This window comes from Devosia ginsengisoli, assembly GCF_024707105.1.
Lineage (GTDB): Bacteria > Pseudomonadota > Alphaproteobacteria > Rhizobiales > Devosiaceae > Devosia > Devosia ginsengisoli_A.
This window is the reverse complement of the sequence record NZ_JANQAJ010000011.1, coordinates 907,584-961,991: the sequence shown is the minus strand read 5'-3', so window position 1 is coordinate 961,991 and position 54,408 is coordinate 907,584. Positions and strand designations below refer to the sequence as shown.

The following is a 54,408-nucleotide window of genomic DNA, read 5'->3' as shown; positions in this document are numbered from 1 at the left end:
CCCGCTTGCCGGCTTGCGTTAGCCAAGCTATCCCTCGCTCATGGCCATCAAGCTCTCCGCCCTGCCGCCCATTGCCACGCCGCTTTTCGATGCCTGGCTCGCCGAGCTTCCGGCCGACCAGCGCACCGCGCTTGCCGCTTCCGCCCCTTCCATCGGTCCATTGCTCGAATCCGCGCCCTATCTGCTGGCGCTGGCCCGGGACAATTCCGAATGGCTGGTCGCCGCCCTGGCCGACAGTGCCGACGGCGCCTTTACCGATATCATCGATGTCGTCGATACCCTCGGCAGCACTGCCGCCACTGAGGAAGCTCTGGCGCCAGTCCTCCGCATCGCCAAGGGCCGCACGGCCCTGCTTGCCGCCATCGCCGAAACCGGCGGCGCCTGGACCACGGCGCAAGCCACCGCCGCCTTGTCGGACCTGGCCGATGCCGCGCTCGATGCAGCGCTGAACCTGCTGATGCGCCGCGCCGCCGAAAAGGGCCTGCTGGCCATCCCGGCATCCGAGGCTACAGCAGCCAATTCGGGCCTCGCCATCTTCGCCCTCGGCAAGCATGGCGGGCAGGAGCTGAATTACTCCTCCGATATCGACATCGTCGCCTTCTACGACCTCGAAAAGGGAGTATTGGCCGATCCCGGCGAAGCCACGAAAATCTATTCCCGCATGATCCAGAAGCTGGTCTTCCTGATGGAAGACCGCCAGGCCCATGGCTATGTGTTCCGCACCGACCTGCGCCTGCGCCCCGATCCCGGCTCGACCCCCGTTGCTATCTCCTTCGATGCGGCGCTCGCCTATTACGAAAGCCGCGGCCAGAACTGGGAACGCGCCGCCTGGATCAAGGCCCGCGCCTGCGCCGGCGACCGGCAGGTGGGCGAAGCCTTCCTGCGCGAGCTCGCCCCCTATGTCTGGCGCAAGCATCTCGACTTCGCCACCATCGCCGATATCCAGGCGATGAAGCGCCAGATCAACATCGCCAAGAATGTCGGTGACATCCGCGTCGAGGGCCACAATGTGAAACTCGGCCGCGGCGGCATCCGCGAGATCGAGTTCTTCACCCAGACCCAGCAGCTCATCGCCGGCGGTCGCGACAAGACCCTGCGCGTCAAGCCCACCGCCCATGCGCTGGCGGCGCTCGCCGATGCCAACTGGATCACGCCGAAAGCCGCCACCGAGCTGACGCAGACCTATTGGTATCTGCGCGGCGTCGAGAACCGGCTGCAGATGCTGCGCGACGAGCAGACCCACACCATGCCCGCCTCCGCCGAAGAAGTGGCTGTCATCGGCCGGCTGATGGGCGAGCCCGATCTGCGCGCCTTCGAAACCACCTATCGCGCCGCTTTGGAGCGCGTCGTCGGCTACTATTCCGAACTCTTCACCGAAGGCGAAACGCTGGGCAGCGGCGAAGGCAATCTCGTCTTCACCGGCAGCGACGACGATCCCGGAACGGTCGAAACCCTGTCCGCCATGGGCTTTGCCAACCCGTCCAAGGCCATCGAAATGGTGCGCAAATGGCACTATGGCAGCTATGCCGCCACCCGCGCCGCCGCCGCCCGCGCCCATCTCACCGAATTGCTGCCCGCTTTGCTGGCCACGCTCGGCGAGGCGGGCAATGCCGACGACGCCCTGCTGCGCTTCGACGATTTCCTGTCACGACTGCCGGCCGGCGTACCGCTGTTCTCGCTGCTGCGTACCCATCCGGACCTGCGCCGGTTGCTGGTCCAGCTCATGGCCTCGGCTCCCCGCATGTCCGAGGCTGTGATCCATCGCGCCCATGTCATGGATGGCCTGATCGATCCGGCCTTCGCCAATGATGTGACGCATCGCGACGTACTGGTGGCCAAGGTCGATGCCTTCCTCGCCGAGTCGCGCTCCTATGAGGAAGTCATCGACCGCGCCCGCATCATCGGGCAGGAGCAGAAATTCCTCATCGCCGCGGGCCTCCTGTCCGGCACGGTCAGCGCATCGGGGGCAGGGGAGCAGTTCACCGCCCTGGCCGAAACCCTGGTCAATCGCCTGTTCGGCAGCGTCCGCGCCGAATTCGAGCGCCGCCATGGCCGGCTGGCCGGCGGCCGCGTCGCCCTGCTGGCCTTCGGCAAGATGGCCAGCCGCGAGATGACGGTCACCTCAGACCTCGATTTCATCCTGCTCTACGATGCGCCCGATGCCGAGTCCGACGGCGACAAGCCCCTCACCACCAATCACTATTATACGCGCCTCACCCAGCGCCTCGTCGCGGCGGTTACCTCGCCCACCGGCGAAGGCGTGCTTTACGAGGCCGATATGCGCCTGCGGCCCTCGGGCAATGCCGGCCCCCTGGCCACCAGCATCGGCGGCTTCCGCGCCTATCACCGCGACAATGCCTGGACCTGGGAACACCTCGCCCTCAGCCGCGCCCGCGTCATCGCCGCCGACGACGCCTTCGGCACCGAGGTCGATACCGCCATCGCCGAGGTGATGGAACGCGCCCGCGACGTGCCCAAAACCATCGACGACGTCGTCTCCATGCGCGCGCTGATGGCCCGGGAACGTCCGGCCCGCCACCCCTTCGATCTCAAGCTGGCCGAAGGCGGGCTGGTCGATCTCGAATTCATCGCCCAGTCGGCCCAACTGGTCGCCGGCAAGTCGATAGGCCTGCCCCAGGCCCTCACCGCCCGCGTCCTCGCCCGGCTGGGCGAAACCGGCCTCGTGCCTGAGGGCGCGCGGCTGGCCGAAATCCACCTCACCTATTCGACGGTCCTGCAGGTGATGAGCTCGGCCCTGGTCAGCCCCTTCAAGGACGAAGCCTGGACCGATGCCTTCAAGGAATTGCTGGCCGGCCTGACGCACTATCCCGATTTCGGCCGGCTGGAACTGGACCTGCTCCAGATGCGCGGCGAGGTCAGTGCTGCTGCGGCGGCGTGGTATGAGAAGGCGCGGGGACTCTGATGACCGAGCATAGCGGGAAGAAGTCGGTTCTGGCGATCGGGATCGACCCGGCCTTCGCCGATCTCAGCGCCATGCCGGGCTTCACGGCGGACATGGTCCGCGCCTATCTCGATAGCCAGATCAATCGCATCGCCGAGTTCGGCTACGATGTCGAAAGCTGTCTTATCGATCTCGGAGACACTGCCGAACAGGTCGTCGAGCAGGCGTTGCGGTTGAAGCCGTTCGATTGCGTGGTCATCGGCGCGGGACTGCGCGAGCCGCCCGAACTGCTGCTGCTGTTCGAGAAGGTGCTCAACCTGGTTCACGTCATCGCGCCGGGCGCCAGGATTGCCTTCAATTCCAACCCGGCGGATACCGCCGAAGCGGCCCATCGCTGGCTCGCCTCCGGGGGTTAGGAGACCGCTACTCCTGCCGTCGCGGTGGCACCGGCGTGCCCCGCTGCTCCAGCGCACGCTTGACGCTTTCAGGGATATCCCGGCAGCCGCATTGCTCGGCATGTTCGATATGCCATTCGATACGCTGCTCGATATTGGCGTTCCGGGGCATACGATGCGTTTCGTGCCAGTCCCGGTTGATCATGTCATGCCGCCTGCAAGGCGTTCGCCACCGGCAGCGGCAGCGAAATCGCCACTGTCGTCCCCAGCGACGGGCTGGAATCGATGGCCAGGTTTCCCCCGCTCAGTTCGGCTATGGCCCGGGCGATGGAAATGCCCAGGCCCGGCCCCACGCCCTCGCGGGTAAAGGTGGAATCGCCCAGCGCGAAGGGCTGTGACAGGCTGGCCAGCCGTTCCTCGCTCATGCCCAGGCCCGTATCGGTGATTTCAACCACCACGCCATCGCGCGCCGCGAAGGCATTGAGCGTCACCCGCCCGCCCGAAGGCGTGAAGCGCAGCGCGTTCTCGACGATATTGCTGACCATGCGGCTGAGGCCGAGCCGGTCGCCACGCACGACCGCGCCACTGGGCTCGCCCAGCACGAACACGATGCCGGCCCGCGAGGCCTGCGCCCGGAAGCGCTGGATGACGCCGTCGAGCAGCTCGTCTATGGCCACCGGATCGCTGCGCAGCGCCTTCTGCCCGCTTTCGAGCTCGGCCAGATCGAGAATGGTGGCGAAGGATGCGAGCAAATGTTCGCCCGATGTCTTGATGGACTGCACATAGTCCGAATAGCGCGCATCGCCCAGCGGCCCATAGGTCTGGTGCCGCATCAGCTCGGCAAAGCCGATAATGTGGTTGAGGGGGGTGCGGATATCATGGCTGAGATGGGCGAGGAAATTGGTCTTGGAGCGGCTGGCCGCCTCGGCCTTGAGCTTTTCCTCGTGGTAGCGCCGGGCCAGCAGCCGTTGTTCCTGCCTGATGGCATGGAGCATGGTGTCGGTCTTCTTGGCTTCGGTCACATCGCTGATCAGCGTCATCAGGGCGCCGTCACCCAGGGGGCGCTCATCGATCAGCAGGCACGACCCGTCCTCGCGATGCAGCTCCAGCACCTTGTTGCCGCCATCCTCGTTCACCAGCTTGATATAGCCGCCGATGGTCAGGCGCTTGACGGCATCATGATAGGTCATGCTGAGGCTGTGGAGGTCGAGCCGGCTGCGATATTGCTCGTTGCAGACGATGAGCTTGCCGCTCTTGCTCCAGCAGGCCACGCCCATGGGAATGGCCGCCGCCAGCGTGCGGTAATTGTCGCGCTGCACCATGTCCGGCATGTCGTCGCGCCGCCGCCGCGCCACCAGCAGCACGATCAGCCCCGCCAGCCCGAAGGCCGCTGCCCCACGCTGGCCGATGCCGGTCCAGTGGTCCACCTGCGCGGTTTCGAGCGACAGCATGCCATGCGGTCCGGCCGGCACGATCAGTGCATTGCCCGGCACCACGGGTGAAGTCAGCAGGCTCGCCCGGGCGATGGTGCCGAAGCGCTGGCCCGATGCATGGATCGCGGCATTGGCGGCCTCGGCGCTCATCCCGGAAATTTCCGATGCCAGCGCCGTGCCGATGATCGACAGGTCGCGGCGGGCATCATCGAAGGTGCGGGCGGCGTCGTAGATCACGAACAGGGTCGCTGCCAGCACGGCTGTCAGCGCCACCGCCATGGTGATGGGGGAAAGGGCGATGCGGAATGGCCGGGAGACGGACGCAGTCTCCGCCCGCATGCTCACCGGGCGGCGGGAACCCGCCTGACCCGGGCGGCGGGAATCCGCCTGACCTTTGCCAGTACCGAATCCGGTAACGCTGGCGCCGGATGCCTCCGCCGACCGCATACGATTCTCCCATCTGTAAGGCTGTAGCAGCCCGCCCGATTTGCCCTTTAACAAACAATGAATCACACCGACTCGCCTGTCCAGACCCCCTCCGGCACGCCGGAGGGGCGTTCTGCAAAATCGCGAGTCGCCAGAATCACTTAGCGGTGAAGAAAAATTCTTCCAACAATGGCGGAGGTTTAGGGCGCCGGGCGGGGCCTGTGGCTATTCCCCTTGCCGGCCCGGCCTCATCGCCCAAAGCGTGGGCTCCCTCTCCCCTGAGGGGAGAGGTGACTTTTGCTGCACTCCATAAAAGAGCGGGAGGCGGGGCGGCCTCACCCCGCCAGCATGCGCGTCAGGATGTCAGCGGTATTCCGGCTCAGCGTGCCGCCGGCGGAGAGGCCCGTCAGCGCGGCCTTGGCCGCTTCGCGGCGGCTGCTTTCCAGCATCGGCCAGATGCGGAACCCGGTGAGCACCCGCGCCGCCACCTGCGGATTGACCTTGTCGACCTCGGTGACGAAATCGGCCACGAAGCGGAAGCCGGCGCCGTCGGCCCGCGCGAACTGCGTCGGGTTGCTCATGGCAAAGGTGCCCACCAGCGAGCGCAGCCGGTTGGGGTTGGTCTTGGGGAAGGCGGGATCGGCCAGGATCGCCTTCATGTCCTCGATCACCCCGTCGCGCGGCGCAGCCGCCGTCACGGTCAGCCACTTGTCGAGCACTAGCGGATCGCCACCGAACCGCGTACGGAAATCGGCCAGCATGGTCGGCGCCTCCGGCGTGCCCGCCATGGCCGCAGCCGATAGTGCCGCCAGCCGGTCGGTCATGTTGGTCGCCGCATCATATTGCTGGGCCACCAGCAGGGAAGCGCCGGAAGCCTCGCTTGCCACCAGCAGGCTCAGCATGCGGTTGCGCAAGGCGCGCCGCCCCGTGCTGGCCGGGTCCGGGGCATAGGGCGCCGTGCTGGCCAGCGCGTTGTAGGTGGCCAGCATCTGCCGGGCCAGCGGCCCGAACACCGCCCGCAGCAATTGCCTGCGCACATCATGGATGGCGCCGGGGTCGATATCCTTGCCGATCGTGCGGCCGATCAACTGCTCGTCGGGCAGGCTCAGCGCCAGCGCCTTGAAGGCGTCGTCCAGCGCGTCGCTGCCCAGCGTATCGCCCATGGCCTGGCTCAGCGCCGCCACGGCCGCATCGCTCCATGGCTTGCCCTGCACGGCATCCACGGCCAGCGCCATGCCCACATCCTGCAAGGCCTGCCAGCGGTTGAACGGGTCGCTGTCATGTCGGGCAAGGAACAACTGGTCCTCCTGGCTTGCCCCGGTCTCCATGATGACAGGTGCCGAAAACCCGCGCAGCAGCGAGGGCACGGGCCGGCTGGGAATGCCGGTAAACGTGACTTCGGCGCTGGCATCCCTCAGCACGATCATGTCGTCGCGCACTTCGGCGCCACTGACCCCACTCCAGCCCATCGGGCTGCCATTGGGCCCGATCAGCCCGAACTTGATCGGCAGCACCAGCGGCGCCTTGGTCGGCTGGCCCGGCGTGGGCAGCGTCTCCTGCTTCAGCTTGAGCGTATAGGTCTGCTTGTCGCCATCGTAATGCTCGGCCACATCAAGCCGTGGCGTCCCGGCCTGCAGATACCACGTCTTGAACTGTTCGAGATCGATGCCATTGGCATCGGCGAACACCTGCAGGAACGCCTCGATGGTCGTGGCTTCCCCGTCATGCCGCTCGAAATAGAGGTCCATGCCCTTGCGGAAGCCGGCTTCGCCGAGCAGCGTCGCCAGCATGCGCACGATTTCGGCGCCCTTCTCGTAGACCGTGGTCGTGTAGAAGTTGTTGATCTCGCGATACTGATCCGGCCGCGGCGGATGGGCCAGCGGCCCGCCATCTTCGGGGAACTGTGCCGAGCGCAGGGTCACCACATCCGAAATACGCTTCACCGCCCGCGAACGCTCGTCGCTGGTGAATTCCTGGTCACGATAGACCGTCAGCCCTTCCTTGAGGCAGAGCTGGAACCAGTCGCGGCAGGTGATGCGATTGCCGGTCCAGTTGTGGAAATATTCATGCGCGATGACCCGCTCGATGCCGTCGTAATTGGCGTCGGTCGCCGTCTCCGGCTGGGCAAAGACCAGCCGGTCGTTGAAGATATTGAGCCCCTTATTCTCCATCGCCCCGAAATTGAAATCGCTCACCGCGACGATGTTGAAGACGTCGAGGTCATATTCCCGTCCGAACCGGCGCTCGTCCCACGCCATCGACCGCTTGAGGCTGTCCATGGCCCACAGGCACTGGTCCTCCTTGCCATGGCTGCAATAGATGGCCAGCGCCACCTTGCGGCCCGACATGGTGGTGAAACTGTCGGTGATGGAACCAAGGTCCCCCGCCACCAGCGCGAACAGATAGGCCGGCTTGGGGAAGGGGTCTTCCCACACGGCATAATGCATCCCGTCGCCGGCATCGCCCTGGTCGATCAGATTGCCATTGGCCAGCAGCACCGGCGCCACGTCGCGCGGCGCCGTCATCCGCACCTTGAACACCGCCAGATTGTCCGGCCGGTCGAGATAATAGGTGATGCGCCGGAAGCCTTCCGGCTCGCATTGCGTGCACCAGGTGCCGCTGGAGCGATAAAGCCCCATCAGCTTGGTATTGCCCTCGGGCTGGATGGTGACTTCGGTTTCCAGCACAAAGCGGCGCAAAGGCGGCTCGACCACGGTCAGCCCATTGGCATCGGCCGCATAGGCCGACAGCGCCAGCGGCAGCCCGTCAATGGCGATGGAACCCAGGCTCAATTCGTCTCCATCAAGCACCAGCGGCGTGCCCGGCGCGGTGCCTTCGCGCGGCTCCACCGTCAGTTGCGCCCGCACCCTGGTATTGTCGATGCCGATCCTGAAATCCATGTCTACTGACACGATCCGGTACGGGCTCGGTGTGTAGTCCTTCAGGAAGATGGTGTGTTCGGTTTCGGTGCGCATGGATATATTCCGCAAAAATCGTCGGTCTGAAATGTGTCTGCGCCGCAACAGTAGATTCGGCGCATTCGTGTATCCTGATCGGCCAGCGACCGCTTCGGTCCACTCTTCTACGCCAATTGGGACGGCATTGGGGAGGGGGCTCCTGCCGAGGGTCGCACGCTGCTCCTCTGCGCCGGGTGTGGGCGTATCGAGCGCGGTATCCGAAATTTCCGGTCGGCATCGCATCGGCTCGTACGTCCTGGTTCCATCGGCTGGAACCGGAGACGCCGTCTTCGCGATGTGGCCCCGCAAAATCACTGGTGAAGAATAATGCTGCGTTGGTTCGAACGACGTCTTGATCCCTATCCCGGTGGCGATCCGGTGGAGCCCCCCAAGGGCCTGCTGGCTTTCTGCCTCCACTACAGCCACGGCGCCAAGAAATGGCTGGCGCTGATGGCCTTTGCCGCTGCCGCGGTGGCCATTGGCGAAATCGTCGTCTTCGGCTTCATCGGCGATGTGGTGAACTGGCTCGCCGGCGCGAACCCCGAGACTTTCCTCCAGACCGACGGCTGGAAGCTCGTCCTGATGGGGGCGATGATCGTCATCATCCTGCCCGGCTTCGCGCTGGTCTCGACCCTCACCATGCACCAGACCTTGCTGGGCAATTTCCCCCAGCGCATCCGCTGGATGAGCCATCGCTATCTCATCCGCCAGTCGATGAGCTACTTCCAGGACGAGTTTGCCGGCCGTATCGGCGCCAAGCTGATGCAGACCTCGCTCGCCGTGCGCGAAGTGGTGATGAAGCTGCTCGACATGCTCGTCTATGTCGTCGTCTACTTCACCGGCGCGGTGTTCCTGGCCGCTTCAGCCGACTGGCGCCTGGCCATTCCCTTCCTGGTCTGGCTGGCGGCCTATGTGTCGATGATGGTCTATTTCATCCCGCGCATGGGCAAGATTTCCCAGGCACAGGCCGATGCCCGCTCGATGATGACCGGCCGCATCGTCGACAGCTATACCAATATCGCCACGGTCAAGCTCTTCAGCCATTCCAACCGCGAAGAAGCCTATGCCAAGGAGGCGATGGACGAGTTTCTCGACACCGTCTACCGGCAGATGCGCCTGTTCACCCTGCTCAACATGCTGGTGCTGTGGTCCAATGCCCTGCTGCTGGCCGCGGTCGGCGCCACCGGCATCTGGCTGTGGATGCAGGGCCTGATGACCCCCGGCGCGCTGGCCGTGTCGCTCGGCCTGGTCATGCGCTTCCAGGGCATGAGCCAGTGGGTCATGTGGGAAATGTCCTCGCTGTTCGAGAATATCGGCACGGTCAAGGACGGCATCTCGTCCTTCTCGCTGCCGCGTGTCGTCTCCGACGCCAAGGATGCCAAGCCCATCGGCACGGTCAATGGCGATATCAAGTTCGAGAATGTCTCGTTCCACTACGGCAAGAAAACCGGCGTGATCGACGATCTCAACCTGCATATCCGTCCCGGCGAGAAGATCGGCCTGGTCGGTCGCTCGGGCGCCGGCAAGTCGACCATCGTCAACCTGCTGCTGCGCTTCTACGACCGCGCCGACGGCCATATCCTGATCGACGGGCACGATATCGCCAGGGTCACGCAGGACAGCCTGCGGGCCAATATCGGCGTGGTGACGCAGGATACGTCCCTGCTGCACCGCTCGGTGCGCGACAACATCCTCTATGGCCGCCCCGATGCGACCGAGGAGATGATGCGCGAAGCTGCCGAACTGGCCGAGGCTTCGGACTTCATCACGGGGCTCAGTGACGCGTCGGGCCGCAAGGGTTTCGATGCCCATGTCGGCGAACGCGGCGTCAAGCTGTCCGGCGGCCAGCGCCAGCGCATCGCCATCGCCCGCGTGCTGCTCAAGAACGCGCCGATCCTGGTGCTGGACGAAGCCACCTCCGCCCTCGATTCCGAGGTCGAAGCAGCCATCCAGGGCCAGTTGCAACTGCTGATGAAGGGCAAGACCGTGATCGCCATTGCTCACCGTCTCTCCACCATCGCCATGATGGACCGGCTGGTGGTGCTGGACAAAGGCCGCGTCGTCGAAACGGGCACCCATGCCCAGCTCGTCGATACCGGCGGCATCTACAGCCAGCTCTGGCACCGCCAGTCGGGTGGCTTCATCGACGCCGACCAGCCCGAGGAAGCAGCGCAGTAATCTGCCTCCTGGGGGGAGGGGAGTGCGCCCGGCCAATGCGCCGGGCGCGTTCCCTTACATGCCGCTCGACGCCATCGGCTTGCCGGTTTCCAGCAACGTCTTGAGACCGGCAAGGATGAGCGGCCAGCCCTCTTCGACACCGGCTTTGGCGGCCGCCGCATCGAAATGGGTGAGAGTGAGCTTGCACATCTCGCCTATCGGCTCGATTTCGTACATTACCCGGGTCTCCTTGCCCTCCGGCGCCCACGTCGCCTTGAAGGTGGTGACGAGCTTTTTGGTCGGCTCGATCTCGATGATCTCGCCATCGAGATTCACCTTCCCCTCCGGATCGAGGTAGTGGAACCGGCCGCCGACCCTGAGGTCGGGTTGCACCCGGCTGCCATAGTAATACTGCCGGGTCATCTCCGGATTGACGATGGCCTCCCAGAGCGCGGCTGGTGTGGTGCGGATATAGGTGACGACGATGAAATCTGGCGTGGCGGCCATGGGCGTGGGCTCCTCTAGCTGTCGTTTCAAATCCACCGCATACCGCGCCAGCGGCTTGGCATAGGGCGCGATCCAGCGGTCCGCCAGCTCCTGGATCGGAGCGGCGTTGAGATAGTGATGCTTGAACCGGCCGACCTTGCGGGTCACCACGAGATTGGCGTCTTCAAGCACACCGAGATGCTTCATGACGCCGAAGCGCGTCATGCCCATCCCGGCTTCGAGATCGGTCAGTGTCTGTCCATCCCGCCGGCGCAGCGCATCGAGTAGTGCCCGCCGGGTTGGATCGCTCAAGGCCTTGAAGATTGCGTCCACGGCCTGGACAATAGGTGACTAAATGGTCACATGTCAAGCCACCACGGTGGAGCCCTCAGCTCGCCGCGCCGAATATCCGGCGGCGATGCCGCTGCCAGCCCTGATTCTCGTCCGCGATATGCTCGAGCACCTTGTCCGCGCTCATCGGCCGGCCGAACAGGTAACCCTGCATCACCGTGCCGCCGAGGCCGAGCAGGGCGTCGAGCTGTTCCTCCGTCTCGATGCCCTCGAACACGCAGGAAATGCCCAGGTTCCGGCAGAGATCGACCGTGGTCTTGATGATGGCCCGGCTGGTCGGGTCGCTGGTGACTTCCTTGACGAAGCTGCGATCCACCTTGATGCGATCGAGCGGCAGCTTCTGCACGTGGGTCAGGCTCGAATGGCCCGTGCCGAAATCGTCGAGCGCGATGCGCGAACCCAGTGCCAGCAGGGCCAGCAGCCCTTCATTGGCCTGGCCGATATCGCGCATGACGGCAGTTTCTGTGATCTCGAAATCCACGCGGCATGGCCTGCCGGCCTGCTCCACCAGCATGGCGATGGCTTCCATGGCCGTGGTCGAGCCCAGGTCATGCGCCGACAGGTTCACCGACAGGCGCAGTGGCTTGGGCAGGGTTCCCGACATCGCCAGCGCCTTGCGCAACACGGTCTGGGTGATCTTGGAGATCATCCCCGTCCGCTCGGCCAGGGGAATGAATTCGCCCGGCGATACCTCGCCCAGGTCAGGGCTGCGCCAGCGCGCCAGCACTTCGTAGCCGGTCGTCCGGTTTAGCGCGATATCGAATTGCGGCTGGAACAGGATGTAGATTTCCGCGTCGAGATCGGCCGTATGCAGCGCATGTTCCATCCGCCGCACCCGGCTCAGTTCATCCGCATGCCGCTCCGAAAACACCAGCGCGCGGCCCCTGGCGTCACGCTTGGCCACGCCGGTCGCATAGTCCGCCCGGTCGAACAGCATATCGGCCGTATCGCCGGGCTGTGACACCGCCAGGCCGGCCGAGGCCGACAGATGCACCGTGCCGACCTTGAACGCGAATGCTGGCCGCATGGCTTCGGTCAGCACGTCGCCACAGGCCTGCAAAGCCGCCTCGTCACTCATCTCTGGCAGGATCAGCGCAAAACTGTTCGAGCCCAGCCGCGCCACGAAAGTCGAGGGCCGGCGCAGCGCATTGATGCGTTTGGTGATCTCCACCAGCACGCGGTCGCCGATCACCTGGCCGAATATGTCATTGATTGATTTGAAGCTGTCGATATCCAGCCGCGCCACGCCGATCCGGGTCTGGTCCGCCTCGGCCTGGTCCAACGCCGCCTGCAGGTGTCGCTCGAACGAGCGGCTGTTCGGCAGCCCGGTCAGGCTGTCCACATTGGCCAGCCGATGGTTTTCATCCGACAGGCGCTGGGTTTCGGCCTGCTTGCGCTCCATCTCGCCACGCGATGCCACCAGCGCGCCGAAATCCCGGTAATTGTTGAGCAGCACCACCATCAGCGCGCCGACCACCAGCACCAGGTTGACCGCCAGGGCGCCGAAGACCAGGTTGCCGCTCACGACGAAAAACACCACGAAGGGAATGATGACGCTGAGCGCCACCATCGTCGCCGCTCCGCGCAGATGCATCAGGCAATAGACGCAGCCAATGCTGGTAATGCCCATATAGAAGGCGATATGCGATTGCTGATACGGCCCGCCATAGGGATAAAGGCTCAGCGCCCAGCTCGAAAAGCCGATGCCGAGCAGGGCCGATACCCACAACGTGCTGCGCAGCAGCCGGCGGGCCTTGGAATAGGTGATGCCGCCACCGCGCGACCGCCACCAGACGGCGATGCGGACCAGGCAGACCAGCGTCAGCAGACCCGGCACATAGAGCCGCAGCAGGTCGGGAGCGCTTGTATGGGTCGCGGCCAGCGCCAACGAATTGACCAGCAGGATGCCATACATCAGCGGCACCTGCCGGCCGAAGGCAAGGGCCTGTGCCTGCACCAGTTCCGGGTCGTCCGGAACGGCAAAGTACTGCACTAGCCTCTTCATAGCCCGACGAGCTCCTTGCTCACCCGTCGACGTTACCGGGGCAAACCCTAATACATGTGTAAACGAGCCGGCCTGATTCAGGTATTTGGCTCGGAATCCGAACATAACAACGATGCAATAACCGGCAACCGGCGTCAGCGACGCTATTCTCCCGCCAGCGCGTCCAGTGACCGGCCGATATATCGCAGGCCGTCGACGATCTCGTCGACCGTGGGTGCCCGTTCGGGGTCGGCCAGGTACTGCGCCGCCAGCCCGGATAGTAATGCCAGCAGCAAGGAACTCACCGCCCTGAACCTCTTGCCCTCCAAATCGGGTGTGGGCGTCAGGAAGTCCAGCGCCAGCTCTCCGCGCAATTGTTCGTAGGCTCCGGCCAGCATCGCCTTGAGGTTCGGCAGCCGCTGGATTTGCGCGAATATCTCAAAGCTCGCAATCAGCAATTGCGGGTCGGCGGCGAACTGCTCGATCAGTCGCTGCCAGGCCTCGGAAAAGCGCTGCAGCGAGGACATTTCCACATCGCGCATGCTGGGTGGCGAGAACCGGTCACCCCAGTCGCCCATCAGTTCCATCATCGCGGCCGCCATCAGGGCGTCCTTCGAGCCGAAATGATAGCCGATCGAGGCCAGATTGGTTCCCGAGGCGGCAACGATGTCGCGCGCTGTGGTGCGCGCATAACCCAGCTCCAGCAGGCACTTCTTCGCCCCTCTCATCAGGTCTTCCCGGTGTCCCACGCTTCCATTTCTCCATTCACTTCAGGCCTGCCGGCCCGGTGCCCGACTCCTCCATAGCACCCGGAGCAAAAATTTACACGTTTGTATGAATTTGATCTATACATATGTATTATACGGTCGTATAGATCGCGCCATGCAACGAGGAGAGGTTTGATGAATACCGACAATTCCGTTCTGATTTCCGGCGCCGGCATTGCAGGCCCGGCCCTGGCATTCTGGCTTGCCCGGCGTGGTTTCGTGCCGACCGTGGTCGAGCGGTCACAAGCCCCGCGCATCGCCGGCCACGCCGTGGATTTTCGTGGAGTTTCGCGTGAGGTTTTGCGTCGCATGGACCTGCTGCCGGAGATCGAGCGTCAGGCGACGCATCAGGGCGACATGCACTATGTCGATGCGCGCGATCGCAGCCGGGCCGTCATGCCGGCCAGCTTTGCCAGTGGCGAGGTGGAGATCATGCGCGGTGACCTGGTCCACATTCTCTACGAGGCGACGCGCGACCGCGTCGAATATCGCTTCGGCGACGCCATTGCGGCCCTGAATCAGGACGCGGACGGCGTTGCCGTCCAGTTTCAGAGTGGCGAAAGTCGCCGCTTTGGTCTGGTGATTGGTGCGGACGGGCAGCATTCGGGAGTCCGCCGCCTGGCGTTCGGGCCCGAGCAGCAGTTTCTGCATCATCTTGGGCTCTATCTGGCCGTGGCGCGCATTCCCAACCTGCTGGGCCTCCGCTATTCGGGCAAGATGTTCAATGCCCCGGGCACCATCCTGTCGGTCTATCCCGCCCGGCAGAACAGCGAGGCGCGCGCCCTGTTCTTCTTCCACGCCGATCCGCTCGACTATGACCATCGGGATGTCCAGGCCCAGAAGCGCATCGTGGCGGATCTTTATGAGGGCCAGGGCTGGGCCGTGCCGCGCATCCTGCCGGAAATGCTGGCCTCGGAAGAATTCTACTTCGACAGTGTCAGCCAGGTGCGCATGGATGGCTGGTCGAAGGGCAGGGTGGCGTTGTTGGGCGACGCGGCCTTTTGTGCTACGCCACTGTCCGGCATGGGGTCGGGCATGGCGGTAACGGGTGCCTATGTGCTGGCTCGGGAACTCGAACGGGCCGCTGGCGATCACGGAGCTGCCTTTGCCCGCTACGAGGCACGCATGCGTCCTTTCGTCGGCAAGAGCCAGAAACTGGCGCAGATGGCGACGCATGGCTATGTGCCGACGTCACGCCTGGGTATCGGCTTCATGCATCTGATGAACCGGCTCGTGGCGCGCCTGCCGGGCGACGTGATCCTCAAGCCTGCCATCGAAGCCGCCAATTCGGTGTCGCTGGAAGATTGACGGTGCGTAACCCAGGTCCGCGCGCCCCATTTTTTGTCGCGCGCCGGAGAAAGCCATTGGCACTTTCCCGGCGAGCGACTATCACCTGCAATCGATTGCAGACCCGCAAGGAGATCGATGGTGGCTGGTTTGGTTTATTCTGAAATCTCTTTGGCGGGTGACTTTACCCTGTCCTCGCCCACATCAGACCTCACGGCGCCGATCACCCTGCCGGGCGACGTCCACACCGCCTTGCTGGCCGCCAAGGCCATCCCCGATCCCTATTTCGGCGAAAACGAAAAGACGGTGATGTGGGTCAACGAGACCGCCTGGTCGGTCGAGCGCAGCTTTACCGCCAGCGCCGCCGATATCGACGGCTACCTGACGCTGACCCTCAGCGAAGTGGATTGCATCGCCACCATCCTGCTCAATGGTGAAGTCGTCGCCAACACGCAGAACAGCTTCCTCCGCAACGATATCGACGTAACCGGCAGGGTGCGCGAAGGCGACAACACTTTGCGGATCGAATTCGCCATCGCCCCCGACGTCGCCAAGGCCCGCGCCGACGCGCATCCTTTCCCGATCCCCTTCACCTACAATTACATGACCAATGGGTTGAAGGGCATCCATATGAACTTCATCCGCAAGGCGGCCTGCCATGCCGGTTGGGACTGGGGCATCTGCCTCATGCCCATCGGCGTCTATGGCACGATGAGCCTGCGCAAGTCGCGTCTGGCTCGGCAGGAGAGCGTCCAGGTCGATCAGGCCCATGGCAACAAGTCGGTCGAACTGTCGATAAAGACTCGCCTTTTCGCCTTCGCCCAGGGTGAAGTGGAACTTGAACACACCATCGATGGCCAGGTGATATCGGACAAGGTCTCGGTGCAGCCGGGCGAGAATGTCTTCACCCACAATGTCACCATCCACGATCCCAAACTGTGGTGGCCGGCGGGGCAGGGCGCCCAGCCGCTCTATGAACTGGTGACCGACCTCGAAGGCGAAAAGACCACAAGACAGATCGGCCTGCGCAAGCTCGAATGGGTCGTCGAGCCCGACGAGATCGACCACACTTTCAAATGCCGCATCAATGGCCGCGACATCACCATGATGGGCGCCAACTGGATTCCCGCCGACGCCATTCCCTCGCGCATCACGCCAGCGGTCATCCGCGACCTGCTCGAAAGCGCCAAAGCCGCCAATATGAACATGCTCCGCATCTGGGGCGGCGGGCAGTACGAGCCCGACTATTTCTACGAGCTCTGCGACGAACTCGGCATCCTGCTCTGGCACGATTTCATGTTCGCCTGCATGAGCTACCCGTCCGACCGGCCCTTCCTCGACAATGTCCGCACCGAAATCACCCAGCAGGTGCGCCGCCTCAGCCACCATGCTTCCATTGCCCTCTGGTGCGGCGACAACGAGGTGATCGGCTCGCTGAGCTGGTATCCCGAGACCAAGGCAGCTCCCGAGCGCTACGTCGCCAATTACGACCGGCTCAATTCCATGCTCGGCAATATCGTCGAGGACGAAGACCCGGCCCGCCGCTTCTGGCCGTCCTCGCCCTCCATGGGCTATCTCGATTTCTCCGACGGCTGGCACGCCGATACGCGGGGTGACACCCATTATTGGGATGTCTGGCATTCGGCCAAGAGCTTCGACGCCTATCGCAGCGTCAATCCGCGCTTCGCCTCCGAATTCGGCTTCCAGTCCTTCACCTCGATGAATGTCATCGAGAGTTTCGCCGAGGAAAAGGATCGCAACCCGTCCTCCCCGGTCATGGAAAACCACCAGCGCAACAATGGCGGCAATGCGCGTATCCTCGAGACCATGACGCGCTATTTCCGCTTCCCGCGCGATTTCGACCAGATGGTGTTTTTGAGCCAGATCCAGCAGGGTCTCGCCATCAAGACCGCCATCGAATACTGGCGCTCCACCAAGCCGCGCTGCATGGGCACCCTGTTCTGGCAGATCAACGACATCTGGCCGGTCGCCTCCTGGTCCAGCCTCGATTACGGCGGGCAGTGGAAGCTGCTGCAATATATGGCCAAGCGCTTCTTCCTGCCTGTCAACATCGTCGCCGTGCCGAGCCCGGATAATGCCGAAATCACTTTCCGCGGCATCAACGATACCGGCAAGCCGGTAACCGTCGCCCTCGAAATCCGTGCCGTCAAAGTGGGCGGCGGCGACCGCAAGGTCTTCTCCGGCAATACAGCCATCGGTCCCGATGCCGCCATCAGCGTCACCACGCTTCAGACCGCCGATCTCGCCGAAGACGAATTCCTGTTCTTCTCCTGGCGCGATGCCTCGGGCAATCTCCTGGGCGAAAACGACTATTTCCCCAAGCCCTACAAGGCCTACGAACTGGTCGAGCCCAAGGTCCGCGCCGCTTGGTCCGATGTGGATGGAAATTTCGTGCTGACCCTTACCAGCGACAAGCCGGCTTTGTTCGTCACCGCCAGCGTCGATATCCCCGGCTATTTCTCCGACAATGCCGTGACGCTCCTGCCGGGCCGCCAGACCGAACTCACCTTCACCCCCCGCCACGGCGCCACCCCGTCGCCGGCCGAACTGGTCCAGTCGCTCAAAGTCCGCAACCTGCGCGATACGTTCTAGGGGAGTAACAGGCTTCGCCGTGGCCTACGAGACCTCATGGTGAGCTTGTCGAACCACGAGGTCGAGCGAGTGGAGGCTGGTGTGCCACGCCCTCGTGGTTCGACAGGCTCACCATGAGGGCTGCTGAATGGCCACCTTCTTCCATACAAGTTTCCATTGACAGGACGCCCCGCATCTTCCAACGCTAGTGCAACGCCGCGCCCATCCGCGCGGTCCCTTCGGAACCGCCATGTCGACCATCACAGCGCCCATCGGCGACCGTCGCCTGTTGGGCATCGGGCTCGCGCTCGCCGCCTATCTCATGTTCACCTGCATAGACAGCTCGGCCAAATGGCTGGCCCTCGGCGGCATTCCGGTCCTGCAGATCGTCTTCCTGCGCTATGCCCTGCATCTGGTCCTGGTGCTCGGCATCAACCTGCCCAGGCACGGCACCGGCCTTGCCCGCACTGCCAGCTTCAGGATGCAGGCCCTGCGCGCCGCCATGCTGCTCGGCGCCACCACCGGCAATTTCCTTGCCGTGCGCTATCTGCCGCTGACAGTCACCGGCGCCATCTCCTTCACCATGCCGCTCTTTCTCTGTGCGCTGTCGGTGCCGCTCCTGGGCGAACAGGTCGGCTGGCGGCGCTGGACCGCCATTGGCGTGGGCTTCATCGGCATCCTGGTCATCGTCCGCCCCGGCACTGAGGCTTTCCATCCGGCGGCCCTGCTGTGCCTCGCCGCCGCGGTCTTCTCCGCCTTCTATTTCCTGCTGACCCGCCGCATGGCGGCGCATGACTCCGCCGCCACCCAGCAATTCTATGTCGGCTTCTTCGCCACGGTTCTCCTCGCGCCCCTCGCCATCCCCTTCTGGGTCTGGCCGTCAGAACCTTCGGTCTGGATCGCCTTCTTCACCGTGGGGATTTTCGGCTTCATCGGCCATCAGCTCATCACCGTGGCGCATGGCTTCGCCCCCGCCTCGGTGCTGGCGCCGTTCTCCTATCTCCAGATCATCTTCATGGCCGCCTCGAGCTGGATCATCTTCAACCAGCCGCCCGATATCTGGCTCTATCTGGGCGCCCCCATCGTCATCGCCAGCGGCCTCTACATCTGGCTCCGTGAACGCGCTCTGCACAAGGCCACCACCGCGGTGGAAGCCGTGGAGCGCTAAGCCTCACTCTCCCGGACCGGTGCCTTCTCTGCGTCGCCCTGCGTGATCAGCCGGGCGCTGCGCTGGCCGCTGAGATAGATCCACAGCCAACTCAGCGCCACGGCCAGCCGGTTCTTGGTGTCGATCAGGAAGTAGATATGCGCCAGTCCCCAGGCCCACCAGGCGATCCAGCCCTTGAGCTGGATCCAGCCGAAATCGATAACCGCCGCCCGCTTGCCGATCGTGGCCAGGTCCCCCGCATGCTTGTAGCGGAACGGTTTGGCCGCGGTGCCGCCCGCCAGCCGCGCCCGGATCACCCGTGCCGCATGCTTGCCGCCCTGCTTGGCCCCGTCGCCCACGCCGGGCACCGGCTTGCCGTCAGGCATGGTGATCGTCGCCGTATCGCCGACCACGAAGATATCGGGATGCCCAGGTACCGTCAGGTCCGCCTCGACCTTCACCCGGCCCGCCCGGTCCGGCTCCACTCCCAGCCATTTCGCCGCCGGCGAAGCCTGCACGCCGGCGGCCCAGATGACGGTCGCCGCATCCAGCCTCTTGCCGCCATAGACCACGCCCGCGTCATCCACCGCGCTGACGGCTTCGCCCAGCTCCACCGTCACGCCCAGCTCGCGCAGCGCCTTGAGCGCATAATCCGATAGTTCCGGCTTGAAATTGGCCAGCACGCGTTGCCCGCCCTCGATCAGCACCACCTGTGCCTCGCCGGGCAGGATGCTGCGGAATTCGCCCTTGAGCGTCTCCCGCGCCAGTTCGACAATGGCCCCGGCCAGTTCGACCCCCGTCGGCCCCGCCCCGATGATGACGAAAGTCAGCAGCGCCCGCCTTTTGTCTGGATCGCTCTCGCGCTCGGCGGCCTCGAAGGCCAGCAACAGCTTGCGGCGAATGGTCGTCGCGTCTTCCAGCGTCTTGAGGCCCGGCGCGAATTTCTCCCAGTCGTCATGCCCGAAATAGGCATGCCGCGCCCCGGTCGCGAGGATCAGGCTGTCATAGGGAACCCTGGTGCCATCCTCCAGCACGACGGCCTTGTTTGCCGTATCCACTCCGGTCACCGTCGCCAGCAGGGTCATGACTTCGCCCCGCTTGCGCAGGATATGGCGAATGGGCCAGGCGATTTCCGATGTGCTGAGCGAAGCCGTCGCCACCTGATAGAGCAGGGGCTGGAACAGGTGGTGGTTGCGCCGGTCGATCAGCGTCACATCAACTGCAGCGCCATCAAGCGCCTGTGCTGCCGCCAGCCCGCCAAACCCGCTGCCGACGATGACCACCCGATGCCGTGCCATGCCAAACCTCCATGCTGCCCTCTATATGGGCGCCGGAAGCCTGGCCCGCATCCTCCATGGGCGCAAGGCTGCTAGGCGGTGGCGTCGCGCCAGCGTTGCGCATAAGCGTCGAAGCCGGGCACATCGAGCGGCACAATCGGCGCCCCCGCCGCAGCATGCCCTTCGCCTGCACCAAACAGCATGCTGGCCCCCAGGCTCGTCCCCGTCGCATCGCCCGACGCGCTCACGGGGACCCCCGCCAGCCGCGCCAGTGCCTGCCCGAACAGCGCATTTCGCGCCAGCGGCCCCTCGATGATGATCTCGCGCCCCAACCCGCATAGGTCGAGGCACGCCCGCGTCATCAGCGCCAGATAAAGCGAAGCCGCCGCCGACCGCTCCGCTGCCATGACAGGCTCCTGCGTCCAGCGACCGGCGCCGGCAGGGAAGGGCCCCACACCAGGCATGAAGCTCGGCTGCACCCGAATATCATCCGCAATCACCCGCGCGATATCGTCAGCATCGGGCTCGACGATTTCAGGCACCAGCAGGTCAAATTCCCGCCCGCCCATGAAGCGCGCCGTCGGCACTGCCCGCCCGAAAGCGTCGACATTGGCCAGGCTGTCCCGCGCCGGGTCGAGCCGCCCGGTATCGCCTCCAACAGTCATGGCAATAGCCCAGGTGCCGGTCGACAGAATGGTGAAGGGCGCTTCATGCGCTCCCAGATGCGGCAGCAGCGACGCATTGGAATCGTGTATGCCACAGGTCACCGGCGTCTCGGCCCCAAGCCCTGTCGCCGCCGCCACGTCCGGCCGGACGGTTCCCAGCACCGATGCCGCCGGCTTCACCACCGGAAACAGTCCCGCCCAGCCCTGCGCCGCCACCATGCCGGAAAAATCGCCACGCCCCGGCGCCCACAGATCCGTATGGCAACCCAGCGACGTCACCTCGCTGGCCATCGCCCCGGTCAACCGCCAGGCCCAATATTGCGGATAGGTCAGGATCGCCGTTGTCCGCGCAAAATCCGCCGCATGCGCCCGCGACTGCCAGAAGATCTGTGCCCCCAGATTGAGCCCGTTGGGCAGCCGTGGCGACAGGCTCTCGGCAAAGTGTGGCCGCACAGTCGCATAGGCCGCGGCCGTTTCCCCCGGCCCGTCATGCTCATAGTCGAGCACCGGCATGGCCAGGCCATCATCAGCCAGCAGCGCCGCCGTTGCCCCATGCGTGGTGATGGAAATGCCGTCCACCCCATGCGCGGCCTGCAATGCCCGCAGGCTCTCGATGATGAAGCCCCACAGCATGTCCACATCGGCACGCGGATAGAGCCCGTCGCGCCGCACCACATTGGCTATGCTGCGCACCGCCACCTGCTGCCGCGTCGTGGAGTCGATCAGCACCACCTTGGCATTGGTCTTGCCGATATCGATGACGGCAATGGAGCGGGGCAGGGGCATGGCTTGCACTCGATGATCTCGCGTTGCAGCGCCAATACTGGAAATCACGCCATCCCGCCACCGCTAACATGTTAGCGGCGAGCTAGCCTATTTCACCACCAGCACCGGAATGGTGGCCCGCGCCAGCACTTCGGCGGCCTGGCTGCCCAGCAGCAGCCGGCCCAGCCCGCGTCGTCCATGCGACCCCATCACGATCAGGTCGGCGCCCTGCTTGTCGGCCATCCCGAGGATCGCATCGGCCGCAATACTCGATGGCAGATGCGTCTTTTCCAGCTTGACGCCTTCGGCCTTCGCCAGCGCATCGGCTTCCTCAAGCGTTTCCTGGGCCGAGCTGGCCTTGGCCTTTTCCAGTTCCTCGATGATCTCGCCGGTATTGACCGACATCATTTCCGCGCCAGGCGCGATGAGCACGGGCGGCTCGGTGGAAGTCACCGCGAACAGCCGCGCCTTGTTTTCCTTGGCCAGCGCCAGCGCGTGGCGCAGCGCCTTTGTGGCCAGTTCCGATCCGTCAATGCCGACAACGATGCGTGTGTACATGTCATGTCCTTTCGCTCTCTCGCCCAGACTACGCCCCTGGTCCGGCCCGTCATTGATCCAGATCATGCAGTCTCACCGATACAATGCCCGGCCGAAACCTCCGTTCCCCGATAATAAGTGCAAAATTTGTTATGCAAACGGCGAATAATATTCGTTGGACTGATTTATTGGCCAGCGCTAGCGTGGTGACGAGCATCGAGACGCTCACTCCTCCTGCTGGGAAGCGGCGCCTCTTGCGGCCGCGTTGCCGGAGGAAGAAAGTTCCAGATGAACGAGCTGAGCATTCTCGACTATCTGCTGATCGCATTCTCCATCGCCGTTTCCTGGCGTGTCTATACCAATGTCCACCCTCCGGCTGCCGAGGCCGATCCGCTGGCGCCCCAGCCCGCGCCGTCCTCCGGCGCCAGCCCGGCAGTCCATACGCCGGGCCCCGATGGCGATACCCCTCTTTCCGTCACCCTCAAGCGCATCGTCGCGGCCTGCCGCTATACCAGTATCGATACATTCCTTGATGGCGCCCGCCGCGCCTATGAAATGATCGTCGCGGCCTTCGCCGCCGGCAATATGGACCCCTGCGCCGACCTGCTGTCACCGGCTTTGCGCGAGAGTTTCGCCAGCGCCCTTGCCGAGCGCGCTGCGCGGGGCGAAACTGCCGAAACCATGTTCATCGGCTTTCGCAGCGTGACGATAGAAGATGCCGGGCGCGATCAGGGCTATGCCTGGATCGATGTCCGCTTCGTCGCCGAGCTGGTGTCCGTCACCCGCGACCGGCAGGGGCGGGTCATATCCGGCAGTCCCGACCGTGTGGCGGTCACCTCCGAAGTCTGGACCTTCGAGCGCGACCTGAAAGCCGGCCAGCCCGGCTGGGTCCTGGTGGCGACCGACGACGATGCGTGACGCCCCGCCGCATTTCGCCATCAAGCGCATCTACGAGCCGCCATCCGCCGATGATGGCAGGCGCGTGCTGGTCGATCGCCTCTGGCCGCGCGGCGTGAGCAAGGACGAGGCCGAGCTCGATCTCTGGCTCAAACCCGTGGCTCCCAGCCCGGCCTTGCGCAAATGGTTCGGCCACGATCCCGCCAATTGGGACGAATTCACCCATCGCTACCGCGCCGAACTCTCCGACAATACCGAGGCGGTGGACCAACTGCGCCACATGCATGGCAAGGTGACCCTGCTCTACGCCGCCCATGACGAGCAGCACAATCACGCTTTGGTGCTGCTCGATTTCCTGCAATCGTCGCGAAAGGCCTGAAATGACGCTGCCCGACAGCCCCGCCTGCAACCTGCTGGGGAGCAAGCTCCCCCTCGTTCTGGCGGGCATGGGCGGCGTTGCCCGCTCCGAACTGGTCGCCGCCGTCACCACGGCTGGCGGCTTCGGCTTTCTCGGCATGGTGCGCGAGCCGCCGAAACTGATCGAGCGCGAAGTCACCCGCCTGCGCGAATTGGGTCACAGCCGCTTCGGCGTGAACATCATTCCCGCCTCCACCGATCCAGCCCTGCTGGAGCGTCAGGTCGCCACCCTCATCGCGTTGGCCGTGCCCGTGGTCTGCACCTTCTGGACGCTCGATCAGCAGGTGACGCGGCGCCTGCGCGACGCCGGCATCATGGTGGTGCATCAGGTCGGCTCGGTCGATGAAGCCATCGAGGCGGTACGATCAGGCGTCGAGATCGTCATCGCCCAGGGCCGCGAAGCCGGCGGCCATGTGCGCGGCACCCGCGCCATCAGAGACCTGCTCCCCGAAGTGGCCGACGCGGTCAACATCCCCGTCCTCGCCGCCGGCGGCATGGCCACGGGGGCAGACCTCGTCACCGCCATGGCGCTGGGCGCTTCGGGCATCGTGCTGGGCACCGCCCTCATGGCCACCGAAGAATCCTTCGCCCACGCCTATCACAAGCAGCGCCTGCTGGCTGCCGAGGCCGATGATACGGTGCTGACCAGCAGCTTCCATATCAACTGGCCGCCCAATGCCCCCACCCGCGTACTCAAGAGCGCCATCACCAGCGGCGCCCGCGGCGATCCCCATGCCTCCGAACGCACAGTGATCGGCGACGAAGAAGGCCGCCAGATCTACCTTTTCAGCACCGATTCCCCGCTCCGCTCCATGACCGGCGATTTCGAATCCATGGCGCTCTATGCCGGCACCGGCATCGGTCATATCACCGCAATCACCAGCGCCACCGACCGGCTGACGCAGATCGTTGCCGAGGCTGAAACCCTGCTCGCCCCCGCAACCGCCTCGGACGAGCAGGTCGAACTCGCCTCCTCCGTCTGCTATGCTGGCGAAATGAGCGGCGCCTATATGGGCGAGGCCGACCTGACCGACGATCTCTGGCTGCTCGCCGCCCAGATGCGGGCCGCCTTGCGCACCGCCCTGGCCCACGGCGCCGATCCATCCGCCTCGAGCCAGCCGCCCTTTGCCGCAAAATCCGCCACCCTGGCCAGTTGGGCCCTGCAGATGCGCCGCCTCGCGGCCCGTGAAAGCCAGGGCGCAGCCCTGCCGCCCCATCCCGTCATATCCGGCAAGCTGCCCGCCCAGGCGCTCATCCTGCAGGCCCTCGGCGGCCTCATCCCCCGCATATCCCGCCCCGCCTTGCGCGACCAACTGGTGCAACTGCGCCTGTTCCTCGAAGCGCAGGGTCCCGCCGCGCCCGTGTGACACTCAGGGCGTGCTCGAGCGAAACCCCCGCCGCATGCGGTCGATCAATCCAGTCTCGGCCCGGCTCGAATAGACCATATGCACCGAATAGGAGAATTCGGGCGCATCCGCCACGCGATGCAGCCGCCCGCTTTCGAGAAAAGGCTGCACCGCGCTCAGCCGGAAATAGCCCGCGCCGCCCACCCGCGTCAGGTAGAGCAGGGCCAGCGGGCCATGCGAGATCAGCACGCCGGGGCTGGAAATTTCGGGGAAAGCCGCCTGGTGGCTGGTCTGGAACGACGCGCCCCAGTCGATCTGCACATAATCCTCCGGCGGCCCGCGCTCGCCGTCCGGGCTGGTGGTCACCATGACCAGCTTTTCCTCGGTCAGCAGCTCTACCACGCTGTTGCCGCCCTGCGGCGGCGGATCATACAGCACCGCCATGTCCAGCGCCCCGCTATGCACCGCCTCCTGCAGGCGCGATGGCGTATCCACCTCGGCCCGCAGCGCGATATCGGGCGCTTCATGCTTCATCCACACCAGCCAGTCAGCCAGAACAGGGTTCCACAGGCTGATTTCCGCCCCGACGCTGGCAATGTCCACCCGCCCCTGCGGCAGCCCCACCTGTTGCCGCGCCCGGTCCCACACCTGCACCAGCGTCGTGGCATGGCGCACGAAGCGCTCGCCGGCCGGCGTCAGCCGGGCGCCGGACTTGTTGCGGATGAAAAGGCGTCGCCCGAGCTGGTCTTCCAGCGCATGAACCCGCGCACTGACCGCGGTTTGCGTTACGTTCAAACGCCCCGCTGCCGCAACAAAACTGCCCGTCTCGGCGATCTCGAGAAACGTCTTTGCTAAAGCGATGTCCATCCTAGATAAACCAGCTTTTTTGTTTTCATCGGACAATATCATTCATTTGACTGCTATAATTCCGGCTGTCAACACTCCGGTCGAATCCCGGAACCCTGCGACGGCCGCGCGCTTGGCCTGCGGCCGATAGTGGGTATTGTGCATTGCAGTTGGGGCCGGCCACCGGCCCGACAGAGGAGAATATTATGAAGCTCGAAACGCTGGCGTTGCATCACGGCTATACGCCGGACCCGACGACGAAGTCGGCGGCAGTGCCGATCTACCAGACCACCTCGTTCACCTTCGATGATACCCAGCATGGCGCCGACCTGTTCAACCTGGCGGTCCCCGGCAATATCTATACCCGCATCATGAACCCCACCACCGACGTGCTGGAAAAGCGCGTGGCGGAGATGGAAGGCGGCATTGGCGGGCTGGCGGTCGCTTCGGGCATGTCGGCCATCACCTATGCCATCCAGGCCATTACCGGGGCAGGGGGAGAATATCGTCGCCACCAGCCAGCTCTATGGCGGCACCTATAACCTGTTCATGCACAGCTTCCCCCGCCAGGGCATCGAAGTGCGCATGGCCGCCGGCGACGATTTCGCCGCCATCGAGGCCGCCATCGACGACAAGACCCGCGCGGTCTTCTGCGAATCCATCGGCAATCCGGCCGGCAATGTGGTCGATATCGAGCGCCTGGCGCAGATCGCCCACAAGCATGGCGTCCCGCTGATCGTCGATAACACCGTGGCCACGCCCTATCTCTGCCGCCCCTTCGATTTCGGCGCCGATATCGTCGTTCACGCGCTGACCAAATATATCGGCGGCCACGGCAATTCCATCGGCGGCATCATCATCGATAGCGGCAAGTTCGACTGGAAGGCCAACAAGGATCGCTTCGCGGTGCTCAACGAGCCCGATCCGTCCTATCATGGCGTCGTCTATACCGAGGCTTTGGGGCCGGCGGCCTATATCGGGCGCTGCCGCGTCGTGCCCTTGCGCAATACCGGCGCGGCCCTGTCGCCCCACAGCGCCTTCCTGTTCCTGATGGGTCTCGAAACCCTGGGCCTGCGCATGGACCGCCATTGCGAAAATTCGCTCAAGGTGGCCGAATTCCTCTCGAACCATCCCAAGGTGAGCTGGGTCAATTACGGCGCCTTGCCCGGCAACAAGTACAATGCGGTGGCGAAGAAGATCACCAAGGGCAAGGCCTCGGGCATTGTCAGCTTCGGCATCAAGGGCGGGCAGGAAGCCGGTGGCAAGTTCATTGACGCCCTGCAGATGATCCTGCGGCTGGTCAATATCGGCGATGCCAAGTCGCTCGCCTGCCATCCGGCCTCCACCACCCACCGCCAGCTCAACGCCGAGGAACTGGCCCGCGCCGGCGTCTCCGAAGATCTGGTGCGCCTGTCCATCGGCATCGAGCATATCGACGACATCATCGCCGATCTCGAACAGGCCCTCGCCAAGGCCTGACCCATGAGGAAAGGCGGCCCTTGTGGCCGCCTTTTCTCATCTGTTCCGGCGCTGGTTTGACTTCCCGCGTGCCACGGGCATAATACGGCCCATGCAATCCCTTCTGCGCCTTTGCAGCCATAGTTTCCGGGCGAGCTTCATCGCAAGCCGCTAGCCTGGTCTGGTTACCTGCCACCGGCAAGAACCAGCCCAGGGCTTTATCATCATCCCCAAGACCTGACGTGCCCGCCTGCGCTTGCTGCAGGCTGACGCCACGCGCCCGGGCTTTGCCCGCGCGTGCCGCAATGGGCCGTCGCAAGATAAGGCAAAACAGCATGGCCAAGCGCAATGGCAACCGCGAAATGAAGAAACCCAAGCAGATCAAGGACAAATCCACCGCCGTCAATTCGGTGTCCGAGCTCGCCGGCAAGCGGGCGCCGGCGGGCCGAAAATGACCTCCCGGCAACAGGCCGAGCCGACCGCCGTCGCCGAGACATCGGCGCGGCAGGTCGCGGCCCTGGTCTGGCGGCGCGCCGGCAGCGATGTCGAAGTCCTGCTGGTCACCTCGCGCATCAGCGGCCATTGGCTGCTGCCGAAAGGCTGGCATATCGAGGGCAAAACGGCAGCCGGCTCGGCCTTGCAGGAAGCCTTCGAGGAAGCCGGCGTCCAGGGTGAATCCGGCACCGAACCGATCGGCGCCTTCGACTACCGCAAGATCCGCAAGCAGGGCGACCCGCTCGATTGCACGGTCGACGTCTTCGCGGTCCGGCTGCGCCGCCTGCTGGGCGACTGGCCCGAAAAGCCACAGCGCCGCCGCGCCTGGTTCACCCTGCCGGAAGCCGCCGCCCGCGTAACCGAGCCCGACCTCGGCCGCTTCCTGCACCAATGCTCCTTCGCTAGCCTGTCCTGACGCCGGCCCACCCCTCTCCCCTTGTGGGAGAGGGTGGAAATCCGCGTTCAGCGGATTTCCGGGTGAGGGGCTGCGTCATCCCATGCTTCGATGCCGGCCGATGGTTCCGTGCCCCCTCATCCGCCCTTCGGGCACCTTCTCCCACGAGGGGAGAAGGGAAGCGTCGGCGAGGGTGGGCACGCCACCACCCATCCGGGAACCTTTCGCGCCCCACGCCATCCAACGGTTCAGAACAGCGGCACAGGCCGCTGTCGAACCAGGAGATGCCAAGTGAAAATCCTCGCCCTTGCCGCTACCGCCCTCATGCTTGGCGCGCTGCCGGCGCTGGCCCATGATGTGCCGGCCGATATCGCCAAGGCGCCGCCGTCAGGCAGTTTCGTCGCCGTCAGCGGCCTGGTCCCGCTGCCCGATTTCCTGCCCGGCATGGGCCAGCTCTTTGTCGATCCGGCCACCCTGCCGGCCGGCCCGTTCCTGGCCTATGACCACGATGGCGCCCTGGTCAGCACCATCTACATGCTGCCCATGAAGGACCTCAATCCCGACAACCGCTTCGAAGACCTCGCGGCGCCCGGCGGCAATGTCGATCACGTCGATGTCTACTACAATGCCGGCCATCCCGGCGTCGAAGAGCCCCATATCCATGTCGTGCTCTGGCATGTGCCAGTCGCCGACGAAGCCCGGGTGGCCGAGTGATGCTCACGCGTCGCAACATATTGCAGGTCGGCGGGGTCACCCTCGCCGCCTCTGCCTTCCGCCCCCTCGTCGCGCTGGGTGCCGATATCGTCGATCTGACCATGACCGGCCGGCCCGATGGCTCCGATGTCTGGTTCGACCCCATCGGCATCCATATCCAGCCCGGTCAGACCCTGCGCTGGACCAACAATGACGCGGGCAATGCCCATACGGCGACCGCCTATCACCCGGCGATCTTCGACCGCCCGCAGCGCATTCCCGATGGCGCCGAGCCCTGGGATTCTGACTATCTCCTGCCCGGCGAGACCTTTTCGGTGACGCTGACGGTGCCGGGGGTCTATGATTATTACTGCCTACCGCATGAACATGCCGGCATGGTCGGCCGCATCGTCGTGGGCGACGGGCCGGCGGCGGATTATCCCGCCACCGTGGCAGACGCCGCCCTCACCGCCCTGCCGGATGTCGCCCTGGCCAATTTCCCCGCCATCGCCGATATCCTGGCGGCTGGCACGATACGGCACGAGTGAAGGGATGGGCGTCATGGATATGATCGCGACCGAACAGGCCACGGCCGAAAGCGAAGCCGCCCTCGTCGCGCAGGCGCGGCAGGGCAGCGAACCCGCCATCCGCCGCCTCATCAAGGCCAATAACCAGCGCCTGTTCCGCGTGGCGCGCGGCGTGTTGCGCAACGATGCCGAGGCCGAGGATGTGGTCCAGGCCACCTATGTGAAGGCCTTCACCCATCTCGACACCTTCCGAGAAGAGGCCCGCTTCACCACCTGGCTCACCCGCATCGCCCTCAACGACGCGCTGGGGCGGGTCCGCAAGCGCCGCGCCACTACGGACCTTGCGGCGCTCGATGCCGCCACCGAAACCGATACCGGCCTTGCCGCCCTGTTCCCGATCTCCCTTGTGCCCCTTCCCGCCGATAGCGAGGCTGACCGAACCGAAATGCGCAAATTGCTCGAACACGCCATCGACGAGCTGCCCGAGGCCTTCCGGCTCGTCTTCATCCTGCGCGACATCGAGGGCCTGTCGGCAAGCGAGGCCGCCGGCCAACTTGCCATCAAGCCCGAAACGGTCAAGACCCGCCTGCATCGGGCCCGCCAATTACTGCGCGCCACCATCGAACGGCAGATCGCCGGTGGCTTCGCCGACGTCTTCCCCTTCGACGGCGCCCGTTGCGACAACATGGCCGACCGCGTCATCGCAACCCTGTCATCCCCTGGCGGCCTTGGTCGCGCGCCGGTCGTATAGTATAGGTGCGCCCCAATCCGGAGCGCATCCCCGACGTGCAAAGCCTCGATACGACCAAAAATTTCGACCTGACCCGCGCCCGCCGCTTCAGCGTGGCGCCGATGATCGACGGGATCGACTGAGCGAAAAGCGACGCTAAATCAAGCGGGTGGCGGCGGGCCGAGTGGGGCTGTTGAACCGCCGGAAATCCAAGACAAACAGCAAAAGGCCCGGCTTGATGCCGGGCCTTTTTGTCGTTTTATCCCCTATCTTCCGGTGATTTGCGCCAGTTCCTTGGCCGCGGCCTCGCGCCTGGCGTCGATATAGGCGGCCAGATCGGCGACGTGAAAGCCTCGTGGCCCCTTCTGGCTGGGGTCCATGCGGGTGATCGGCAGGGCGATCTTGCCGGCATTGACCTTCTGAATGAAGGTCGAGAACTGCATGGGCGCGAAGTAGTCGGCGCAGACGCGCTCGACGGGGATTATGGAGTGGCCCTCGTATTGGGCCATGAGCAGGAAGATAGTTTTCATGCTGCGCCCCCCAAAGGATCACCGCGAGCAGCCCGATGATCAGGCCGGCCAGCAGGCCGCCCCATCGCCAGGTCATCGCCCGTCTATTCTCGGCCCGGAAGCGATCGAGGTCGGCCGCCATTTCCTTGCGGGTGGCAGCGCTAGGCAGCGGAGGCCTGGGGGAGAGCGGGGCCATCAGCCGTTCTCGTTGAGGCCGGCCAGCCGCCGGATTTCTCGCGCCCGCTCGATTGTCATGGGGGCGTTCTCTTCGGCCAGATGATGGGCGGGTATGCCATCAACGACCTCGGCAAGCGCCATGCGCGTTTTCAAGAGGGTTAAGCCGAGATCAACCGTAAGCTCATCAGCGAACGGCAGGTTGATCCGCTTGCGTTCGGCAAGCTCGGTCAGCGCCCGGCGATATTCGGCGGGGGTCTTGCAATCACAAATCGCCTTGGCTGTTTCCAGCGGAAACCCGCCGGGATAGCTGGCCGCGCCGATCCAGAACCGGAAAAGAATGCCATCGCGCTCATCGCTGTCAAAGTCGGGGGGCATCACGCTCTCCCCGTCAGCTTGCGGATATCAGCCCGCGCGGCCTCGATTGCCTTCGCGGCCGATGCGATCAGCTCCCCGGCTGCGGTCATGTCCTTCTCGGCTTCGGCATGAGCTGTTCTGGCCAGCTTGAGGGTATTGCTGGCAACCTTGATATCCGCTTCGGCGCCGTTAAGCATTGCCCGGATGGAAATGACTTCGGCCGACTGGTCGGATTTCTGCGGCCCGAAATTCTGCTCGCGGATTTCCTCGACCCACGCGCGGGGGCAGGCCATGTCCTTCGCCACCGCGTCGTCATTCCAGCCGGCCGAATAGCCGGATTTTTCGTCGATATAGACTTCTTCCAGCTTCGCGAAGATCAGGCGGCGGTCCTCGCGGCTCATCTGCCGCGGCGGGCGCTCGCTGGCGCCCGGATCGGGCAGATTGACGACCATTTCAGAAGGTGATGCCTTTGGCATTTCTGGCTCCTCGGTTCGAATTGGGGAAAGGCAGTCGGGGCAGCGGTCCTTGCGGGGCGATTGCGCCACGCGCCAGCCGCGCTGAGAGAAGAATTTGGCAATGGCGTCCGGAGGCAGCGCGCCGCCCGCCTTGCCGCCCTGGCGGCCGGCGCTGTCTGTCCTGCCGCATTTGCCGCAAGTGATGGTCTGCGCACCCTGCGCAACGGGGAAACGGCGGTGCATCAGATCGCCACCGTCACGCGCTCGGCGGCGCGGGTTATCGCTGTGTAGAGGTGCTTGGCCCGATCCTCTTTGAAAACATAGCTCTCATCGATGATCAGGACATGATCCCACTGGCTCCCCTGCGCCTTATGAACGGAAAGGCAGTAGGCGTAGTCGAAGGGGTCGTAATCGCGCGCCTTCGAGAAGGGCAGCTCGCGCTCCCGGCCGTCCAGCCATGCGTGATGCGTATGGACCTGCACGGCATTCGAGCCCATGCCGGCGTCGAGGGGCTTGACGACTAGATCGCTCTCGTCGAGATCGGAAAGCTCGATATCCTCGACCGACCAGATCGAGCCGTTGAGGAGGCCCTTATCCTTGTTGTTCTTGAGCGCGACGATGCGCTCGCCGATATGGAACCGGCCGGCGCGGCCGAGGAGCTTTCTGATCTTCTCGTTCGTGGCCCGGCGGGTCTTGTTCATCCCGCAAAGCACCTGATCGGCGCCCAGGACCATCTTTTGCCCGAGCTCGCGGCGGTCGATGATCAGGCTGGTCCCATAGGCGCCGAGTTCGAGCGATCCGCCCATGCGAATTTCGGTGGCGAGCCGAATGATCGGGTTGTCGGCGGCCTGGCGATGGATTTCGGTGAGCATGAAATCGGGCTCGCCCGATGTGAAGAAGCCGGCGCCGTCGCCAACGGGCGGAAGCTGGGCGGGATCGCCAAGGACGAGAATGCGGGTGCCGAAGGTCATGAGGTCGCGACCGAGTTCGCCGCCGACCATCGAGACCTCATCGATGACGATCAGATCGACCGTTCCCGCCCGGCTGTCGGGATCGAGCTTGAAGCGCGTGATGCCATCCGAGCCCTCGACGGGCTTATAGATCAGCGAGTGGATGGTGCTGGCATCCGCGCAGCCCTTGCCGCGCAGAACCAGCGCTGCCTTGCCGGTGAAGGCCGCATAGGCCACATCGCCGGCATCCTGGGCGAGCGCCTTGGCGATCGTCGTCTTGCCGGTGCCTGCAAAGCCGGCCAGATAGAAGAATTGCTTACCGCGCGGGTCGGCAAGCCAGGCCCGGACGGCCCTGATCGCGTCGTCCTGCTGGGGCGCCCATATCATGGCCCGCCCCCCATGCTCGCACCACTTCCGCCCAAGGCGTCGTGTCCCGCCAGATGGATAGGGCAGTCGCGAGGCCCCACATCTGGCCTGCCTGAAAGCAAAAGACGCACAGGATGGCGGTGGCGATGGCTTTCATCGCGCGATCTCCCGCAAGGCTTCCGCGCGGGCCGCGTTCAGTTCCGCCATGGCCTCATCGCTGCCGCCGTTGTCAGGATGGCGGGTCTTGGCCAGGCGCTTGTATGCCTCATTGATGGTGTTAGCGGTGACGACCCGCGGCGCGTCCGGATAGGCAGTCTCGGTCAGGCCGAGAACGGCCTGCCATGAGCGCTTGTTGCCTCCGCTGTGGTCGGCCAACGCCGCGAAGCCAGTGAAGGTCGCCCGAACCAGCGAAAGCGTACCGTGGCGCAGCTCGGTGCGCCGCGCTTCAACGATGTGGTGGATCGCCTGCAAATTCGCGGCCACCGAAAGATAGCGATCGACCGGGATGCTGACGGAGAGGCCGTCCCATTTAAACCAGATAGCGACGCCCGGATCGGCGGGCTTCTCCTGGCCGAGGGTGACATTCGACGAAATCACCAGATCGGCGATCGGCTTGCCGCTGTCGGCGGCGAAGCGCCGAAGGCTGTCCCGCACGTTGTTCATCGCGCCGGTCAGCGTCGTGCGGAATTGCCCCGCCTCGCGGTTCTTGCTGCGCGGCATGCCTGGGGGCCAGGCGAGGGGATAGGGCGTCATGGCGCTTCTCCCGCCTTGAATGGCTCCTCGCCGGTCAAGACGGACGACGTGATGCCGAGGGCCTTGGCTGCGAGGACCATTTCCGAGGCCATCATTGGCTTGATGCCGTTCTCGATCTTGCGCAGGTGCAGATTGGTGATGCCCAGCGCATTGATAATCGCCGCGCGCTGGACGTTCCTCGACGCCATCAGGGCGGCGAGGCGAATGCCAATCTTGCGGTTGATGTCGTTATGCTCGTTCATTTCGATCAGTCCCTAGGGGCGATGGAGGAAGGGGAGAGGCGCGGGCAGAGGGGCATGCCCGCGCCTGGCGGGATCAGGGCGCCTCGGTTTCGGTCCAGCCGCGGACCCAAGCATCCATCAGGGGCTCGAAGCCCTCGCCCCGCCATTCAGCCGGCGACGCTTTGCGGGGCATGCCCGCGCGCCGGGCCTCGACGCCGCGATTGAAAGCGGCATCGAGATCGTCGTCGCCTATTTCGGGACCATCATCCTGGTCGCCAGCGGGGGGCATCGCCATCGCTTCCCGCGATGTTTTCGCCATCGGCCGGCTGCTCTTGCTCTGCCTGGCCGCTTCCTTCTTCGCCCGCGTTCTGGCCTTTTTCTTCATTGTCTTTTGCAGCGCTGCCCTTGGCATCGGCCTTGTCCTTTTTCGGGGTGGTTTTGGGATCGGCCTTCGGCTTGCCCTGATCGGCGATGCCGGCCAGCTTGGCGGCCGTGCCCTTGGCGGCCTCGACCGCCTTCTCGGCGTTGGAGTGAGCCGGGAAATAGTCCTCGGGCTTCTGCTCGCCGGTTTTGATCGCCTTGTGCATGGCGGTGAGCGTCGCCAGCTCGTCGAGGCCGATATTGTCGATACCCTCGATATCGAGCGCCGCGAAAATCTGCTCGGGCTTGATGCCCCAAATTGCGAAGGAGGAGACCGCCCGCTCGCGCCGCTCGTTGAGCGTCTTCACATCGCCCGCGATAACCGCCTCGCAGGCCTCATACGCCTTGCGCCAAACGGCCTTGGGGATGCCCTTCAAGATCGCCTCGCGCATGGCGATCGAGGCCGCCGCGTTTCCGGTAACGACGATCATGTCGTCATTGAACAGGCGCCCTTGCCTATCCACGATCCTGCGGCGGATTTGCGCTGTGCGCTTCATGCCCGTTTCGAGATCGAGGAACACGCCTTCGGCCACGACAACCTTGTCGAATTTATCGACCGCGACGACCCGGGAGCCGGTGTGGCAATTGCCGTATTGGCTGGCGACGATCTCGGCAAAGCGGACGCTCGGCCCCTTGATCGGCTTGCCGCCGCGCGGCAGCGCATAGACGCTTTCCGCTGCGGTTTCCTCGTCCAGCGTGGCCAGCGCCATGATGGCGTTCACAGCGCGGCGAACGTCGCGGGGGAATGCCTTGGCGGTCGTTACTGCCTGATTAAGCTCCGCCTGGGCGAGCTGGACGGCGAGAGGCTGATTGCTCTCTGTGAGCGTCATCACCTCGCCAGTCGCCGGGTCTATCGTATCGATATCGTTTGCCATCTGCTGGCCTCCTGTTGGGGAATGGGTGGAGCGCGCCTACACGCGCTCTTTGGCGAAGTGGATTGCGGGCTCGGGGAGCTGGCCGGAGGCGTGAAGGGCGCGCAGGATTTCCATCGCCGCGACGGCATCGCCCATCGCGTCGTGCGCATTCTCATTGACGATGCCGAAATGCGCGCAGGCTTCCGCCAGATTGGGCCATTTGTAGCCCCAGGCCGGGCCGCGCCGGCTCGGCAGCTTGAGGATGTCAGTCAGGGGCCGCATCACGCAGATATTCGGCGTCTGCTCGAAAAGATCGGGGCGGCCGGCGCGGCGCAGCTCCGCGCGCATGACCTTCGTATCGAACTGAGCGTTGAAGGCGACAATGATATAGCCGGCGGCGATGGCCTCCTCGTAGGCCGCGAGAACCTCGGCGACCGGAACGCCGTGCTCGGCAAGGAATTCGGTGGTCAGGCCGTTGACGGCGCTCGCCTCAGCGCCCATTTCCCAGCCCTCCGGCAAGATATAGTTGCCATAGAACCGGGGGGGGCCTCGATATCGTCAAGGAAGATGCAACCGAGCTGCGCCATGCGCGGCTGGCCAGGCGCATCGGCAGGCTGCTTGAAGTCGAATAGGCCCGTCGTCTCGGTATCGATTACAAGATATTTCATGGCGCTGCCCTTTCTTGGCCTAGCGGAATGCGGCCTTGACGGCCTCGAAAACCCGGATGCCGGGAATGCTGGTGTGCTGCTTGCCGACGCGGACGGCCGAGCGAATGGCGGTTTCGACGGCCGAGCGGGCGAGGTAGGGCCGGAGCTTGTTGAGATCGACCGCGTCGTAGTCGGTGATCTCGAAGTCCCATCCCTGCTTGGCGCTGGCGACGCCGCCGCCCGCGATATGCGTGCGGACGGCATCAGCGGCTTTGATATCGCCCTCAAGCTCGGCGGCGCGCTCGCCCAGGACTTCGGCGCGGCCTTCTGCTCGGGCCGCCGTCTTGCCGCTTGCGGCCTCCGCCTTGGCGCGGGCGGCCTCCTCCTGCTCGCGCAGCTTGCGGGCTTCCTCGGCCCGCTGGCGCTTCTCCTCGGCCGCCTTTGCGCGGGCATAATCGTCGGCCGCCGCGGTGAGCCGCCCAAGGGCCTGGTCAACGCGCGCAGCGATGGCGTCGAAGTGCGCCTTGATGCCCTTCTGCGCCTGATAGAGCGGATCAGTTTCCGCCTTCCGGGCATCCTCGATCCGCGTCAGGAAAGATTTGGCGCGCAGGACGAGCTTGCCCGTTGCGGCGAAGTCGGTTTCGTCCTTGATCTTGCCGGGGCGATCGGCGAGCGCCGCAACGGCGCGGTCGGCCTCGGCCTGCCATTCGGCGGTTTCCGCCGGCAAGACTTCCTCAAGCGGGGCTTTGTTGTGGCCGAAAATCTGCTCGGCAATAGGGGTGCGGGCCTGCGGCTGCATGGCGGTCAGTTCCTTGCTTTGGGATAGCGGAGGGGGCGGATGGTGGTCGGCTCGACAAAAAAGCCGTCGCGCTTCTGCGGCTTCCATGTGATGCGCCGGCCTTCGCCGAGGTGCGCCACATGCGCGGCGCCCAGCTTGGCCTTGATTTCAGTGTCGATCTCGTCGATGCGGGCGGAAATCCCTCGCACCGAATTCGCATGCTCCTGGCGCTCCTCGATCAGCTCGGGGATGCGGTTGTCGGCCGAAAGGTCGATCTCATGCTCGGGATCGCCGTAGCCATAGATGCGCTCGATCAGAGCGCCGTCGCGGGCGAAATCCGGCGGCGGCTCGCGGCCCTCGGCGACCATCTGCCAAAACTCGGCGGCTTTGGCCTTCATGGCGTCCACGACACCATCGACGAGGGGAACCTCGACGAGGGGCATATCGACGCCATATCCGATCACCAGCGGGGCAACGGCGGCCCAAACCGATCCTGTCAGATAGGCCTCAAGCGAGGCCTGCAAGGCGATCCACAGCGGCGGCTCTACATTGCCGTCCTCGTCGATCCACTTCTTGCGGAAAACAGACGCCTCGACGGACTTGATCTGGACAACGCCCTTGCCGCGATCCTTGGCGGTGACCAGCACGTCGGGCGTGCCGCCCAAGCGGGCATCAGGATCGCGGAAATAGATGTTCTCCGCCGCGTTATGGTCGATCCGCCATTTCGGGTACTGCTCGCGAAGGAGCTGGACCGCGACGGGCTCAAGCAGGCGCCCGCGCTGGATGGCGGGCGTTTCCTCGTCGTCGCGGCTGACGCGCCCGGTCTTGGCGGCCCACAGCCCATAGAGCGTCGTGTATTCGTGCGCCCCAAACAATGCGCCGACCTGGCTCGCGGTCACATCGAAACCGCGAGCCCTGAGCCATTCAGCGCGATTGCTGGGGCGGATCATCTGGATCATGCCATCGCCTCGATCTGGTCGGCGGCGGCGCGCATAGCGGCAGCGATGATTTTGCGCGATCCGGAAAGCGCCTCTCGCGATCCGGCCGCATCAAGCTGGCGGGAGGCGATAACCGCCCCCGCCGCAAAGGCCAGCGGCAGGCTGATCGGATTGAATGGCTGGGTCTCGGCAAATTCGATCAGCCGGCGCGCATCGCGCAGCGCAGCGGTTGCGACGCGATCGGGCGGAACGAGGCGCGCGATCTCAACGGTTCGATCGGCAATGGCATCGGCGACGCCGCTATAGCCCAGCTTGGCCAGGCGCGCGATGACGGCGCTGCGGTCCTCAAGATCGATATCGCCCTGCTGGAAATAGGGCGCAGCGGCCCGCGCATAGGCATCAATGACGGCGGCGATCTGCTCGGCAGTAGGCTCTTGGAAAATGATCATCTTGTCCCCCCATATTAATTGGATTTGAGCGCGGCACTCGTAGACCCATCGGTCCTGCAATCGGCCATCGAAACGATTTCGTGGTTAAATCCCGTGCCCCGGCAATGGGTTGGAAAGGCCCCGCCCCATGCCAGGGGCGGGGTGGAATCCAATACTCAGGCGGTGACTTTATCGAGGAGCCTCCGCGCCTCGCCCTCAAGCTCGATCCGCGCGTCGGTATTCGGGATGGAGTGCGCTGCGCGGGTGATGCCCTGCGCGAAATCCCATGCCGTGCGGGGCTTGCGGCCCTCGCCTTCCTCAGACGCGGCCATGACGCGCTCGGCCATCTTCCGGCTAAAGCCGCGGCCGGCGAGGAATTGCAGCGCGTCGTCGTCATCCTGGGCCAGCTTGGCGGCCTTGGCCTGCTCGACGCCTTCGATCAGCTTGCGCGTGCTGCCCTCGGCATAGCTGGCAAGGGCTGGGCGGGCCTGCTCGACGAAGCGGGATGGGGCATATTTCGAATGGCGCATCGTCAGCTCCTCGAAGCCTTCGACGCCCCACAGGATGCGGTTGCAGCAGACCGCCCGCAGATAGAAGGCGGCCAGGCGCAGCGAGCCGGAGCCCACTTCGGAATTGCTGATATAGAAGCCGCGGAACATCAGGTCGGGATTGCCATCAGGCAGCTTGCCGACCTCGATGGGGTTGCGGTCATCGACGAGGAACATGAACACGTCGCGGTCGCTGGCGAAAAGCGTGGTGCTGTCCGTCGTGACGGGCGCCTCGGGATCATAGGTATTGGTGCGCCAATCGAGGACGCCGGGAACCTTCCAGCGGCTGTCGCCGAGGCCGGAGCCGGCGACCTGCATCACGGCATCAACCACCTCGGCATCAAAGATGCGCCCATAATCAGGGCCGGTCGCGGCAAGCAGCTCGTCGCCGGCAGCGTAGAGCTTCACGGCTTCGCCTTCGCGGTTGTAGCGCATGCCATAGCTCAAGGCGTCGGCGGTGATCTGCGACGGCAGGGTGCGAAGATAGCCGGCGGGGGCTTTCGCCAGGCCGGAAAGCTGGCCGAAGGACCAATGCGAGGGAGAAACGACCGTGCCATCCGGCAGGCCGACCGAGAGGTCGTGCGTCTGCTGGATCGTGGTGGGGTTTTCCGGGGCGAGGAATTCGATCTTCTTCGTATTGATCCGGCTCTCGATCGACCGCTCCCGGCGGGCATCGACGGAGGCCTTGAGGTCCGGCAGCGACAGGAAGCGCTGATCCGGGGAGCGGGAAAGCCACTGACGGGAGACCGTCATATCGCTTGTGCCCCTGTTGAAATTTCCAACCTTGAATGCGGTCGCGGCAGTCATGGCATTGCCTTTCATCCATCAATCAGACCGACGCGATGCGCGCCGGCTGTCTTGGATTTAGGGCAACACTATTGGAATTAGCAACTCCTATGTATTGGATTTAAGCAAAAATTAATTGGAAATTTCCCGTTGCCATCGGCCGCTGGGATGGCTATACGCGCGCCTCCTGGGCGTAACGCGGGCGCGGGGTTTTTAATTATAACCTAGTAAGGGGATAGGCCCTCCAAGGGTCTATCCCCGTTACATACTGATAGTTCATGGGATGGCACAGAGTATTGGGTTATCCCAATACCCGCGATGCTGAAATCACTCGTCCAATCACCTTGCCATCCGCAAGCGCTACCGCTTGCGGAGGAGATTTCAGCGCTTTTGATATCAAGGTGCCGGCCTTCAGCTCTCGAATTGACAGCTCGAATACTCGACCTTCGATCGTCCGCTCGAATAGAACCACGTCGCCTTCGGCAAGCTCCCTGTCTGGCTCGACCAGCACGGTGATGATTGTCCCCATGGGCAAGCCCAGGCCGGCCGAATGGTCGTCATCGATGCGATAGGCGCGCAAGATCGCTGGGGGATATTGGCCGGTCAGGACGGCGGCGACGGCGCCAGGCGGGGCGGCTTGGACCCCGGCTTCGCGCCATATTCCCTGCCGGATAGTGTCGCAGATCGGCAGCAGAGCATTGCCATTTCCTGAGGACAAGTACGACGGCTTTTGCATTCCCATCGACGACGGCAATGCCGCGGGATCATCGGCGCGGCCTTCAAGGTAGTCGGCGCTGCAATCCAAGAGGGCCGCGATCTGCTCAAGGGCTGGCCTTCGCATCCCCTTCTTCTTTCCGATAATTAAATCATGGACATAGGTGGCGCCCAGATCGGCGGCTATCGCCAGACTGCGGGCCGTATATCCTTTTTCCTCCATCCGGGAGACCAGCCGAGGCAATACCACGGTTGTCATCGCGCCCATCCTTTCCAAGTCGATCAAATGAAAGGCTTTTTATCCCCTCCCATTGGGAACCGCTACCGATTTCCGAAAGTGTTGGATTGCGTATTGGATTAAACCCAAGTAGATGGTTAATCCCATGCTAACAAATCCGAACGATATCCAAGTATCCGAATATGCCGCCGCCATTGCGGTGGCAAAGCGCTCGCGCCTTGCTGGGCGCATGTCGGATATGGGGTTCAATGCCCACAGCCTGGCTAAGGCCATGCAGCGCGGCAGCACCTATATCGTGGATTACCTGCATGGCCGGAAGGACAGCTTCCGGGCTGACGATCTGATGCGCGTCGCCACGACGCTGGAATGCACCGTCGCTTACCTCGAATTGGAAACGGACGATCCGGCCGAGGAGGTCGGGTCTCTGGTTCGCCTCGATCTGCCGAATGGCGCGGCCTGGCCGGACGATATTCCGAAGCCCGCCAACATCATCCACGCCGCCACCGAAGGAGCCCCCTGATGGCTAAGAAAATGTCGCCTGCCGGCGTGCCCGCCGGAATTGCTGCCGCCGATCTCAAGCGCGTCGTGAAGGATATCCTTCGGCACAAAAACAACGCCAGCGAGAACGCCGGCCTTGCCGGCCAGGCGGTGGGAAATGCGGTTGAGCAGTATGCTCTCGATCGCAAGGCGCTGATGCTCGTCGTCGGGCTCGCGAAGAAGGAGCCCGCGCAGGCGCAGGGCACCATTCGCGCCATGATGGACTATGCGGACAAATACGGGCTGCTCGATCAGCTCGACGCCTTTGACGATCTGATCCCGACGCTTGAGCGCATCGTCGAGCGCGCCAAGAACGTGCGGCCTTCCCATGGGGCGCCGTCCGGCAAGGCCGATGTTCTCGGCTCCCTGCTGGGGGGCAAGCAGCCCGAAACGGTCCAGTAATTCCCCCTTTTGCCGCCCCCCGGTTCCTCGCAGACGGCGGGGCGCGGCAAGCCTGGCCATCCTTCCTCAACGGGGATCGGCCGGGAAGGGGCCTTCCGACCATCCGCACCGGAACGGGCGGGTTGCAGGGAAGGCCCCAACGAACCCCCGAAAGGGGCATCGAGACGGCCCGGATAGACGGGCGGGCGGTGCAGGATGGGAGAAGGCCATTCCCCGAGCATCGCCTTTCAAATTCCGATCCGGCGACCCCGGATCGGGATCGGCGGCCGGGGAGGATGGGGCCGACGCCCCCCTGATCCCCCGGCCCGCCAGCGGCATTTTTTTGATGGAGGATGGCTATGCTCTACACCCAAGTGACTTTCCGGGTTGATAACGCCGGGACCGACCAAAAGCATTCGTGGTTCATCCTCGCTAGCGAGCACGACAGCATCAAGGCGATGGATGACGCTCTGGCCGAGCGCGGGGCCATCTATGGCACCCGCATTGACACGGCGGTCGTCCATGGCAGCGAGCAGCGCCTGCGGCGCGAGACCAGCCGCCGCCCGCTGCTTTTGGGGCGCGAAGCCCTGATTACCGTCCAGCCGCTCGCCTGGCGCGTTCAGCTTGCTGACGGGACCATCGTCGAATGAGCGACGCCCGCCCCGCCAAGACCGTCTTTTTCCTGGATATCGCCCGCAATTCGGGATGGTGCGAAGGCCCGGTGGGCGGCACCCCGCAATTCGGCTCCGTCCGCCTGGCGCCGGATGGCAGCGATAGCCCGGCGGTGTTTTCCGGCCTGCTGCAGTTCCTCGGGACGCGCTTTCAGGCATTCCGCCCCAATATGTTCGTCTATGAAGCGCCGCGCGATCCCCGCCATATGGGCATGAGAACCAGCGCCGCCGCCCTTCGCATGCTGATCGGCCTGCCAGCCGTTGCGGAAGCCACGGCCTATGCCGCGGGCGTGTGGGACATCCGCGAGGCCGAAGCATCGAGCATCCGCGCCTTCCTGCTGCCGCCAGCCCCGAAGGGGAAGGGCAGGAAGGACAAGGGGCAGCTCAAGCGCGAAGTCTTTGAGCATGTCCAGTCCTTGGGCTTCGAGGCCAAAAACTACGACGAGAGCGATGCCGTCGCCGGCTGGCTCTACGCCTGTTCCGTCATCGACGGGCAGGTCGGGGTTCGCTCCACGCCCTTGTTTTCAAAACAGGATTTCTGACGACCCATCGGCGGCACCCGCCGCCTTGTTTGATTGACGACTAGACTTGGAAGTGCGGGCGAATGGCTGGGGCCGATCAAAAGACCGACGAATTTGCGAGGCACGCCGCGGCTGTCGCCCGAGAGCTGTTCGGGGCAGAGAACCCGAAGCTATCAAGCAAGGATGCGGAGCTGCGGTTTGGCGAGCATGGCCGCCATTCCGTCGATCTGAAAAAGGGCACCTATTTCGATCACAAGGACGGCGAGGGCGGGGGGGTCTTGTGGCTGATCGAGCGCGAGACGGGGAAAGCCGGGCGCGATGCCGTCGAATGGATGCGCGATCATGGTTTTCACATCGAGGACCGCGAGGCGGCGCCGCCGCCGGCCTCTGGCGGAGCGTCAGCCCAGGGCGGCGCGCGCAATGGGCCGCGCTATGATCGCAATGGTAATTGGCTTCCCAATCGCGTCCCCGATCACGCCGAGCTGACCAAGGTCTTTGACTATACCGAGCCGGATGGCTCGACGATCCGCTATCAGGTGGCCCGCTTCGACTGGACCGACGAGACAAAGGAGAAGGGCAGGGACAAGACCTTTGTCCAGCGCGCCCCCGATCCGAACCGCAAGGATCGCTTCAATTATACCGTGAAGGGGATTGAGCCCCTTCCATATAGGCTCGCCGAGCTGCTTGAGGATATCAAGGACGGCTCGGAAATCTTCATTTCCCCCGCGGAAAAGAAGGTGGATATGCTGCGGGAGCTGGGGGTTCCGGCAACCTGCAACAGCGGGGGCGAGGGCCGGTTTCCCGAAGAAATAGCGCACTGGTTCAAGGGCGCGAACGTCACCGTCATTGAGGACAATGATGAGGCTGGCCGGAAATATACCGGCAAGGTCGCTGCCGCCCTTGAGGGCTATGCCAATCGCGTCCGCTATTTGCGCATCCCCGGCTTGCCCGAGCATGGCAATGTTGACGACTGGCTTCCGGCCGGCGGCACGGCCGAGCAGCTTTATGCGCTGGCGCGCCATGCGCCGCCGGCCGAGGCCACGCCTTTCGAGAGCCGCTTCGGCGCGGTGTCCTGGCTGGATTTCGATTTGGCCGGCCCCAGCTATGAATATCTGATCAAGGGCGTTCTCACCGCCGGGGAGCTGTCCTTGCTGCTCGGCGAGAGCCAGTCGGGAAAGTCCTTCCTCGCGATTGATATTGCCATGGCGGTGGCGCGGGGCGTCGATTGGTTCGGCCGGCGCGCCATGGAAGGCGGCGTGGTCTATCAGGCCGGCGAGAGCGCGATTGGCGTTCGCCGCAAGCGCTTCCCCGCCTATCGCAAGCATTATCAGGTCGCCGACCAGCCGCTCCCGGTCGTCCTTCTGCAGCAGCCCCTCGATCTCTATTCGAGCGATGATCCGACCGACGCCTTCATTGAGGAATGCAAGCATTGGGCGCGCACATTCCATGTGCCGCTCCGCCTGATCGTAATCGACACTTTCAATAAGGCCACGCCAGGCGCCAACGAGAATGACGGCAAGGATATGGGCGTCGTCCTCGCCCGCTGCGATCGGATCAGGGCAGCGACCGGCGCGCATGTGCTGCTCGTCCATCACCTCAATGCCGGCGGCACCAAGGCCCGCGGCCATACCTCGCTTTTCGCCAATGTTGAGAACGTGATCCTGACCCGGAAGGTCGAAAACGCGCATGACAAGGATCAGCGCGCCATTCGCGAGTGGACGATCTCAAAGCAGAAGGATGGCGAGGACGGCCAGACCGGCCGCTTCGTCCTGCCGCAGGTAGTGCTCGGCCAGGATCGGGACGGCGACAAGATTACCTCGTGCATCGTCGCGCCGCCGGCAGAATTCCCCGGCGCCGAAATCCCCAACAACAGCGCAATCCAGCTCGGCGGCAAAAATCAGGTCGTGTTGCGCGCGCTCTATGACGTGCTTGAGGACGAGACTACGGGGAATATTGCGCCGCCAGAATTCAAGCTGCCGCTAGGCGCCCGCATTGCCTCCCGCAAGGATCACGCTGCCAAATTCTATGCGGCCGAGAAGCCGGACGATTTCAGCGAAAAGACCGACGAGGAGAAGGCGAAGATCGAGGCCGCCGCTCGCCAGGCCCTGTCCCGAGCCCGCGGCACGCTTTTGTCCAAGGCGATCATCGGCATGGACGAGGAGAATATCTGGCTGACCGGCAAGCCCGTGATGGGCTTTGGGCCGCCGCCGGGCATCAGCCGCCGCCGCAAGCGCGAGGAGCAAGAGCCGCCGCCACCCGACAACCTGCCTTTCGCCGAAGATGACCTGGAGGGTTTCTGATGCACGATATGGACCTTTCCGATGTCTGGACGCCGAAGCTGGTCGGCGAGCGCCTGGTCGAGGCCGTCCGCTGGGCTCGCTATAATGCCGGCGCAACGGCGCCGGCCTCGGTGCGGGCGCTGATGCCGACGTTCATTCCCACGGCGAATGACTTCGAGGCCGAAGGCTGGGGCCATCGGGAGCGGGCCGAGGACGACGATGCGCCGCCGCCCGAAGCCCCGCGGCGGCTTTCCCCGGCGAAGGTCAGCGCGATCCTCGATGCGCTGTTTTGGTGCGCAAGATACACCGTCGATGGCCATCCCGGCTCCACGCGCGTCCTCAATCGCTGGATTGTCGCCAAGGTCTATCGGATGAATTTCGATAAGCTCGTCGATCGGGAATTCTCGATGAGCCGGCAGCATGCCTATCGGCTTCGGGATCGCGCGCTCGCGGCCATTGCGATGGGGCTGACGCGGGATGGGGTTGCGCCATGATCCATTATCACGGCACCCCCATTACCCCGATCTCGGCACTCCTCGATCTGAGGGGAGCCCACTTCTGCGTCAGCCATGCTCGACCCGATGACGTGAAGCGCGTTCACATGATCGGCCAATCGGTCATGCTCGACAATGGGGCGTTCTCGAAATGGAAGCGCGGGCGAGAGACGAACTGGACCGCCTATTACGATTGGGCCGATCGTTGGCTGGACTTCCCCACGACCTGGGCGGTTATCCCCGACGAGATCGGCGCCGGCTGGCAGTTGCAGGATGCGTTGATAGGTGAGTGGCCGCACGGCGTTCGCGGCGCCCCGGTATGGCACATGGACGAGCCGATAGACCGGCTCCTCAAGCTCGCCGACGAATGGCCCCGCGTCTGCGTCGGCTCGACCGACGAATTCTCGATCGTTCTCTCGCCCGCGTGGCGCCGCCGGCAAGATGAACTTTGGAACGCGATTGCGGCGCGGCATCGCCGCTTGCCCTGGCTTCATATGCTCCGGGGAATGCAGCTGAGCGGCGGCCCCTATCCCTACGCCTCGGTCGATAGCACCGATATCGCCCAGAACCATAACCGCCCACAAAACTCGCCCAGCAAGATGCGCAGCCGCTGGGACGCCCAGCAGACGCCGGGGCGCTGGAATTCTCAACCCGAACAAATGGAGCTGAGCAATTGAGAACGCTCGGATATGCCGCCGTGGCGGCCTTCGCCGCGACCGTCCCGCTTGCGAACTGGCTCATCGGAAATGTCGGGACGGAATGCTATCCGGGCGGCCCATGCGTCATTCCGGTTTGGCCCGGTGTTGTCGCCCCCTCCGGCGTCCTTATGGTCGGTGCGGCGCTGGCCTTGCGCGATGCGGTCCACCGTTTGGCGGGCTGGCGCTGGGCGGTTGCCGCCATCGCAATTGGGGCCGCCCTGTCGGTTCCTTTCTCCCCGCCCGGCCTCGTCGCCGCGTCCTTGTCCGCCTTCGTTCTTTCCGAGCTGGCCGACTTTGCGGTCTATGCGCCGCTTGCCAGGCGCCGTCTCGCCATCGCTGTTCTTGCCTCGGGCGTTGCCGGGGCTCTTGCTGATAGCGCGCTTTTCCTCGCCTTGGCCTTCGGCTCCCTCGATCTGATGGCTGGGCAAGTCATCGGCAAGGTCGCCTTTTCAGCCCTAGCGGCGGGGTTGATCCTGGCGACGCGGTGCCCTGCTGGGACCGCGCCGTGAGCACTCCCAATACCGAGCGGCCCGACCAGCCCGAGGCCGCCGCCCCCAAGCCAAAGGAGCGCCTTGCGCCCAAGCTCGGCCTGCGCGGCATGACGACGTTCATCATGGACCTTCGCCTGCGGGCGCGCTTCTCCGATCTGGCCCTTGAGGAGCAGCGCCGCGCCCTGATCGAGGCCGGCCGCATCGACGATGCGAAGGCGCTAAGCCGCGATGCTGATTTCACCTCCATCTGGCTTGAGCCCGACGATCTGGAAAAGCTCGAAGACGTGGCCGAAGTGCTGGATTGGCTTTATCTTGAACGTCAGAAATCCAAGAGAAAATATTGATGAACGCTCGCCTCGCCGCCTATCTTTCCGGCGCTCCCTATCTCGCGCGCTCCATCTATCTCAAGGGCGGCGGCAGGGTTGCTGTCCTCGATCGCACGCGCCGCTGGAAGGCCGCCGCGCGGGCGATGCGGGCCGCCGGCAAGCGTGATCTGCATATTGCGCTGGCCTTGGGCAAGAAGCGCCCCGATATCGAGCGCGTCCTTTCGATGTCGTTCCGCTTCTAGCGGATAAATCCAATAACTCGTTGATAAGAAATCCAAGATAGCTTAACGCTAAATCCAACATTTGAGTTGGTTTGGAGAGCTATCCATGAAACGGGCTATATCCCTTGCCGCCGCCCTGGCCTTCCTTTGCGCCCCCGCCGCATTGGCGGCGCCGCCCCCCATCCCCTTCGGCTTTTTCTGCGCCGCCCATCCGGCGGATTGCCAGCCTGCGCGGGCCAGCTCGATCGAGCTGACCGACGAGGCCATGGCGATCCTGAAATCTGCCAATCGGCAGGTGAACCGCTCGATCCGGCCGGCCCGCGATGCGGCCGATGCGTGGGAGCTGAACCCGGCCAGCGGGGATTGCGAGGATTATGCCCTTTCCAAGCGCCATCTGCTGCTCGGCGCCGGCATCGACGCCGGGGCGCTGCGGATCGGGATTGGCGAAGCGGTGGGCGAAACCCACGCGGTGCTGATCGTGATCACGGATCGGGGGCCGCTCGTCCTCGACAACCAGATCGGGGCGATCCGCCCGCTGGCATCCTCGGGCTTCCGGCTTTCGTGGCTCTCGGGCGCCAATCCGATGCGCTGGGAGCGGGGGCTATGATCTGCGCCGCCGCCCAGCAGCCAGGCGTTGAGGGCGCCATTCTCTCGATCCTCAAAGACCCCATCGTTGCCATTGCCCTCGCTCGCCAGATCGACCGCGAGGCCGGGGTCAGCATCACCGCCAATCTGCAGGAGGCCGCGCTCGCTGTGATCGCCGCCCGCAACCCCAACAAAGAGGAGCACCACCATGTGGGGACGCCGCAGGCCGCATGAGGCCAATCACGTAAAGATAGCGCTCGGTCTCGCGCCGTTGCCTGCGGAAATCGATCGCGGGAATAGGGAAGCGGTCGCCAAGGCGCTCGCGGTCATCGACGAACCGCGCGCAGCGCCACCTGCGCCGGCTCCCAAGATCGCGCCGACGCCGGTTCCGCCTGATCCTGCCGGCCATCTGTCTTTTGCCAAGCGCGCCGTCGCCGAAATGACCGACCGGGAAGCCGCGATCCTGATGATGATCGAGGACGAGGAGCGCCGGCATATCGAGCGCAATCGCGAGCTGGCCTTGCAGGTCCGCAATGTCCGCATGACGCGTGCCTTCTACGCGACCGCGCCGAATTTCCTCACGCCGGAAACGCCGATGCCGCCCAGCGCGCCCGATGCGCCGGCCGCTGATCCAGCGCCGCCGCCGAAGCCGAAGCGCTCGCGGCGCCCGAAAGCCGCCCAGGCAGACGCCCAGCAGCAGGAGGCCGCAAATGGCTAACCCGCGCGAGAGCTTCCAGAACCTCCGCCGGTGGCTTCACCGGATCGAGGAGGCTACCAATAGCGCCGCAGCGTCCGGCCCTCTCGCTCGCGCTGTCAATAGGGCGGCATGGTGCGCGTTGACCGGAAGGCCGGCTCCCGATGGGTGCGGGCTCCCTATCGATGATGTCGATACCGAACTCCCGCCGCTCGCCCTTGGCCGCGCCGAGGCCGTCGAAATCATGCGCGAGCTTGCGCATGTCAGAAGCGCTCTCGAACTGTTGCCCTACCGGACGGCAGTCGATCCGATCCGGCGCCTTGCCGAAGTCTGCGACACGCTAAAGGAACTTGCGCCCGGCGGGTTCCTCGATCTCTGCGAGGGCTGCGGCCGGCCGATCGGCCTGGACGATCCGGGCGTCGTTTCCGACACCGAAAACGGCATCTATCTTTGCCCGGCCTGCGGGCCATCGCCCGAGGAGATCGCCGCCCAGCAGGCCGAGATCGAAGCCGGCGACGTTGACGCGGTGGATCGCGCGAACGCCGCCCGCCTCTACACCGATGCCGTTGACGCCGCCCTCGCCGAGGGCTGGGTCGAATGGAACGGCGGCGAGTGTCCGCTCCATGCTGACGCGCAGGTAAGGGTTCGGCTGCGCAGCGGCGTCATCAGCACGGGCCGGTCGGCCGAGTTCATCTGGCTGCATGGTGATGAGATCAATTGCCTGCCTCCCGATGAGATCGTCGCCTATCGCATGGCGCTTTCCGCACCGGCCCCCGATGAGGAGCGCTCGGAAAGCCAGGCCGAAATTCATGCCGCGATGAGCGAGCCCGATGCGTCCGCCGAGGGCGCGGAAGGCGGTGCGCTGTGAAGGGCACCTGCTGCTACGTCCCTGATGAGGAGGGCTTCTGCATCAATTGCGGCGCCTTCCCCGCCGACGCCTGCCCCATGACGGGCGAGCCAGCTATTCCGGAAGGATCGCTTAGAGCCGCGCATGCCGAGCTGGCCGAAGCCTGGCGCGAGCTTGGCGCCGCCTTCATGGCGACGCCCATCGGCCGCGCGCTCACCTTTCTCCTCGATCTGGTGGAAAGGACAGTGAACGATGACCGCTCGTGATCTTCCCATGCTTTTCAGCGGCCCGATGGTCCGCGCCCTGATCCGCGAGATCGAGCAGCCCGGCTGTGGCAAGACGCAGACGCGGCGCACGATCAAAAAGCCAGGCCTCATGGCAGCGCCCTACAATATGCGCGCGACCGACAAGGGCATCCCGGTCAGCATCGACGATTGGGGTGCAATCCACTATCGCCCGCTCCCGTACCGCGTTGGCGACCGGCTCTATGTCCGCGAGCATTGGCGCACCGGTGGCCAGCACGATCACCTGGCCCCGCGTGACCTCCCGCGGGAATGGGCAGGGCCGATAGGCTATATCGCTGACGAAGCGCCCAACTCGATCTCCCGTACCGGCCGCTTTCGCCAAGGCATGCACATGCCCCGCTGGGCCTCGCGCCTGACGCTCACCGTCACCGATGTGCGGGTCGAGCGGCTGCTGGATATCAGCGAGGCGGATGCGATCGCCGAGGGCATCATTCATCCTTGGAACAAGCGCTACCCGTTTGGGCTCCAGATTAGCGATGACGCCTATTGCTTGGGGAATACGGCCACCCAGGCTTATCGCGCCCTCTGGAACCACATTAACGGCCCCGGCTCTTGGGACGCGACCCCTTGGGTCGCCGCCTACACCTTCACCGTCGCCGTGGGCAATATCGACACGCTGGCGAGGGCGGCATGAGGATCAAGTGCCCCCGCTGCGAGGCCGAGATCGACCTGATCAATCTCGGCGTCCACATGGACATTCATACCTTGGCGGCGGCTAATCTGGCCGCGCCCTCCGTCCCCGATTGGGTCGCTGGTTTCCTCAACCGGCGCACCGACATTGAGCATCAATTGCGGCTTTGCGCGGCAGGTAAGCGCGGGCCGATCGAGGCCGCCGAGGCTCTTGACCTGGCGAACAGGCTCGCAGTCCCCGATGAGTTTATGGGCCGGCAGCAGCCGACGCCGTGGGAGGTCGCCGAGCAAATCGCTGCGGCGATCGAGCCCAAGACGTCACCCCGCCCCTATTCGATCGTCGCCAGCAAGCGCCAGGCGCTTCATTGGGCCGCCTCGGTCGCCCGCTCTCTATTCCCGAGGCCGGTATGAGCTTCGTCCCGCTCAAGGATAAGTCGCCGGCTGAGCAGCGCGATTTCCTGCTTTACTACGCAGGCGTCATGGAGCGCGAGGCTGATGCCCGCCCCGGCCAGAATTGCGATTGGATGCGCTCGGGCGCTGAGCGTGCCAAGCGCGAGGCGGCCGCAATCGACCAGACCCCGGCACAGGGCGACCTTTTCGGGGCGCCGCAATGAAGCGCCGCGCTCCATCCCCGCCGCCCAAGCGCAAATGGGCCGGATCGGCAACGCTCAAGCGTCTGCACAAAGACCCTGAATTTGCCGCTGCGCGCGATGAGCGCGCCCGCGCCCGCATGATCGAGCGCCAGGCCGAAATGCAGCGGCTTTCGAAGGCCGCCCGCCGCGGCGTCGATGTCCCGCCCGAGCTTGAGGCCGAATGGAAGGCCCTCACGAACCGACGCCGCAAGGGCGCGCTGTCCAATGCCGAGGCCGCCGCCGCCCTCGGCCTGCAATTCAATGGAAAAGGAAAAATCTGATGGTCGCAATCGACCGGAACGACAAGGTGACGATCTATAGCGCCGCGATCAATGTCGCGCTCGCCGAGGCCGGCAAGCAGGCTGGCGATCCCGATATCCATGCCGCGCTGACCGCGCTGGCGCATTCCACGGCCTATCTGATCGCGAAGATCAAGGACCGCAATGTGCGCCGGCTGGCCGAAAAGCATCTAGCCGACGAGATCGGCCGCCTGGTCGCCGCCGAGGTTAATGAGCGCATCTTGCGCGAGCAGGCGGTGGCGGGAGCTTCCTCATGACCGCCATGCTTCCTGCTAGCGGCTCGATAGTCGAATTCACCCACTTCCAGCTCTTTTGCGGCCTGGGCGGAACGGCCAAGGGCTTCAATCGCGGCAAATCCCGCGTTGGCGGCTTCGAGGGGCGCTTCCGCTGCGTTGGCGGCATCGATGTCGATCCGGCCTCGATCCGCGATTTCTCCCGCATGGCTGGCGTGCAGGGGACGGTCCTCGACCTGTTCAGCCTCGAGCAATACACCGCCTTTCACGGGCACGAGCCCCCGGCCGATTGGCGCCAGGCCATGCCTGAGGATGTCCGCGCCGCCGCCCATGGCGAATTTCCCGATGTCGTATTCTTGTCGGCGCCTTGCAAAGGCTTCTCTGGCCTGCTCGGTGAGGCGCAGAGCAAGACGGCGAAATATCAGGCGCTCAATGAGCTGACGCTGCGCGGCGTCTGGCTGATGCTCGAAGCCTTCAAGGACGATCCGCCGGGCCTGATCGGCTTCGAGAATGTGCCGCGCATCGCCAAGCGCGGCCGGCATCTTCTGGATCAGATCATCGCGCTGCTGCGCAGCTATGGCTATGAGGTTTCCGAGACCACGCATGATTGCGGCGTGCTGGGCGGCCTCGGCCAGTCCCGCAAGCGCTTCCTGCTCGTCGCCCGCCATCGCCAGAAAGTGCCGCCCTTTCTTTGGGAGCCGCCAAAGCGCCGCCTGCGCGGTGTGGGTGAAATCCTCGAAAAGCTCCCGCTCCCTGGCGATCCGCGCGGCGGCGTCATGCACCGCATGCCGGCCCTGCAATGGAAAACGTGGGTTCGCCTGGCCTTTGTCGAGGCGGGGTCGGATTGGCGAAGCCTCAATAAATTGCAGGTTGCCGATGGCGTTCTCTCCGACTTCGGCATCATGCCGGAGCGGCAATGGCAGGCCGGCGTCCTGGGCGTGCAGAATTGGGATGAGCCTTCCGGCGTGGTGGCGGGGCGCAATGGCCCGACAAATGGCAATTTCGCCGTCGCCGACCCTCGCTTCGAGGGCCTGGACTATAAGCAGTATGGCGTTCGGAAATGGGCGCAGACCACGGGCGCGGTGATCAATGTAAAGGCGCCGGGGCAGGGGGGCTTTTCGGTCGCTGATCCTCGCCTTGAGGGCAAGGTCTTCAACAATATCTTCCGCATCGTGCCGTGGGAAAAGCCGGCAAATGCCGTTGCTGGACCGGGCGGCGCTGGCGGCCCTGCTGTCGCCGATCCGCGCCCTGCCCAGCGCGAGGATTACACGCAGGTCAAGTATCGCGTCACATCGATGGACGAGGCCTCGGGCGCGGTGATCGCGGCCAGCACGACCGGGACGGGGGCATTCGCTGTCGCCGATCCCCGGCCGCTCGCCCTCAATGCCGATCATCGCGAGGGCTATGAGACTGGTGGCCATTATGGTGTGGTGCCTTGGAAAGACACCAGCCGGGCGGTCCCCGGCTTTGCCAAGAACAACAATGGCCCATGGTCGGTCGCTGATCCCCGCCATGCCGAGGGCGATCCGGTAATAGAGCTGCCGAAGGCCAGCGACCGCCTCGTTGCGGTGATCCGGGCGCTGGATGGCACATGGCATCGGCCCTTCACGACCCTTGAGCTGGCGGCGCTGCAAAGCCTGGTCGATCCGGACGAGATTTGGACCCCGGACCCGCTGATCGCCAAGCTGGGCGACATGACCGCGGGCACAGGATCAGGCTTCACCCTCGACGGCAGCTCCGACAGCGCGTGGCGCGAGCGCATCGGCAATGCGGTCCCGCCCGACGCGGCCGAGGCCATCGCTAGCGTCATGGGCACCACCTTGCTGCTCGCGATGACGGGCCAGACGTTCATGCTGTCGAGTGAGCCGATATGGGTCCAGCCGCTCGCGGTGGCGTTGAGCATCGATCATTCGCCCAATGACGGGATGCTCGACTGATGGCGCGCGTGATTGTCTGCGGCGGGCGGGTATATGGGAACCGGAGGCGGCTTCATGCCGTGCTTGATGCTGCCGTTCAGCGCCTCGGCCTTGACCATGTGATTGCGGGCGGCGCCATGGGCGCCGATAGCCTGGCCGCCGAATGGGCGCGGCTTCGCGATATCCCCATTGATGTGTTCAAGGCCCATTGGGGCCGCGAGGGCAAGGCCGCCGGCCATATCCGCAATGCCCGCATGATCGAGCAGGGCAAGCCCGACCTCGTGATTGCTTTCCCTGGCGGGCGCGGCACCGCGAATATGGTCGGCCAGGCCCTCGCCGCCGGCATCCCCGTCCATAAGATCGATTGGCCTGCCGAGGCCGAGAACGCTTTCCCCGAGGAGCCCGATCCGACCGGGCAGATGGCCTTGAGGTTGTGATGGCAAAATATTCGATCAGCTACACCCGCCCCGGCGAGCCGCCCGCGATCCATGAGCTTGAGGCGGGGAGCGAGCCCGCGGCGCGCATCCGCTTCCTCAATCTGAGCTGGGTCGCATTCTCGGATATCTCGATCAATAGCATCGCCATCGCGGCGGCTCAGCCCGAGGAGGCGAAAGCCAAGGCGCGGAAGGCGGTCACGGCCGGCGTGAAGCCGCATGCGTTCCGCTCGCGGTTCGGGACGGGCGATTGCATTGAATGCGGCCAGCCGGCAGGTCACGCGCTCCACAAGGGCTTTGACCCCACTATGGATTGGCGCCCATCGATGCGGAGCAAGGCGTCCGACAAGGCCGAGGCCGCTGCCGTCCGAATGAAGGCGGCAGGGGTCGAGTTTCAGCCTTTGCCCAATGTCGGGGCCGCCAGCAGCAAGCCGGCGGGCGTCGTGATTGAGCAGCCAAGCAGGCAGGGCGGCAAGCGGGCGCGAGCCGCCGCCCTTGGGCTCGATCCATGGGCCGAGGCCAATCGCCTTTCTCAAGAAATCGGCGATCTCGCCGACAAAGCCCAGGCCCTCACGCGGGCAGGGAAGCATGATGAAGCCGACGCCATGCGGGCGAAGGCCAAAAAGCTCGCCGCCATCCGCGCCGAGATCACCAAAAGGAACCGGAAATGATGGAATTCCTCACCTTTGCCTTTCAGGACTTCTGGCACTTCATCGGCTGCGCGATGCTTCTGGCTATCGCCGTCTCGCCGCTGCATGGCCTGGCCGTCTGGTTCGGGAGGCGCTGATGGCCGTTCGCACGATCTACGCACATGAGCCGGACATGAAAGGCCGGCCGACGTTCAATCAGCATGGCTGCTCTGTCGCAATCGGCACGGCCGATGATGGCTTGCTTGCCGTCAGCGTCTATGGCTTCGGCGGCGAGGAGGCAAATGAGCAAGGGCACGGTGCCTTCGCCGTGATTGATCGCGACGAAGCCCGCGCGATCTATGAAGCCCTCGGGCGGGAGCTGGCCGATGGCTGATATCGCCGAAATCGCCAAGCGCGCCCATGACACCGGCTTTGAGCAGGGGTCGATCGCGACCATCAATGCGATCCTGGCCTATCTCGATGCAACGCAGATGGCGGTTTCCGCCGTCGCCATCCGC

At 64.6% G+C, this 54,408-nt stretch carries 62 protein-coding genes and 1 pseudogene (1 of these 63 cut by a window edge); 39 read left to right on the top strand and 24 right to left on the bottom strand.

What is annotated here, in order from left to right; genetic code table 11:
- Positions 1–40 precede the first annotated feature (40 nt).
- Positions 41–2,923, top strand: a complete 2,883-nt coding sequence (locus NVV79_RS18780) for a bifunctional [glutamine synthetase] adenylyltransferase/[glutamine synthetase]-adenylyl-L-tyrosine phosphorylase (protein WP_303992495.1) — start codon at positions 41–43, stop codon at positions 2,921–2,923.
- Entirely contained in the window at positions 2,923–3,318 is a 396-nt protein-coding gene (locus tag NVV79_RS18775; RefSeq protein WP_303992494.1) for a hypothetical protein, read from the top strand. The genes NVV79_RS18780 and NVV79_RS18775 overlap by 1 nt, the downstream gene beginning before the upstream one ends.
- Before the next feature lie 7 nt (positions 3,319–3,325).
- Here the strand turns inward: NVV79_RS18775 and NVV79_RS18770 are convergent, their stop codons facing one another.
- From NVV79_RS18770 to pepN, 3 genes are all read right to left on the bottom strand, one after another.
- Positions 3,326–3,502, bottom strand: coding sequence for a hypothetical protein (locus tag NVV79_RS18770; RefSeq protein ID WP_303992491.1), 177 nt, complete (start codon positions 3,500–3,502; stop codon positions 3,326–3,328).
- A 1-nt stretch (position 3,503) separates the two neighbouring features.
- Entirely contained in the window at positions 3,504–5,069 is a 1,566-nt protein-coding gene (locus NVV79_RS18765) for a HAMP domain-containing sensor histidine kinase (protein WP_303992488.1), read from the bottom strand.
- A 422-nt stretch (positions 5,070–5,491) separates the two neighbouring features.
- Positions 5,492–8,131, bottom strand: a complete 2,640-nt coding sequence (pepN, locus tag NVV79_RS18760) for an aminopeptidase N (protein WP_303992486.1) — start codon at positions 8,129–8,131, stop codon at positions 5,492–5,494.
- Positions 8,132–8,440: 309 nt separating this feature from the next.
- On the opposite strand from pepN, the gene NVV79_RS18755 reads away from it, so the two are divergent.
- Positions 8,441–10,291, top strand: coding sequence for an ABC transporter ATP-binding protein (locus NVV79_RS18755; RefSeq protein ID WP_303992483.1), 1,851 nt, complete (start codon positions 8,441–8,443; stop codon positions 10,289–10,291).
- A 54-nt stretch (positions 10,292–10,345) separates the two neighbouring features.
- On the opposite strand, the gene NVV79_RS22700 is transcribed toward NVV79_RS18755, so the two are convergent.
- The 3 genes from NVV79_RS22700 to NVV79_RS18735 all read right to left on the bottom strand — a co-directional run bounded on the left by NVV79_RS22700 (position 10,346) and on the right by NVV79_RS18735 (position 13,819).
- Positions 10,346–11,089, bottom strand: a complete 744-nt coding sequence (locus NVV79_RS22700) for an ArsR/SmtB family transcription factor (RefSeq protein ID WP_369684743.1) — start codon at positions 11,087–11,089, stop codon at positions 10,346–10,348.
- Positions 11,090–11,144: 55 nt separating this feature from the next.
- Positions 11,145–13,112, bottom strand: coding sequence for a bifunctional diguanylate cyclase/phosphodiesterase (locus NVV79_RS18740; RefSeq protein ID WP_303992481.1), 1,968 nt, complete (start codon positions 13,110–13,112; stop codon positions 11,145–11,147).
- A 143-nt stretch (positions 13,113–13,255) separates the two neighbouring features.
- Positions 13,256–13,819: a TetR/AcrR family transcriptional regulator gene (locus NVV79_RS18735; RefSeq protein ID WP_303992479.1), complete on the bottom strand. Its 564-nt coding sequence runs from the start codon at positions 13,817–13,819 to the stop codon at positions 13,256–13,258.
- 174 nt (positions 13,820–13,993) lie between these two features.
- Here NVV79_RS18735 and NVV79_RS18730 point away from each other — a divergent pair, with 174 nt between their 5' ends.
- The 3 genes from NVV79_RS18730 (at position 13,994) to NVV79_RS18720 (ending at position 18,905) form a co-directional block, all read left to right on the top strand.
- Complete coding sequence (locus NVV79_RS18730; protein WP_303992476.1) at positions 13,994–15,166, top strand: FAD-dependent monooxygenase; 1,173 nt, start codon at positions 13,994–13,996, stop codon at positions 15,164–15,166.
- A gap of 120 nt (positions 15,167–15,286) precedes the next feature.
- Positions 15,287–17,758, top strand: a complete 2,472-nt coding sequence (locus NVV79_RS18725) for a glycoside hydrolase family 2 protein (RefSeq protein WP_303992473.1) — start codon at positions 15,287–15,289, stop codon at positions 17,756–17,758.
- A gap of 229 nt (positions 17,759–17,987) precedes the next feature.
- Positions 17,988–18,905 carry a DMT family transporter gene (locus NVV79_RS18720; RefSeq protein ID WP_303992471.1) on the top strand — a complete coding sequence of 306 codons (918 nt, stop codon included), beginning with the start codon at positions 17,988–17,990 and terminating at the stop codon, positions 18,903–18,905.
- Here NVV79_RS18720 and NVV79_RS18715 read toward each other — a convergent pair.
- The 3 genes from NVV79_RS18715 to NVV79_RS18705 all read right to left on the bottom strand — a co-directional run bounded on the left by NVV79_RS18715 (position 18,902) and on the right by NVV79_RS18705 (position 22,149).
- Positions 18,902–20,182: an NAD(P)/FAD-dependent oxidoreductase gene (locus NVV79_RS18715; protein WP_303992468.1), complete on the bottom strand. Its 1,281-nt coding sequence runs from the start codon at positions 20,180–20,182 to the stop codon at positions 18,902–18,904. The genes NVV79_RS18720 and NVV79_RS18715 overlap by 4 nt on opposite strands.
- A 71-nt stretch (positions 20,183–20,253) precedes the next feature.
- Positions 20,254–21,612: an FGGY-family carbohydrate kinase gene (locus tag NVV79_RS18710; RefSeq protein ID WP_303992466.1), complete on the bottom strand. Its 1,359-nt coding sequence runs from the start codon at positions 21,610–21,612 to the stop codon at positions 20,254–20,256.
- An 87-nt stretch (positions 21,613–21,699) separates the two neighbouring features.
- Positions 21,700–22,149 (bottom strand): universal stress protein, encoded by a 450-nt coding sequence (locus NVV79_RS18705; RefSeq protein ID WP_303992463.1) that lies wholly within the window; start codon positions 22,147–22,149, stop codon positions 21,700–21,702.
- A gap of 267 nt (positions 22,150–22,416) precedes the next feature.
- On the opposite strand from NVV79_RS18705, the gene NVV79_RS18700 reads away from it, so the two are divergent.
- Genes NVV79_RS18700 through NVV79_RS18690 form a run of 3 tightly spaced genes read left to right on the top strand, consistent with a single transcriptional unit; the run spans position 22,417 to position 24,809 of the window.
- Entirely contained in the window at positions 22,417–23,046 is a 630-nt protein-coding gene (locus NVV79_RS18700; RefSeq protein WP_303992460.1) for a Tim44/TimA family putative adaptor protein, read from the top strand.
- Complete coding sequence (locus NVV79_RS18695) at positions 23,039–23,404, top strand: DUF488 domain-containing protein (protein ID WP_303992459.1); 366 nt, start codon at positions 23,039–23,041, stop codon at positions 23,402–23,404. The genes NVV79_RS18700 and NVV79_RS18695 overlap by 8 nt, the downstream gene beginning before the upstream one ends.
- Position 23,405: 1 nt before the next feature.
- Positions 23,406–24,809 (top strand): nitronate monooxygenase family protein, encoded by a 1,404-nt coding sequence (locus NVV79_RS18690; RefSeq protein WP_303992457.1) that lies wholly within the window; start codon positions 23,406–23,408, stop codon positions 24,807–24,809.
- Between the two features lie 3 nt (positions 24,810–24,812).
- Here the strand turns inward: NVV79_RS18690 and NVV79_RS18685 are convergent, their stop codons facing one another.
- A complete protein-coding gene (locus NVV79_RS18685) occupies positions 24,813–25,655 on the bottom strand; it encodes a LysR family transcriptional regulator (RefSeq protein ID WP_303992455.1) in 843 nt (280 codons plus the stop codon).
- Positions 25,656–25,840: 185 nt separating this feature from the next.
- Here NVV79_RS18685 and NVV79_RS18680 point away from each other — a divergent pair.
- The 5 genes and pseudogenes from NVV79_RS18680 to NVV79_RS18660 all read left to right on the top strand — a co-directional run bounded on the left by NVV79_RS18680 (position 25,841) and on the right by NVV79_RS18660 (position 29,952).
- Positions 25,841–27,113 (top strand): annotated as a pseudogene (locus NVV79_RS18680) (O-acetylhomoserine aminocarboxypropyltransferase/cysteine synthase family protein).
- Between the two features lie 430 nt (positions 27,114–27,543).
- On the top strand, positions 27,544–28,002 hold the full coding sequence (locus NVV79_RS18675; RefSeq protein ID WP_303992453.1) for an NUDIX hydrolase: 459 nt from the start codon (positions 27,544–27,546) through the stop codon (positions 28,000–28,002).
- Positions 28,003–28,305: 303 nt separating this feature from the next.
- Positions 28,306–28,695: a DUF5602 domain-containing protein gene (locus NVV79_RS18670; protein WP_303992781.1), complete on the top strand. Its 390-nt coding sequence runs from the start codon at positions 28,306–28,308 to the stop codon at positions 28,693–28,695.
- The gene (locus NVV79_RS18665; protein WP_303992451.1) at positions 28,695–29,222 is read left to right on the top strand and encodes a plastocyanin/azurin family copper-binding protein; all 528 of its coding nucleotides are present in this window, start codon (positions 28,695–28,697) and stop codon (positions 29,220–29,222) included. Before NVV79_RS18670 ends, NVV79_RS18665 begins: the two co-directional genes overlap by 1 nt.
- A gap of 13 nt (positions 29,223–29,235) precedes the next feature.
- Positions 29,236–29,952, top strand: coding sequence for an RNA polymerase sigma factor (locus tag NVV79_RS18660; protein ID WP_369684742.1), 717 nt, complete (start codon positions 29,236–29,238; stop codon positions 29,950–29,952).
- Between the two features lie 245 nt (positions 29,953–30,197).
- Here the strand turns inward: NVV79_RS18660 and NVV79_RS18655 are convergent, their stop codons facing one another.
- The 14 genes from NVV79_RS18655 to NVV79_RS18590 form a co-directional block, all read right to left on the bottom strand.
- Complete coding sequence (locus NVV79_RS18655) at positions 30,198–30,461, bottom strand: pyocin activator PrtN family protein (protein ID WP_303992446.1); 264 nt, start codon at positions 30,459–30,461, stop codon at positions 30,198–30,200.
- Positions 30,462–30,635: 174 nt separating this feature from the next.
- A complete protein-coding gene (locus tag NVV79_RS18650; protein WP_303992444.1) occupies positions 30,636–30,992 on the bottom strand; it encodes a hypothetical protein in 357 nt (118 codons plus the stop codon).
- On the bottom strand, positions 30,992–31,447 hold the full coding sequence (locus NVV79_RS18645; protein WP_303992442.1) for a hypothetical protein: 456 nt from the start codon (positions 31,445–31,447) through the stop codon (positions 30,992–30,994). The genes NVV79_RS18650 and NVV79_RS18645 overlap by 1 nt, the downstream gene beginning before the upstream one ends.
- A gap of 221 nt (positions 31,448–31,668) precedes the next feature.
- Entirely contained in the window at positions 31,669–32,763 is a 1,095-nt protein-coding gene (locus NVV79_RS18640) for an ATP-dependent RecD-like DNA helicase (RefSeq protein ID WP_303992439.1), read from the bottom strand.
- A 132-nt stretch (positions 32,764–32,895) separates the two neighbouring features.
- A complete protein-coding gene (locus NVV79_RS18635) occupies positions 32,896–33,495 on the bottom strand; it encodes a J domain-containing protein (protein ID WP_303992436.1) in 600 nt (199 codons plus the stop codon).
- Positions 33,492–33,737: a hypothetical protein gene (locus NVV79_RS18630; RefSeq protein WP_303992434.1), complete on the bottom strand. Its 246-nt coding sequence runs from the start codon at positions 33,735–33,737 to the stop codon at positions 33,492–33,494. The genes NVV79_RS18635 and NVV79_RS18630 overlap by 4 nt, the downstream gene beginning before the upstream one ends.
- Positions 33,738–33,810: 73 nt before the next feature.
- Positions 33,811–34,005 carry a hypothetical protein gene (locus NVV79_RS18625; RefSeq protein WP_303992431.1) on the bottom strand — a complete coding sequence of 65 codons (195 nt, stop codon included), beginning with the start codon at positions 34,003–34,005 and terminating at the stop codon, positions 33,811–33,813.
- Positions 33,980–35,011 (bottom strand): hypothetical protein, encoded by a 1,032-nt coding sequence (locus NVV79_RS18620; protein ID WP_303992428.1) that lies wholly within the window; start codon positions 35,009–35,011, stop codon positions 33,980–33,982. The genes NVV79_RS18625 and NVV79_RS18620 overlap by 26 nt, the downstream gene beginning before the upstream one ends.
- A 36-nt stretch (positions 35,012–35,047) precedes the next feature.
- Positions 35,048–35,491, bottom strand: coding sequence for an exonuclease domain-containing protein (locus tag NVV79_RS18615; protein ID WP_303992425.1), 444 nt, complete (start codon positions 35,489–35,491; stop codon positions 35,048–35,050).
- Positions 35,492–35,677: 186 nt separating this feature from the next.
- On the bottom strand, positions 35,678–36,436 hold the full coding sequence (locus NVV79_RS18610) for a hypothetical protein (RefSeq protein WP_303992423.1): 759 nt from the start codon (positions 36,434–36,436) through the stop codon (positions 35,678–35,680).
- A gap of 5 nt (positions 36,437–36,441) precedes the next feature.
- Positions 36,442–37,374 carry a YqaJ viral recombinase family protein gene (locus NVV79_RS18605; RefSeq protein ID WP_303992421.1) on the bottom strand — a complete coding sequence of 311 codons (933 nt, stop codon included), beginning with the start codon at positions 37,372–37,374 and terminating at the stop codon, positions 36,442–36,444.
- Positions 37,371–37,802 (bottom strand): hypothetical protein, encoded by a 432-nt coding sequence (locus NVV79_RS18600; protein ID WP_303992418.1) that lies wholly within the window; start codon positions 37,800–37,802, stop codon positions 37,371–37,373. The genes NVV79_RS18605 and NVV79_RS18600 overlap by 4 nt, the downstream gene beginning before the upstream one ends.
- A 155-nt stretch (positions 37,803–37,957) precedes the next feature.
- Positions 37,958–39,082 carry a DUF932 domain-containing protein gene (locus NVV79_RS18595; RefSeq protein ID WP_303992416.1) on the bottom strand — a complete coding sequence of 375 codons (1,125 nt, stop codon included), beginning with the start codon at positions 39,080–39,082 and terminating at the stop codon, positions 37,958–37,960.
- A gap of 334 nt (positions 39,083–39,416) precedes the next feature.
- Positions 39,417–40,088 (bottom strand): helix-turn-helix domain-containing protein, encoded by a 672-nt coding sequence (locus tag NVV79_RS18590; RefSeq protein WP_303992413.1) that lies wholly within the window; start codon positions 40,086–40,088, stop codon positions 39,417–39,419.
- Positions 40,089–40,212: 124 nt separating this feature from the next.
- On the opposite strand from NVV79_RS18590, the gene NVV79_RS18585 reads away from it, so the two are divergent.
- The 25 genes from NVV79_RS18585 to NVV79_RS18465 all read left to right on the top strand — a co-directional run.
- The gene (locus NVV79_RS18585; RefSeq protein WP_303992410.1) at positions 40,213–40,587 is read left to right on the top strand and encodes a hypothetical protein; all 375 of its coding nucleotides are present in this window, start codon (positions 40,213–40,215) and stop codon (positions 40,585–40,587) included.
- A gap of 11 nt (positions 40,588–40,598) precedes the next feature.
- Positions 40,599–41,006 (top strand): hypothetical protein, encoded by a 408-nt coding sequence (locus tag NVV79_RS18580; protein WP_303992407.1) that lies wholly within the window; start codon positions 40,599–40,601, stop codon positions 41,004–41,006.
- Between the two features lie 338 nt (positions 41,007–41,344).
- The gene (locus NVV79_RS18575; RefSeq protein ID WP_303992404.1) at positions 41,345–41,635 is read left to right on the top strand and encodes a hypothetical protein; all 291 of its coding nucleotides are present in this window, start codon (positions 41,345–41,347) and stop codon (positions 41,633–41,635) included.
- Complete coding sequence (locus tag NVV79_RS18570; RefSeq protein ID WP_303992401.1) at positions 41,632–42,198, top strand: hypothetical protein; 567 nt, start codon at positions 41,632–41,634, stop codon at positions 42,196–42,198. The genes NVV79_RS18575 and NVV79_RS18570 overlap by 4 nt, the downstream gene beginning before the upstream one ends.
- Before the next feature lie 62 nt (positions 42,199–42,260).
- Complete coding sequence (locus NVV79_RS18565; protein ID WP_303992398.1) at positions 42,261–44,477, top strand: AAA family ATPase; 2,217 nt, start codon at positions 42,261–42,263, stop codon at positions 44,475–44,477.
- Positions 44,477–44,950 (top strand): hypothetical protein, encoded by a 474-nt coding sequence (locus NVV79_RS18560; protein ID WP_303992396.1) that lies wholly within the window; start codon positions 44,477–44,479, stop codon positions 44,948–44,950. Before NVV79_RS18565 ends, NVV79_RS18560 begins: the two co-directional genes overlap by 1 nt.
- On the top strand, positions 44,947–45,627 hold the full coding sequence (locus NVV79_RS18555) for a hypothetical protein (protein ID WP_303992394.1): 681 nt from the start codon (positions 44,947–44,949) through the stop codon (positions 45,625–45,627). Before NVV79_RS18560 ends, NVV79_RS18555 begins: the two co-directional genes overlap by 4 nt.
- Positions 45,624–46,157 carry a VUT family protein gene (locus tag NVV79_RS18550; RefSeq protein WP_303992392.1) on the top strand — a complete coding sequence of 178 codons (534 nt, stop codon included), beginning with the start codon at positions 45,624–45,626 and terminating at the stop codon, positions 46,155–46,157. The genes NVV79_RS18555 and NVV79_RS18550 overlap by 4 nt, the downstream gene beginning before the upstream one ends.
- Positions 46,154–46,483 carry a hypothetical protein gene (locus NVV79_RS18545; RefSeq protein WP_303992390.1) on the top strand — a complete coding sequence of 110 codons (330 nt, stop codon included), beginning with the start codon at positions 46,154–46,156 and terminating at the stop codon, positions 46,481–46,483. The genes NVV79_RS18550 and NVV79_RS18545 overlap by 4 nt, the downstream gene beginning before the upstream one ends.
- The gene (locus NVV79_RS18540; protein ID WP_303992388.1) at positions 46,483–46,707 is read left to right on the top strand and encodes a hypothetical protein; all 225 of its coding nucleotides are present in this window, start codon (positions 46,483–46,485) and stop codon (positions 46,705–46,707) included. The genes NVV79_RS18545 and NVV79_RS18540 overlap by 1 nt, the downstream gene beginning before the upstream one ends.
- An 85-nt stretch (positions 46,708–46,792) precedes the next feature.
- On the top strand, positions 46,793–47,293 hold the full coding sequence (locus NVV79_RS18535; protein WP_303992384.1) for a transglutaminase-like cysteine peptidase: 501 nt from the start codon (positions 46,793–46,795) through the stop codon (positions 47,291–47,293).
- Entirely contained in the window at positions 47,290–47,505 is a 216-nt protein-coding gene (locus tag NVV79_RS18530) for a hypothetical protein (protein WP_303992381.1), read from the top strand. The genes NVV79_RS18535 and NVV79_RS18530 overlap by 4 nt, the downstream gene beginning before the upstream one ends.
- Positions 47,480–47,989, top strand: a complete 510-nt coding sequence (locus NVV79_RS18525; protein ID WP_303992379.1) for a hypothetical protein — start codon at positions 47,480–47,482, stop codon at positions 47,987–47,989. Before NVV79_RS18530 ends, NVV79_RS18525 begins: the two co-directional genes overlap by 26 nt.
- 118 nt (positions 47,990–48,107) lie before the next feature.
- A complete protein-coding gene (locus NVV79_RS18520) occupies positions 48,108–48,833 on the top strand; it encodes a hypothetical protein (protein WP_303992377.1) in 726 nt (241 codons plus the stop codon).
- Complete coding sequence (locus tag NVV79_RS18515) at positions 48,830–49,078, top strand: hypothetical protein (RefSeq protein WP_303992374.1); 249 nt, start codon at positions 48,830–48,832, stop codon at positions 49,076–49,078. The genes NVV79_RS18520 and NVV79_RS18515 overlap by 4 nt, the downstream gene beginning before the upstream one ends.
- On the top strand, positions 49,065–49,751 hold the full coding sequence (locus NVV79_RS18510) for a hypothetical protein (RefSeq protein ID WP_303992372.1): 687 nt from the start codon (positions 49,065–49,067) through the stop codon (positions 49,749–49,751). The genes NVV79_RS18515 and NVV79_RS18510 overlap by 14 nt, the downstream gene beginning before the upstream one ends.
- Positions 49,748–50,158 carry a hypothetical protein gene (locus NVV79_RS18505; protein ID WP_303992369.1) on the top strand — a complete coding sequence of 137 codons (411 nt, stop codon included), beginning with the start codon at positions 49,748–49,750 and terminating at the stop codon, positions 50,156–50,158. The genes NVV79_RS18510 and NVV79_RS18505 overlap by 4 nt, the downstream gene beginning before the upstream one ends.
- The gene (locus NVV79_RS18500; RefSeq protein ID WP_303992366.1) at positions 50,155–50,361 is read left to right on the top strand and encodes a hypothetical protein; all 207 of its coding nucleotides are present in this window, start codon (positions 50,155–50,157) and stop codon (positions 50,359–50,361) included. The genes NVV79_RS18505 and NVV79_RS18500 overlap by 4 nt, the downstream gene beginning before the upstream one ends.
- On the top strand, positions 50,358–50,660 hold the full coding sequence (locus tag NVV79_RS18495; RefSeq protein ID WP_303992364.1) for a hypothetical protein: 303 nt from the start codon (positions 50,358–50,360) through the stop codon (positions 50,658–50,660). Before NVV79_RS18500 ends, NVV79_RS18495 begins: the two co-directional genes overlap by 4 nt.
- Positions 50,660–50,935 carry a hypothetical protein gene (locus NVV79_RS18490; protein WP_303992361.1) on the top strand — a complete coding sequence of 92 codons (276 nt, stop codon included), beginning with the start codon at positions 50,660–50,662 and terminating at the stop codon, positions 50,933–50,935. The genes NVV79_RS18495 and NVV79_RS18490 overlap by 1 nt, the downstream gene beginning before the upstream one ends.
- Entirely contained in the window at positions 50,932–52,848 is a 1,917-nt protein-coding gene (locus tag NVV79_RS18485; protein ID WP_303992358.1) for a DNA cytosine methyltransferase, read from the top strand. The genes NVV79_RS18490 and NVV79_RS18485 overlap by 4 nt, the downstream gene beginning before the upstream one ends.
- Entirely contained in the window at positions 52,848–53,264 is a 417-nt protein-coding gene (locus tag NVV79_RS18480) for a DUF2493 domain-containing protein (RefSeq protein WP_303992355.1), read from the top strand. Before NVV79_RS18485 ends, NVV79_RS18480 begins: the two co-directional genes overlap by 1 nt.
- Entirely contained in the window at positions 53,264–53,932 is a 669-nt protein-coding gene (locus NVV79_RS18475; RefSeq protein WP_303992352.1) for a hypothetical protein, read from the top strand. The genes NVV79_RS18480 and NVV79_RS18475 overlap by 1 nt, the downstream gene beginning before the upstream one ends.
- Positions 53,933–54,047: 115 nt before the next feature.
- Positions 54,048–54,284, top strand: coding sequence for a hypothetical protein (locus NVV79_RS18470; RefSeq protein ID WP_303992349.1), 237 nt, complete (start codon positions 54,048–54,050; stop codon positions 54,282–54,284).
- A protein-coding gene (locus tag NVV79_RS18465) for a hypothetical protein (protein WP_303992347.1) crosses the window boundary here: on the top strand, positions 54,277–54,408 show its beginning. It continues 258 nt past the right edge of the window; 132 of the gene's 390 nt are visible here — the first part of the coding sequence; its start codon is at positions 54,277–54,279; the stop codon falls past the right edge of the window. Before NVV79_RS18470 ends, NVV79_RS18465 begins: the two co-directional genes overlap by 8 nt.

Bases quoted from the DNA above. Each gene is read 5' to 3' on its own strand.
- NVV79_RS18555 (WP_303992394.1), top strand. From the start codon at position 44,947: ATGATCCATTATCACGGCACCCCCATTACCCCGATCTCGGCACTCCTC.
- NVV79_RS18675 (WP_303992453.1), top strand. From the start codon at position 27,544: ATGACCTCCCGGCAACAGGCCGAGCCGACCGCCGTCGCCGAGACATCG.
- NVV79_RS18625 (WP_303992431.1), bottom strand. From the start codon at position 34,005: ATGCCCCCCGCTGGCGACCAGGATGATGGTCCCGAAATAGGCGACGAC.
- NVV79_RS18730 (WP_303992476.1), top strand. From the start codon at position 13,994: ATGAATACCGACAATTCCGTTCTGATTTCCGGCGCCGGCATTGCAGGC.
- NVV79_RS18695 (WP_303992459.1), top strand. From the start codon at position 23,039: ATGCGTGACGCCCCGCCGCATTTCGCCATCAAGCGCATCTACGAGCCG.
- NVV79_RS18600 (WP_303992418.1), bottom strand. From the start codon at position 37,802: ATGATCATTTTCCAAGAGCCTACTGCCGAGCAGATCGCCGCCGTCATT.
- NVV79_RS18665 (WP_303992451.1), top strand. From the start codon at position 28,695: ATGCTCACGCGTCGCAACATATTGCAGGTCGGCGGGGTCACCCTCGCC.
- NVV79_RS18655 (WP_303992446.1), bottom strand. From the start codon at position 30,461: ATGAAAACTATCTTCCTGCTCATGGCCCAATACGAGGGCCACTCCATA.
- NVV79_RS18775 (WP_303992494.1), top strand. From the start codon at position 2,923: ATGACCGAGCATAGCGGGAAGAAGTCGGTTCTGGCGATCGGGATCGAC.
- NVV79_RS18490 (WP_303992361.1), top strand. From the start codon at position 50,660: ATGGTCGCAATCGACCGGAACGACAAGGTGACGATCTATAGCGCCGCG.
- NVV79_RS18610 (WP_303992423.1), bottom strand. From the start codon at position 36,436: ATGCAGCCGCAGGCCCGCACCCCTATTGCCGAGCAGATTTTCGGCCAC.
- NVV79_RS18630 (WP_303992434.1), bottom strand. From the start codon at position 33,737: ATGAACGAGCATAACGACATCAACCGCAAGATTGGCATTCGCCTCGCC.
- NVV79_RS18480 (WP_303992355.1), top strand. From the start codon at position 52,848: ATGGCGCGCGTGATTGTCTGCGGCGGGCGGGTATATGGGAACCGGAGG.
- NVV79_RS18590 (WP_303992413.1), bottom strand. From the start codon at position 40,088: ATGACAACCGTGGTATTGCCTCGGCTGGTCTCCCGGATGGAGGAAAAA.
- NVV79_RS18575 (WP_303992404.1), top strand. From the start codon at position 41,345: ATGCTCTACACCCAAGTGACTTTCCGGGTTGATAACGCCGGGACCGAC.
- NVV79_RS18640 (WP_303992439.1), bottom strand. From the start codon at position 32,763: ATGATATGGGCGCCCCAGCAGGACGACGCGATCAGGGCCGTCCGGGCC.
- NVV79_RS18705 (WP_303992463.1), bottom strand. From the start codon at position 22,149: ATGTACACACGCATCGTTGTCGGCATTGACGGATCGGAACTGGCCACA.
- NVV79_RS18720 (WP_303992471.1), top strand. From the start codon at position 17,988: ATGTCGACCATCACAGCGCCCATCGGCGACCGTCGCCTGTTGGGCATC.
- NVV79_RS18755 (WP_303992483.1), top strand. From the start codon at position 8,441: ATGCTGCGTTGGTTCGAACGACGTCTTGATCCCTATCCCGGTGGCGAT.
- NVV79_RS18595 (WP_303992416.1), bottom strand. From the start codon at position 39,082: ATGACGGTCTCCCGTCAGTGGCTTTCCCGCTCCCCGGATCAGCGCTTC.
- NVV79_RS18635 (WP_303992436.1), bottom strand. From the start codon at position 33,495: ATGACGCCCTATCCCCTCGCCTGGCCCCCAGGCATGCCGCGCAGCAAG.
- NVV79_RS18715 (WP_303992468.1), bottom strand. From the start codon at position 20,182: ATGGCACGGCATCGGGTGGTCATCGTCGGCAGCGGGTTTGGCGGGCTG.
- pepN (WP_303992486.1), bottom strand. From the start codon at position 8,131: ATGCGCACCGAAACCGAACACACCATCTTCCTGAAGGACTACACACCG.
- NVV79_RS18485 (WP_303992358.1), top strand. From the start codon at position 50,932: ATGACCGCCATGCTTCCTGCTAGCGGCTCGATAGTCGAATTCACCCAC.
- NVV79_RS18580 (WP_303992407.1), top strand. From the start codon at position 40,599: ATGTCGCCTGCCGGCGTGCCCGCCGGAATTGCTGCCGCCGATCTCAAG.
- NVV79_RS18740 (WP_303992481.1), bottom strand. From the start codon at position 13,112: ATGAAGAGGCTAGTGCAGTACTTTGCCGTTCCGGACGACCCGGAACTG.
- NVV79_RS18475 (WP_303992352.1), top strand. From the start codon at position 53,264: ATGGCAAAATATTCGATCAGCTACACCCGCCCCGGCGAGCCGCCCGCG.
- NVV79_RS18530 (WP_303992381.1), top strand. From the start codon at position 47,290: ATGATCTGCGCCGCCGCCCAGCAGCCAGGCGTTGAGGGCGCCATTCTC.
- NVV79_RS18500 (WP_303992366.1), top strand. From the start codon at position 50,155: ATGAGCTTCGTCCCGCTCAAGGATAAGTCGCCGGCTGAGCAGCGCGAT.
- NVV79_RS18525 (WP_303992379.1), top strand. From the start codon at position 47,480: ATGTGGGGACGCCGCAGGCCGCATGAGGCCAATCACGTAAAGATAGCG.
- NVV79_RS18620 (WP_303992428.1), bottom strand. From the start codon at position 35,011: ATGGCAAACGATATCGATACGATAGACCCGGCGACTGGCGAGGTGATG.
- NVV79_RS18470 (WP_303992349.1), top strand. From the start codon at position 54,048: ATGGCCGTTCGCACGATCTACGCACATGAGCCGGACATGAAAGGCCGG.
- NVV79_RS18540 (WP_303992388.1), top strand. From the start codon at position 46,483: ATGAACGCTCGCCTCGCCGCCTATCTTTCCGGCGCTCCCTATCTCGCG.
- NVV79_RS18765 (WP_303992488.1), bottom strand. From the start codon at position 5,069: ATGCGGGCGGAGACTGCGTCCGTCTCCCGGCCATTCCGCATCGCCCTT.
- NVV79_RS18685 (WP_303992455.1), bottom strand. From the start codon at position 25,655: ATGGACATCGCTTTAGCAAAGACGTTTCTCGAGATCGCCGAGACGGGC.
- NVV79_RS18585 (WP_303992410.1), top strand. From the start codon at position 40,213: ATGCTAACAAATCCGAACGATATCCAAGTATCCGAATATGCCGCCGCC.
- NVV79_RS18565 (WP_303992398.1), top strand. From the start codon at position 42,261: ATGGCTGGGGCCGATCAAAAGACCGACGAATTTGCGAGGCACGCCGCG.
- NVV79_RS18505 (WP_303992369.1), top strand. From the start codon at position 49,748: ATGAGGATCAAGTGCCCCCGCTGCGAGGCCGAGATCGACCTGATCAAT.
- NVV79_RS18670 (WP_303992781.1), top strand. From the start codon at position 28,306: ATGCTTGGCGCGCTGCCGGCGCTGGCCCATGATGTGCCGGCCGATATC.
- NVV79_RS18605 (WP_303992421.1), bottom strand. From the start codon at position 37,374: ATGATCCAGATGATCCGCCCCAGCAATCGCGCTGAATGGCTCAGGGCT.
- NVV79_RS18535 (WP_303992384.1), top strand. From the start codon at position 46,793: ATGAAACGGGCTATATCCCTTGCCGCCGCCCTGGCCTTCCTTTGCGCC.
- NVV79_RS18645 (WP_303992442.1), bottom strand. From the start codon at position 31,447: ATGCCAAAGGCATCACCTTCTGAAATGGTCGTCAATCTGCCCGATCCG.
- NVV79_RS18495 (WP_303992364.1), top strand. From the start codon at position 50,358: ATGAAGCGCCGCGCTCCATCCCCGCCGCCCAAGCGCAAATGGGCCGGA.
- NVV79_RS18660 (WP_369684742.1), top strand. From the start codon at position 29,236: ATGGATATGATCGCGACCGAACAGGCCACGGCCGAAAGCGAAGCCGCC.
- NVV79_RS18690 (WP_303992457.1), top strand. From the start codon at position 23,406: ATGACGCTGCCCGACAGCCCCGCCTGCAACCTGCTGGGGAGCAAGCTC.
- NVV79_RS18780 (WP_303992495.1), top strand. From the start codon at position 41: ATGGCCATCAAGCTCTCCGCCCTGCCGCCCATTGCCACGCCGCTTTTC.
- NVV79_RS18615 (WP_303992425.1), bottom strand. From the start codon at position 35,491: ATGGGCGCTGAGGCGAGCGCCGTCAACGGCCTGACCACCGAATTCCTT.
- NVV79_RS18560 (WP_303992396.1), top strand. From the start codon at position 44,477: ATGCACGATATGGACCTTTCCGATGTCTGGACGCCGAAGCTGGTCGGC.
- NVV79_RS18710 (WP_303992466.1), bottom strand. From the start codon at position 21,612: ATGCCCCTGCCCCGCTCCATTGCCGTCATCGATATCGGCAAGACCAAT.
- NVV79_RS18510 (WP_303992372.1), top strand. From the start codon at position 49,065: ATGACCGCTCGTGATCTTCCCATGCTTTTCAGCGGCCCGATGGTCCGC.
- NVV79_RS18570 (WP_303992401.1), top strand. From the start codon at position 41,632: ATGAGCGACGCCCGCCCCGCCAAGACCGTCTTTTTCCTGGATATCGCC.
- NVV79_RS18735 (WP_303992479.1), bottom strand. From the start codon at position 13,819: ATGAGAGGGGCGAAGAAGTGCCTGCTGGAGCTGGGTTATGCGCGCACC.
- NVV79_RS18700 (WP_303992460.1), top strand. From the start codon at position 22,417: ATGAACGAGCTGAGCATTCTCGACTATCTGCTGATCGCATTCTCCATC.
- NVV79_RS18650 (WP_303992444.1), bottom strand. From the start codon at position 30,992: ATGCCCCCCGACTTTGACAGCGATGAGCGCGATGGCATTCTTTTCCGG.
- NVV79_RS18770 (WP_303992491.1), bottom strand. From the start codon at position 3,502: ATGATCAACCGGGACTGGCACGAAACGCATCGTATGCCCCGGAACGCC.